A 56,339-nucleotide genomic window follows, 5' to 3' on the forward strand; every position below is an offset into this window, starting at 1 on the left:
TGTTGCCGGAGCCGGGACCGCTGCGCTGACCAAGCAAGGTTCGGATCGGCGCCCAGTCCAGTTCCTTCGCTATCAGGTCGAAGATCGTCTCATCCGCCGCCGCAAAACCGTCCGCCAGGCTCAACTGACCAAGCACTCGATCGACCATCGCGAATCCTCCTTGCCGGATATCCGCATGGAATCACTGATCCGATTCTGTGCAAAGCCCTCACAAGGGGAGAAGGAAGAGGCGTCCCGGCCGAAGGCCGAGCCCGCGACTGCGGGCCGCCGGTCGTCCGGCGCCCCCGCGGAGGGCCCGCCGCGGCAGCGGCGGAACAGCCCGTGAGCGAAACCAAACACCCGAGCCCGCGACCGCGGGCCGCCGGTCGTCCGGCGCCCTCGCGGAGGGCCCGCCGCGGCAGCGGCGGAAACAGCCCGTGAGCGAGATTAAGCCGCCTTCTTCTTCGGCTGGATCAGGCCGCGCTCGACCAGGAGCTCGGCGATCTGCACGGCGTTGAGCGCCGCGCCCTTGCGCAGATTGTCGGAGACGACCCACATCGACAGGCCGTTGTCGACGGTCGAATCCTCGCGGATGCGCGAGATGAAGGTGGCGTCCTCGCCGGCCGATTCCAGCGGCGTGATGTAGCCGCCGTTCTCGCGCTTATCGAGCACCTGGCATCCGGGCGCCTCGCGCAGGATCTCGCGCGCCTCATCCGCCGTGATCGGCTTCTCGAACTCGATGTTGACCGCTTCCGAGTGGCCGATGAACACCGGCACGCGCACGCAGGTCGCCGTCAGCTTGATCTTGGGGTCGAGCATCTTCTTGGTCTCGGCCACCATCTTCCATTCTTCCTTGGTGAAGCCGTCGTCGAGGAAGACGTCGATATGCGGGATGACGTTGAAGGCGATGCGCTTGGTGAACTTCTTGACGTCGACCTGGTCGGCGACGAACACCGCGCGGGTCTGCGTGAACAATTCGTCCATGCCTTCCTTGCCGGCGCCCGAGACCGACTGGTAGGTGGCGACGACGACGCGCTTGATGGTGGCGGCGTCATGCAGCGGCTTCAGCGCCACGACCAGCTGCGCCGTCGAGCAGTTCGGATTGGCGATGATGTTCTTGCGCGTAAACAGCGAGACCGCGTCCGGGTTCACCTCGGGCACGATCAGCGGCACGTCCGGATCGTAGCGGAAGGCCGACGAATTATCGATGACGACGCAGCCCTGCTTGCCGATCTTGGGCGACCATTCCTTGGAGACGTTGCCGCCGGCCGACATGACGCAGAGGTCGGTGTCGGAAAAGTCGTAGGTGTCGAGCGCCTTGACCTTCAGCGTGCGGTCGCCGAAGGACACTTCCGTGCCCTGGCTGCGCCGCGAGGCCAGCGCCACGACCTCGCTCACCGGGAAGCCGCGCTCGTCCAGAATGTTGAGCATTTCGCGGCCCACATTGCCCGTGGCGCCGACTACCGCAACCTTGAAACTCATCGATATCTCCTGTCCCTCTCCGCTTGGTTGTTGGAGAAAACCCGCCGGCCTGTTGCGGGTTTCGTCCCCCGGGCCGGACCCGGGAGAGGGTGGTTAGGCCAAGGGAATCACACCGTTTTGGTGGTGGTTTTGGCCGTAGTTTTGCTGGAACGGACGGACGCGCCGAAGCGCCCGGCCCGATGTTGTGCATCGCGGCCGGGGGCATCGAATGCAAGAAGAGCCATCAAAAGGCCGCGCATCGAATAACGATCCCGTTCGACGCGGGCTTTTACGCGGTTTGCGGAAAGAGTCAATCGGCGGCGCGCCTCCCCTTCCCCCCTTGTGGGGGAAGGTGTCGCCGAAGGCGACGGATGAGGGGGGCTCCAGCGGAGTGAGGCGCTGGCGTTCCCTGGAACACCCCTCATCCGTCTCGGCGCTGCGCGCCGATCCACCTTCCCCCACAAGGGGGGAAGGGAGAGGCGGTGCCGCCTGCTCTGTACAATGACGGCCGCAGGAAGTAGGAACGCCGCAAATATCCTTTGGCCGGCGCAGTGCCGGCCTTGTGCTCCGTGATGAGCACAGACCCCCGAATTCCGAAAGAAGAAAATGTCCAGTATCGAAACGATCGTTCCTGCGCTGGCAGAGGCGCTGGAAAAGCGCGGTTATTCGGCGCTGACGCCGGTGCAGAAGGCGGTGCTCGAGCCCGAGCTCGGCGAGGCCGACGCGCTGGTGTCGGCGCAGACCGGTTCCGGCAAGACCGTCGCCTTCGGCCTTGCCGTGGCGCCGACCCTGCTTGGCGGCGCCGCGCAGTTTGGCGATGCCCGCGCGCCGCTGGGACTGGTCGTGGCGCCGACGCGCGAGCTGGCGCTGCAGGTGCGGCGCGAGCTGGAATGGCTCTATGAGCTGGCCGGCGCGCATATCGCGTCCTGCGTCGGCGGCATGGACATGCGCACCGAGCGCCGCGCGCTGGAGCGCGGCGCCCACATCGTCGTCGGCACGCCCGGCCGGCTGCGCGACCACATCACGCGCGGCGCGCTCGACATGTCGGCGCTGAAGGCCGTGGTGCTGGACGAGGCCGACGAGATGCTCGATCTCGGCTTCCGCGAGGACCTCGAATTCATCCTCGACGCCGCACCCGCCGAGCGCCGCACGCGGATGTTTTCGGCCACCGTGCCGCGCTCCATCGCCACGCTGGCGCAGGGTTATCAGCGCGACGCCGTGCGCATAACCGCCGGCGGCGAGGAAAAGCAGCATCTCGATATCGAGTACCGCGCACTCTCCGTCGCGCCCGCCGATCGCGAGAACGCCATCATCAACGTGCTGCGCTATTACGAGGCGGCGAACGCCATGGTGTTCTGCAACACCCGCGCGGCGGTGAACCACCTCACGGCGCGCTTCAACAACCGCAATTTCTCCGTCGTGGCGCTGTCCGGCGAGCTCAGCCAGAACGAGCGCAGCCACGCCTTGCAGGCGATGCGCGACGGCCGCGCCAAGGTCTGCATCGCGACAGATGTCGCGGCACGCGGCATCGACCTGCCCAATCTCGATCTCGTCATCCATGCCGACCTGCCGAGCAATCCGGAGACGCTTTTGCATCGCAGCGGCCGCACCGGGCGTGCCGGACGAAAAGGGGTGAGCGCGCTGATCGTGCCCGGCAATGCCCGCCGGCGCACCGAGCGGCTGCTCGCCAATGCCGGCCTCACCGCGACCTGGGCGAGCCCGCCCTCGGCCGACGAGGTGCTGCGGCGCGACGACGAGCGCATCCTGGCCGACCCGTCCTTCGGCGAGCCGGTGAAGGACGAGGAGCGCGACTTCGCCGCCGCGCTTCTCGAACGGCATGGCGCCGAGCTGGTGGCCGCCGCCTTCGTGCGACTATGCCGGGGCAGCCGCTCGGCGCCCGAGGACCTGATCGATGTCGGCCCCTTCGCGCCGTCGAAGGAGAAGTTCGCACGCCGGGAAGACGCACCCGCCCGCCGCGACGATTTCGGCGACAGCGTCTGGTTCTCGCTGTCGGTCGGCCGCCGGCAGAATGCCGAGCCGCGCTGGCTGATCCCGATGCTGTGCCGCACCGCCGGCATGTCCAAGCGCGAGATCGGCGCCATCAAGATGCAGCCGGAAGAGACCTTCGTGCAGATCGCCGCCGACTGGGCCGACCGGTTCGTCGCCGCGATCGGCCCCGACCGCAAGCTGCAGGGCAGCATCGCGGTCCGGCGCATCGACGGCACGCCGGACCTGTCGCGCGCCGGCTACCAGCCGCCGAAGCCGGACAAGAAGCCGCATCGCGGCAAGCGGTCTTTCGACCATGGCGCGCCAGGGCGCAAGTTCGACAAGCGTGCCGACATTTCCACCGAGCAGCGTCCCGCTGCCCTTGAGGGAAAACCTTGGAGAAAGAAATCGGGCAAGCCGAAGCATGAAAATGCCGGCGGCCCGAAGTCCAAGAAGGCGAAGAAGCGCCCGGTCTGATCGATCCAGCCGCCGTCAGCGCGCCGGGTCATTGCTATCCGGCAGTTGCCTTGAGCCCGGCCTTGATCGCGGCCCAGCTGTCGGAAGGCGTTGTCGGCCGGTGTTTCTCGGCGATACGCTCGCAAAGTGCGCGGCGCCACGCAACGTCCTCGAACATTCGGCGAATGGCGGCGTACCAGCCGGCCTGGTCCGTGGAATCGATCGCCGGCATCAGGCCGCCCGTCGCTTCGATCAGCGACGACGTGGTCGAAACGATCACCGGAATGCCAAAGTCGAGACACTCCGAAGCGGCATAGCCCCAGCCTTCGATATGGGAAGGAAAGACGCCGAAGCTGGCGCTGCGATAATAACGGATAAGTTCCTCGTCGCTCACCGGACCGACGAAGACGATTTGTTTCCTCAGCTGCGGATGCGCTTCGAGATAGGCGCTGAGCTCCTCCACCATCCAACCCCAGCGGCCGACGCAGACAAGCTTGGGCAATTTGACGCCCTCGTCCAGCGCCTGCTGCCAGATGCGTGCGAGCAGGATGTGATTCTTCCGGATCTCAACCGTCGAGCAATAGAGAACGAACGGCTCGGCGACATCGAGGCGCGACGTCGCGCCGAGCCGTGTTGCTTTTTCATGAAGCAAGGAAGGCATCGGGAAGCGATGCACGGCCGGCAGATGGATGCCGGCCCTGCGCATGTGGTCACCAAGCATCTCTGCCGCGGCATTGGAAGTGCAGAAAGCCGCCGCCCCGGAACGCACAAGTGCCTCCAGATTTGGCCCGAAGACCGATCGCATCCTGCCGTTGCCGACAAGGTCCGGCCGTATCGTCGGGATCATGTCGTGGCACAGGAAGGCCGTGCTGGTCCTTTGGCGGGTGAGCTCAGCCGCCGTTTTGCCGACCATGACATAGTTGCTGATCAAAATCTTCGCAGAGCCTGGTTCCTCGTCCCCGTCAGCGGTGCCTGGACGAAACAGGCCGGCAATCAGGCCACCACGCCGCCAAAGACGGTAGGCGCGCAACATCACTCTCAACATTGCGCAAATCAGGCCCGGGCGCCCTTCGCTCACTACGCTCGCGAGCTGCCGATCCGCTTCTCTTTTCGCCATCGGATAGCGCCGCACCATGTCGAAAGCGCTCCGCAAAGCCGCAAGGCGTCTGCGCCTGGGCCGCAGCCGGAACGGCGCGATCTCATGGATGCCCAGCTTCTCCATCTCGAAATTCTCGAGCGGCCGGAAGCGACGGCTGGAAAGGTCCAGCGTCACCACCTCGATAACGGGATCGAGGTCGGACAGCGCCGCCCTGATCATGAAGTCCTCGACCCGCTGGATGCCGGCCAGCGCGCCGCGCCACGCGAGCAGGCCGGTCGCGTCGATGCAGATTTGCCGTTTCTTGTCGGCGGTTTCTTCCGCACCGTCTGGCGACGGCACCGATTTCTTCTTGGACATTGCCCCAGAGACGACGAAGCGATTTGCCGCTTCTATCCAGGTTTGACAGAGGATGAAAGCCGCCTGGGGTTGCAGCTGCGGAACGGGCGCATCGATCAGCCGAAGAACTTGGCGATGATGGCGTCGCCCATCTCTGTGGTGCCGACTTCCTTCATGCCGGCCGAGAAGATGTCTTTGGTGCGCAGGCCGTCGTCGAGCACGGCGGCGATGGCCGCTTCCAGCTTGTCGGCTTCGGCGACCATGCCGAAGGAATAGCGCAGGCACATGGCGAAGGAGGCGATCATGGCGATCGGGTTGGCGATGCCCTTGCCGGCGATGTCGGGCGCCGAGCCGTGCACCGGCTCGTAGAGCGCCTTGCGCTTCTTGGTCTTGGCATCCGGCGCGCCGAGCGAGGCCGACGGCAGCATGCCGATCGAGCCGGTTAGCATCGCGGCGATGTCGGACAGCATGTCGCCGAACAGATTGTCGGTGACGATGACGTCGAACTGCTTCGGCCAGCGCACCAGCTGCATCCCGCCGGCGTCCGCGAGCATGTGGTCGAGCTTGACGTCGGAATAGCGCGCCTTGTGTGTCTGGGAGACGACTTCGTTCCACAGCACGCCCGACTTCATGACGTTGCGCTTTTCCATCGAGGTGACGTGATTACGGCGCGTGCGGGCCAATTCGAAGGCGACGCCCGAGATGCGCTCGATCTCGAATGTGTCGTAGACTTGGGTGTCGATGCCGCGCTTCTGGCCGTTGCCGAGATCAATGATCTGCTTCGGCTCGCCGAAATAGACGCCGCCGGTGAGCTCGCGCACGATCAAGATGTCGAGGCCCTCGACCACCTCCTGCTTGAGCGAGGAGGACGCGGCCAACGCCGGATAGCAGATCGCGGGCCTGAGATTGGCGAACAGCTCCATGTCCTTGCGCAGGCGCAAGAGCCCAGCCTCGGGGCGCACCTCGTAAGGCACGGCATCCCATTTCGGCCCGCCGACGGCGCCGAACAGCACCGCATCCGCCGCCATCGCCTTCGCCATGTCGGCATCCGAGATCGCCGCGCCATGCGCGTCATAGGCGCAGCCGCCGACCAGCCCCTCGTCGGTGGCGAAACCGCTGCCGAGCTTGTCGTTCATGGCCTTGATCAACTTCTTCACCTCGGCCATGGCCTCGGGGCCGATGCCGTCGCCGGCGAGCAGGAAGAGATTTTTCGAAGCCATGGAGAACCGTCCGGTGAGAGAAATTGAACCGGCGCCTTGCTAAACGGCGAACGCTTGCCGCGCAAGGGGACCTCTCGAAAGCTTGGGTTCCTCGCCCCCGCAAAGCGGGGGAGAGGTGTCCGCGAAGCGGACGGAGAGAGGGCCTTCGTAGGGTGCTCCCCTCTCCGTCTCGGTTTTGCCGAGCCACCTCTCCCCACTTCGTTCCCACTTCGTGGGGCGAGGAACCCCACCTACCGATGCGCCAAAATATTCACCAAGCGCCCGAACGGATCGCGCACATAGAAGCGCCGCACGCCCCAAGGCTCGTCGGCCGGGCCGTATTCGACGACGAAGCCGGCCTTCTTCATGCCCGCAAGCGCCGCGTCGACATCGTCGACCTCGATCGACAGGTCCGGCACCGGCGTGCCCGACCCGCCCTCGGCCATGAAGCTCACCTGCACCGTCATGGTCTCGGCCGAGCCGCAAGTGGGGATCCAGCCTTGATCCGTCAGGACATCAAGTCCGAGCACGTCCTGGTAAAAGCGCTTGGCCGCGGCAATGTCGGGTGTTTCGATATTGGCGACGATGCGCCTGACCTTCACCATGGGCCGATCCTCAGGCCGTGCGCCTGAGCGCCGTCACCTCGATCTCGATCTTCATCTCCGGCTTGTTCAGCTGGCACACGATCATCGTCGCCGCCGGGCGGATGTCGCCGAACGTCTCGCCGAGGATCGGGAACACCACGTCAACATAGGCCTGGTCGGTGATATAGTAATGCGCCCGCACCACGTCGGCCATGTCGAAGCCGCCCTCGGCGAGCGCCTTGGCGATGGTGGCGAGGCAGTTGCGCGTTTGCGCCTCGACTGTGTCGGGCATGGTCATGGTGGCATAGTCGTAGCCGGTCGTTCCGGAGACGAAACACCAGTCGCCCTGCACCACCGCGCGCGAATAGCCGGCGGTCTTCTCGAAGGGGGAACCGGTTGAGATGAGCTTGCGCATGGGGGGCCTCGCTGTTGGTTGCGGGCCTGCATCTAGCAAAAGAGGCTCGGCTGGTCGTGGGCCAAGCAATGCGAAGCATTGTCACGAGGCGAGCGCCAGCCTCGGAGATTAGCGATAGCCGCCCCTCCCGTCGTCATTCCAGGGCGGAGCAAGGAGCGAAGCGACGCGCGCAGACCCTGGAATCCATGCCGTTACGCTGAAGCGGCGCCCAGCGGTGCAGAATTCTGGACCCTCGCACTCTACGGCAGCGGTCACGGAATGGATCCTCGGGTCTGCGCTCCGCTTCGCGTCGCTCCGCCCGTGGATGACGAAGGGAGAGGGCCGTCGCCGTGCCGAACCCCTAGTTCCCCTGCGCATCCTCATACGCCTTCTTGATATCGTCCGGCCAGTCCTTCAGCGGCGGCCAGGCCTGCGGATCGCCATTGTCGCCGCGGCGGGCGAAATAGACTTTCTGCTTGGCGGGATCGACCGCCATGAAGCCGTCATTGCCGCCGCAGTCATGCGGCACGCAGCCGGTGGCGTAGAAGGCGCCCGACTCGGTCTTTTCGGTGCCGCCGCCGACCAGAAGGCTGGTCGCCATGTCGGGCATGTCGTCGCCCAGGAGCGCCTGGCCGGCCTTGTAGACGGCCTCGTTGTGGAAGGCGTCGATGATGTTGTCGTATTTCGACGGATCGACATCCTTCCAATCGGTGCCGGGCTCGGGCGTGTAGGTCAGGTTGCCGGAGGTCGTCAGCCCTTCCGTGGGCGACCATTGCAGCGCCGGCTTGGAATCGCCCGGCAGCAGATAGGGCACGAAATAGATGGCGTCGTCGGAGACGGCGGCCGGCGGCGCGCCGCATTCGTCCTGCTCGACCGTGGTGGTCTGGATCTCGCTGTCCTTCTTCCAGACGATGACCTTGGCCGGCCCGCACTGGTTGCCGCCGTCGCCGACATCGACCAGCGCAACGTTTACGTCGCCGATCTTGACGATCTTGTCGAAGAAGACGTCGTAATTGCTGGCAAGCTGCTTGCCGTCATAGGACAGCACCTTCTCGCCGTCCTGCTCCGGCTGGGTGATGGTGAGTTGCCCGCCCTCGAATGGAATCGGCGCCTGCTTGTCGTCATCCGGCGCAGCCTGGTCGGATGCGCCCTGATCGGCGGCGGGCTGGTCGGAGGTTGCGGGTGCCGGCTGCGGGGCCGGCGCGGTGGTCTGGGCATTGGCGCCGACCGTAGCGAGAAGGACTGCCACCGAAGCAGCCAGAAGCGAACGTGTCATGACGGTCCCCTCCACTCAGTCGCGAGCCCAGCCGGCGACGGCGGGGTTATCGATTGTAGTCGTGCCGCTCAGAGACTGTTTCGAAATTCGCTCCGGCGAGTCATATGGTGGTGGTTTCGAGAACCGGAGCGGAGCGGACATTTGGGTCCGTGAGCACCGGAAGCGCAGAAACCGCCGGCAGATGGCCGCCGGAGTAGAATTTCCAAATAGTCTCAGGCCCAGGGGCGCTGCTCGGCATTCCTCTTCTCGAAGGAAGCAATGGCCCCGGCCTTCTCCATGGTGAGCCCGATGTCGTCGAGGCCGTTCAAGAGGCAATGGCGCTTGAAGTCGTCGAGGTCGAATTTGACCACGCCGCCGTCCGGACCGCGGATTTCCTTGGCTTCCAGATCGATCGACAGCGTCGCGTTGGAGCCGCGCGAGGCGTCGTCCATCAGCTTGTCGAGGTCTTCCGGGCTGACGGTGATCGGCAGGATGCCGTTCTTGAAGCAGTTGTTGTAGAAGATGTCGGCGAACGAGGTCGAGATCACGCAGCGGATGCCGAAGTCGAGCAGCGCCCAGGGCGCGTGCTCGCGGCTCGAGCCGCAGCCGAAATTGTCGCCGGCGACCAGGATCTGCGCCTTGCGGTAGGCCGGCTTGTTGAGCACGAAATCCGGGTTCTCCGAACCGTCCTCATTGTAGCGCATCTCGGCGAACAGGCCGGTGCCGAGCCCGGTGCGCTTGATCGTCTTGAGATAATCCTTCGGGATGATCATGTCGGTGTCGACATTGACGATCGGCATTGGCGCGGCGACGCCCGTGAGCTTGGTGAATTTGTCCATGGTTACCTGCCCGTCTTCTTGGCCTGCGGGGAATTTTGCGGGACGGTTTACACAAAGCCGGCGGCAAATGAAAGGCAACTGTTCGTGCACGGTCCTTGGGCCAATGGCGGGGCATGGCTTGCGGAGGGATTGGACACCTCAAAAAACGACTTCGAAATTGTGGCCGGCTGGTGCAGTCTGCGGCCATGGCTAGTCCTTCCAAAGTCTTCTACGCAAGCGAGCCCAAGCTCGATGTCGCCGAGTTCCGCCACGTGCTGGTGGAGTCGGGCCTCGGCAAGGTGCGGCCCGTCGACGACGAGGCCCGGCTGCAGACGATGCTCGACAACGCCAACCTGGTGCTGACCGCGCGGCTCGACCGGCCGGACCGGCAACTGGTCGGCGTGGCGCGCGGCATGACCGACTTCTCATGGGTCTGCTACATTTCCGACCTCGCCGTCTCGAAGGCGGCGCAAGGGCTCGGCGTCGGCAAGGGCCTGATGGACGAGGCGCAGCGCCAGCTCGGCCCTTCGGTCGCCATCAGCCTGATCTCGATGCCCGACGCCGTCGGCTTCTACGAGCGCATCGGCATGACGCGCATGACCGACGCCTTCTGGTTCTCCCGCAAGCGCTGACGCCATTCACCGGCAAGTGATCGCCTGGTCCTGTTGTGCGGCTTGACATGCAACCAAATGGTTGCATATTAAAGCCATGAGCATGGATGCCGTCTTTCGCGCTTTGGCCGACCCGACCCGCCGGCAATTGCTGGACAGTCTCCATGCCCGGAACGGGCAGACGCTGAACGCGCTCTGCGAGCACATGGATATGACGCGCCAGGCGGTGACCAAGCATTTGGCGATCCTCGAGGAGGCCAACCTCGTCACCACCATGCGCCGCGGCCGCGAGAAGGAGCACTACCTCAACCCCGTTCCGATCAACGAGATCGCCGAGCGCTGGATCGGCAAGTTCGAGCGCCATCGGCTCAGTGCATTGAGCGACCTGAAGCAACGTCTTGAAAGGGAAGAGCCGTGAGCGAGAACAGCTTCGTCTATGTCACCTACATCCGCACGACGCCTGAAAAACTCTGGCAGGCGCTGACCGATCCCGAATTCAACCGGCAGTTCTTCCTCTGCTCCTATCAGGAGAGCGACTGGAAGGTCGGCTCGAGCTGGAAGCTGATGTTCCCGGATGGCCGCATTGCCGACTCGGGCGAGATCCTCGAGATCGACCCGCCAAAACGCCTGGTCATCAAATGGCGCAACGAATGGATGCCCGAGGTGAAGGAGGACGGCTACACGCGCTGCACCTTCACCATCGAGCCCGACGGCGAATTGATGAAGCTCGCCGTCATCCACGAGGCCGACGGCCCGCACAGGCTGATTGCGAACGTCTCCAAGGGCTGGCCGCTGGTGCTGGCGAGCCTCAAGAGCCTGCTCGAGACCGGCAAGGGTTTCGAGCGCCCGCCGTCAAAGGGCTAGAGCAAGATCCAGGAAAAGTGTGAAACGGTTTGGGTTCGGCGACTTCGCCGTAACCACCCGCCCGGAATTACGTAAGAAAAGCTTCGTTTCGGACAATTTTACCGGAGGCGCATGCGATGCTGCAATTGTCCTTGCCGCAGGCCATGGCGAACGCGGACACGGTCATGGCCTCGGCCGAGCTTCCCGCCTCGCCGGACCGGGTCATTGCCGCGTTGATCACCGGGGAGGTCGAGCGCTGGTGGGGTTCGGCCGACACTTACCGGATGACCGGGTGGAACGCCGATCTTCGCGTCGACGGCGGCTGGAACGTCACGGTACAGACCGCCGACGGCAGACGCCTGCCCGCCAGCGGAAAATTCCTCGAAATCGAGATGCCGCGCCGGATCGTCCAGACAAGGCGCTACGACTGGGACCATCCGGCGCTCGGCCGCAAGGAAACGACCGTAGCCTATCTGCTTGAGGCGATCGGCGACGGCACGCGGCTCACTATCTGCCACGGCGGATTCGCCGGTTTCCCCGACGCCGCGGCGGAACATGCCGAAGGCTGGGCGCGCGTGCTTGGGTGGCTACAGGAGTATTTTGGGTGAGGGAGGACGGGTCGCTTAGCGCGGCCTTACCTTCTCCCCTTGTGGGAGAAGGTGGATCGGCGCGCTAGCGCCGAGACGGATGAGGGGTGTTCCAGCGGAGTGAGACGTCGGCTTTCCCTGGAGCACCCCTCATCCGTCGCCTTCGGCGACACCTTCCCCCACAAGGGGGGAAGGGGGCGCTGGCGCTAAATCACATTCAGCTCCCGGAACGCCCTTCCTTGCGCCACCCGCTCATAGCCGAACGCCGTGCAATCGATCGTGCGATACCCGCCATGCATGACAAGCTCCGCGATCGACTTGCCCACCGCCGGCGCCTGCTGCAGGCCGTGGCCGGAGAAGCCGTTGGCGAACAGGAAGTTCTCGACCTCCGGATGCGGCCCGATCACCCCGTTCTGGTCGAGCGTGTTGTAGTCGTAATGCCCGACCCAGGCGCGCGTCGGCTTGATCGCCTCGAAGGCCGGGATGCGGGTGGCCAAGGTCGGCCAGATCACCTCTTCGAACAGCGGCCAGTTGACGTCGAAATCCTTCGGGTCGGGCGCGACATCGCCTTCCTCCGGCTCGGCGCCGCCGGTGAGGTAGACCGAGCCCTCCGGCCGCACATAGATTCCGCTTGGATCGACCAGCAGCGGCATGTCGGCATATTTCTCGCGCGCCTCGAAGACGAAGACGTTGCGCTTGCGCGGCTCGACCGGCAGCTCGAGCCCGGCAAAAGCCGCGACCCTGCCGGCATTCGGCCCGGCGGCGTTGACGACGATACCGGCTTCGAGCGTCTCGCCATTGTCGAGGCTGACACCGGTGACGCGATTGCCGTCGCGCGAAATGCCGGTGGCGGAAGCCGTGATGAAATCGATCCTCTTGTCGCGCAGCGCCTTGCGGAACAGCGTCAGCAGCGCATGCGCGTCGAACCAGCCCTCGCCGCTGCGGCCAAAGGCTCCCGCGGAAACATCCTCGACCGACAGCCAGGGAAAGCGGCGCGCCAGCTGCCCGGCGTCCTCGAGCAGGATATCGGCGCCCTCGGCGACCTGAGTCGCGTGATTGGCCTTGAGGATCGGCAGCCCGGCCTCGCCGGCGAGGATCAGATAGCCGCCCTCGCGAAAGCCGATATCGGCATCGGGACCAAAAGTCTCCTTCAGCCGCCGGAACAGGTTCAGCGTGAACTGCGACAGGCGGATGTTTTCCGGAATCGAGAATTGCTGGCGGATCGAGGCTAGCGACAAGGTCGTCGCCGCGTGGGAGAATTGCGGATCGCGCTCGATCAGCGCGATCGAGCCGGTAAAGCCTTCCTCGCGCAGGTAATAGGCGACCGAGGACCCGACGATGGCCCCGCCGATGATGACGATGTCGTAGCGCATTTTTTCTCCGATCCAGAGCAATTCCAACGCCCGGAATTGCGTAGAAAGCCGCCGCGCGTTCACGCAGCCGGCAGATCGATCTCGAAGCGCGTGCCGCGCTCGGAGTCAACCAGCCTGATCGTGCCATCATGCGCTTTCAGGAGGGCCAGCACGATGCCGAGCCCCATGCCGGTGCCGCCGGATTCGCGCCTTGTGGTGAAGAACGGCTCGAAAATCCTGGCGCGGTTGGCGGCCGAGATGCCGTCGCCATCGTCGCCGATCTGGACCGACGCGCGCTCGCCATCGGCCGAGGCACGGATCGCCACCTGCCGGGCGCCATGCCTTGCCGAATTGTCGATGAGATTGGCAAGCACGATGCCGAGATTCTCGGCCGAGATGCCGAGCCTGATATCGCCGCCGCCCTCGAGCCGCGCTTCCAGCCTCGTGTCGATCGGCAACGACGCCAGCGCCGCATGAAGCGTCGTGCTTTCGCCGCTCGGTTCCAGGTTTTCGGCGCGCGCCAGGTCGAGCAGCCGCCGCACCAGCAGATTGAGCCGTCCGGCATCGGTGACGATGTTGTTGGAGAAACGCTTGCGCTCGGCCTCGTCCATCGCGCCGCCGGAATCCCTGAGCAGCTCCGCCGCGCCCTGGATCGCCGTCAGCGGCGATTTCAGCTCATGCGAGACATGGGTGGCGAAGGTCTGGATCGAGTCGGAGCGCGCCTGCAGTTTTTGCGCCATGTCGAGGAAGGCGGCCGACAGCGCCGCCATCTCGCGCGTGCCGTGATGGGCGAGCGGCCTGATCGCGTCGCGGTCGCCGGCGGCGATGCGCTTCGTGCGATCGATCAGCGCGTAGATCGGCCGGCTGACGGTGCGGATGAACACCAGTGCGATCAGAAGCGTGCCGCCGACGATGGTGATCGCCGCCAACGTCACCTTGCCGCGCTCGCCATAGAGGTGCTTGACGATGTTGTTCGGCGTCCGCGACAGATAGACGACGCCCGCGACCCGGCCATCGAGCTCGACCGGCATGGCGACGAAGACGCGCACCCTGGTGCCGCGGCTGACCGAATAGAGCGGCGGTGCCGGCTGGTCGGGGATACGCAGGCGCAGTTCGCTGGCATAGGCGCCGGAAAGCGCGGTCCGCACCTCCTCGACATCGCCGAGCGACCGGCCGACCTCGTCGCCGCCGGCAATCACCACGCCGTGCGGATCGAGCAGGCGGAAGCCGGCAAGCGTCGTTTTCTGCGTTTCGTCGAGGATACCGTCGAGCCGGGCGCCGATGGCCGCGAAGGCCGGATCGGGGGTGGCGGGAAGCGCCGCGGGGCGCATCGGCATGACATCGTCGGAGGCGAGGTCGAGCCGCGGCTCGATCGGATCATAGGGATAGTTGTTGTCCCGCGCCGGATCGGCCGAGATCGGCGAACCCAGCCTGTCCTGGGGAATACCGGCCGCGCGCACCTCCTGAGCATAAAGGGCCGCGACCACCGCGCCCTGCGCGATCAGCTCTCCCTCGGTCTGGCGGATCAGCTGGTTCTCATAGAGCCGGAAGAAGAAGAGCCCGACCAGCGGCAGCGCCATGACCACGATCAGGATGGCGATGACGACGGTGGCGAGCCGCGGCCGCCACCTTTCCTTGCTCAACCACCGCATCGGCCGAGCCGGAAGCCGACGCCATGCACCGTCGCGATCGCGTCGAGGCAGCCGACCGCCGCCAGCTTGGCCCGCACGTTGCGGATGTGGCTGTCGACCGTGCGTTCCGAGACATGGATGTTGGAGGCATAGGCATTGGCCATCACCGCGTCGCGGCCGAGCACGTGCTGCGGCCGGGCGAGGAAGCCCTTCAGGATCGCGAATTCGATCGCCGTCAAGGTGAGCGGCTTGCCGTCGAAGCTCGCCGCATGGCTTGCCGGGACAAGCATGAGCTTGCCATGCGCGAACGCATGGTCATCGGCTTCCTCTTCGACCGGCGCGGGCCGCGCCCGCCGCAGGATGACGTTGACCCGGGCGACCAGCTCGCGCGGGCTGAACGGCTTGGTCACATAATCGTCGCCGCCCATTTCCAGTCCGAGGATGCGGTCGATCTCTTCGTCGCGCGCGGACAAGAACAACACCGGCACGTCGGATTTTTGCCTCAGCCTCCGGCACACCTCCAGTCCGTCCATCTCCGGCATGCCGATGTCGAGCACGATGAGGTCGGGCGCGCCGCGCTCGACCGCCTGGAGCGCCGCCGCGCCATTGGCGACGGCGGCCGTCTTCATGCCGGCCTTTTCCAGCGCGAAGCAGATGATCTCGCGGATATGCGGGTCGTCGTCGGCGACGAGGATGTGGTGCGGCATCGATCAATAGCCCGGCGGGTAAGCTTGGGTGACGGCAGGATTAGAGCAATTCCAAGGAAAAGTGCGAAATTGTTTTCGGCCGGGAGCTGTGTCGGGACAAGGGGCAACGAGCCTCATCRCCGGACCGTCCTCGGCGTGCCCGCCACGTGGCGCGACCTTGGGGCGAAAAGTAGGACATCCGCCGCGACGCGCAGTCTTTGCGGCTCGACGAGCCACCAGCCTTCATTGCGGAGCCGGCGCGGCAGCGACCAGCGGGATGTATGTGGCGTTTGCATGGCGGCCTTGTCACCGACGGGCGCGGTAAGGGCGCGGCGGATTGGAGGAGGTTTTCCGCAAGGGTTTGCAGTTTTCGTGCAGGCCAGCCCCTTGAGAGACAGGCCAATCGCACAGGGAGCTCCCCCTCTCCGTCTCGGCTTCGCCGAGCCACCTCTCCCCCGCCATAAAGGCGGGGGCGAGGAACCCAAGCTGCGAAGGGCGCTACCTTGGCGATTGGCGTTTCCTCGCCCCCACAAAGTGGGGGAGAGGTGGCTCGGCGCGCAGCGCTGAGACGGAGAGGGGGCTGGCGCTGCCCTATGCGATTGTCCTGCCCTCGAGGGACTCACCTTGCCTCGCCCGCCATCACCCGGCATAGATCGGCCATGGCCCAAGAACCCTACAGCCCGCGCCGCTCGGTGCTTTACATTCCCGCCTCGAACGACAAGGCGCTCGCCAAGCTCGCCTCGCTTGCCTGCGACGCCATAATCATCGACCTCGAGGACGCCGTCCTGCCCGCCGACAAGAAGGCCGCGCGCGACAAGGTCGCCGGCATCCTGGCTGCGCGCCCCGAACGGCGCTGCGAGATGGTGGTGCGCATCAATCCTTTGGCCAGCGAATGGGGCACCCACGACCTGTTGGCCGTGGCCAAGGCCGAGCCCGACGGCATTCTACTGCCCAAGATCGGCACGCCGCGCGACATCCTGGAAGCGGGCGACCTGCTCGACGACAATTTCGCGCCGGACAGCGTGAAACTATGGGCGATGGTCGAGACGCCCAGAGCGCTGCTCAACATCGGCGCCATCGCCGAGCTTGGCCGCGATCCGGCGGCACGCCTCAATTGTTTCGTTACCGGAACGAATGACCTGGTGAAGGCGACCGGCATCCTGGYGGACCGGCGCTATCTGATGCCCTGGCTGATGCAGCTGGTGCTCGCCGCTCGCGCCGGCGGCCTCGACGTCATCGACGGCGTCGCTAATGATTTTCGCGACCTCGACGCCTTTGCCCGCGAATGCGCCGAGGCCGCCGCCATGGGCTTTGACGGCAAGTCGCTGATCCACCCTGCCCAGATCGAGCCGGCGAACCGCGCCTTTTCGCCGTCGGCGGAGGCGCTGGCCGGGGCCCGCGCCATCCGGGATGCGTTCGCGCAGCCCGAAAATGCCGGCAAGGGGGTGATTGCGCTGGATGGCAAGATGGTCGAGCGGCTGCATCTGGCGGAAGCCGAGAAACTTCTGGCGAAGGCCGCGATCATCGGCGCATGATGCGCCGGGCGCGTTTTCAGGCCCGGCTTTCCGCCCGGTCATAACAGCTTAGGCACGACAGGACAGATCCATGAAACTCTACCGCTTCCTCACCGGCCCGGACGACGCCACCTTCTGCCACAAGGTGACGGCGGCGCTGAACAAGGGCTGGCACCTGTTCGGCTCGCCGACCTACGCCTATGACAAGAAGACCAAGTCGATGCGCTGCGGCCAGGCCGTGGTGAAGGATGTCGAAGGCCAGGAATACACGGCCGACACCAAGCTCAGCGACTGGTAGGCGACGCCCCCTCACCCAGCCTCCGCTTCGCTCGGCTGACCTCTCCCCGAGGGGAGAGGAGGCGGTCGGCGCCGGCGCCAACCTCTTCTCCCCACCGGGGAAGGTGGCCGCGAAGCGGCCGGATGAGGGGGAGTCGCCGCGAAGAACGATGCGGATGACGAGGTGCTTTAGCCCGCTGCCGCCTGCTCGGCCGCCTCCTCGATCCGCTCCATGTCATCGTCCGACAGGCCGAAATGGTGGCCGATCTCGTGGATCAGCACATGGGTGACGATGTCGCCCAGCGTCTCCTCGTTCTCGGCCCAGTAGTCGAGGATGGCGCGGCGGTAGAGCGTGATGCGGTTCGGCCCCTCGCCGGTCTGCGGGTTCCAGCGCTCGGCGATGCCGCGCCCCTCGAACAGGCCGAGCAGGTCGAAGGGCGTCTCCAGCGACAGGTCGTCCATGATCTCGTCGGTCGGAAAATCGGCGATCTGGATGACGATCTCGCCGGTGAGCTGGCGGAACTCTTCCGGCAGATGGGCATAGGTCTCCAGCGCCAGAAGCTCCATCTCGTCCATCGACGGCGAGAGCTGGTCGTGCCAGGTGCGGGTCTTGTAGATGCGGGCCATGAAATGTCCTTTGATCCAGGCATATAGGCTTTCGCGCCGATAGAGGCAAATGAGCCGGCTGGCGGGCTTTCCCGAGGGTAAAGAGTGAAGGAATAAATTCCTTGTGACTCCGCTTGACTCTTCCGGGGCCCTCTGGAATCTATAAGAACATAACAGGAACAATTGCTGCGGAAGTGAACGTCATGGCGATGAGCGCCGTGGCGCGGGACACTGTTTTTGCCCTGCGCCGCCAGATCGCGAAGATCGAAGGAACGCTGCCCGAGCGCCTGCAGGCGCCGGCGCCTGGCGCGCCTCTCGATGCTGCCAGGTTGGACATGACGCTTGTCCGGCGTGGCCTCGCCGTGGCTGCGGCGGACGCCTTCCTGCGCACCGGCATCGAACGCCTCGACACCGCCCTTGGCGGCGGCCTGCCCAGGGCGGCGCTCAGCGAGATCCATGGCCTGGAGACCCGCGATGCCGGCACCGTCGCCGGCTTCGCGCTGTCGCTCGTGAGCCTGATCCTCAAGGAAAGGCAGGGCCTGCCGATTCTCTGGGTCGGCACGGCGGAAATCTTCCACGAGGCAGGCCTTCCCTATGCCAGAGGCCTTCACGCTTTGTTCGGCATCGAGCCGGAGCAATTGCTGTTTTCCGAGGCGCCGAAGCTGCTCGACGCGCTGTGGATCGCCGAGGAGGCCGCCCGCATGACCGCCTTCGCCGCGGTCATCCTCGAGATCCGCGGCAGTCCGCAACGGCTCGACCTCACCGCCACGCGGCGGTTGCACGCGCGGGCGCAAAATGCCGGCAGGCCGGTGCTTTTGCTGCGCCAGGCCGGCGCGGCCGACCCCACCGCCGCCCCTGTGCGCCTCATCGTTTCGGCAGCGCCGGCGGCCAGCCGCGAGACGGTCGCCGGGCCGCTCGCCGGCTCGATCGGCCGCCCCGCCTTCAAAGTCGATATCGGCAAGAGCCGCACGGCCCTGCCCGGACAATTCACACTGGAGTGGAACCCAAATGAGCACGCTTTTGCAGAAAGAACAGAGAATTCTGTCGCTGTGGTTCCCGCATCTCAGCGCGGAGCGGATCCTGCGTCAGCGTCTGGGGCGGTCCTGGCGTTCCCGGCCCTCGCATCATCTGCCTCTGGTGATCAGCCATCGCGACAACAACACCCAGCGCATCGCAGCCCTCGACGAGCGGGCTGAGGCGCTCAAATTGAAGCGTGGCATGGGCATTGCCGATGCCCGCGCCATGCATCCTTCGATCGATGTGGTCGAGGCCGACCCGGAAGCCGACCGCCGCCTGCTCGAAGGCCTTGCCGACTGGTGCGACCGCTACACGCCGCTGGTGGCGATCGACGCCGAGGACGGGCTGTTCCTCGACGTCACCGGCTGCACGCATCTGTTCGGCGGCGAGCGCGCCATGCAGGACGAGATTCTCACCCGCTTCTTCCAGCAGGGTTTCGATGTCCGCGCAGGCCTCGCCTCCACGCCGGGCGCCGCCTGGGCGGCAGCGCGCTTCCATGGCGACCGCATCGTGGCCGGCGGCGAGGAGGAGGCGCTGCTTTCGCCGCTGCCGCTGTCGGCGCTGCGCATCGCGCCGGAGACCCGTACCGGCCTGGAAAGTGTGGGCCTGCGCACCGCCGGCGCGGTGATGGCAGCACCCCGCGCGCCGCTCGCCCGCCGCTTCGGCGCCTCTCTTCTTCTGCGCCTCGACCAGGCGCTCGGCCGTCTCGATGAGGCCGTGTCGCCGCGCCTTCCCGTCGCGCCGCTCTCGGTCGAGCGCCATCTTGCCGAGCCGGTCATGCTCACCGACGACATCGAGCGGCTGGTGAGCCGGCTGGCGATCGCCTTGAAGACCGATCTCGAGCGCCGCGGCGAAGGCGCAAGGACGCTGGCGCTGCTTCTCTTCCGCGTCGACGGCGCCGTCAGCCGCATCGCCGTCGGCACCTCGCGTCCGATGCGCGAGCCGCGACTGATCCAAAGACTGTTCCACGAGCGGCTGACCGCGCTGGAGCAGAGCATCGACGCCGGCTTCGGCTTCGACCTCGTGCGGCTGTCCGTGCTGTCGGTCGCCGCCTTCGACTTGACCCAGGGCGACCTGACCGGCGAGGCCGACGATGATGACGCCGACATCGCGCTGTTCGCCGACCGCGTTCGCGCCCGCCTCGGCGAGGCCGCCGTTTTGAAACCCGTTGTCGTCGAAAGCCATCTGCCGGAACGCGCCGTCAAGACAGTGCCTTTCGCCGAAGCGCCGCAACGGCGCGCGCCGGCGGCCGGCCGGGCGGCGCCCCCGATGACCGTCTATCCGCCGGAGCGGCCGGTGCGCCTGTTCCGCTCGCCCGAGCCGATCGAGGTGCCGGCGACCGAGATCCCCGAGGGACCGCCGATGAATTTCCGCTGGCGGCGCGCGCTCTACCGCGTCGCCCGCGCCGAAGGCCCTGAACGCATCGCCGCCGAATGGTGGCGGCAACTGCCCGGCGAGGAGGAAACGCCGACCCGCGACTATTACCGCATCGAGGACAGCGAAGGGCGCCGCTACTGGCTCTACCGCCAGGGTCTTTACAGCAGCGCGCCCCAGGCCGCACCGCCGCGCTGGTACATGCATGGGGTGTTCGCATGAACGCGCTGACCGCCATCCCCTATGCCGAGTTCGGCATAAGCTCGAATTTCTCCTTCCTGCGCGGCGCCTCCAAGCCGGAGGAGCTGGTGGTCACGGCGAAATTCTACGGTTTTTCGTCGATCGGCCTTGCCGACAGGAACACGGTCGCCGGCGTCGTGCGCGCCTGGCAGCAGGCCAAGGTGGAGAAGATGGCCTATCATCCCGGCTGCCGCCTGGTGTTCGGCGACGGCACGCCGGACATCCTCGCCTATCCCCGCGACCGCCAGGGCTGGGGGCATCTCTGCCGCATGCTCACCCAGGCCAATTTGCGCGACGAGACCGAGAAGGGCGCAACGCTGCTCAAGCTTGACGACCTGCTCGAATGGGGCGATCGAATGTCGCTGGCGATCCTGCCCGATCTGTCCGGTGGCGCGGAAGGCAATCTGGAATTTATTAGCCGGCTTAAGGATCGCTTCGGCATGGCGCTCCGCCTTGCCGTAGCGCCGGATTATGGCGGCAACGACCGCTTCCGTATCGAGCAGGCGGCGGCGATGGCCGACCATGCGCGTGTCCCGCTGATGGCGACCAACGACGTGCTCTACCATGCCGCCGATCGCCGCCCGCTGCAGGACGTGCTCACCGCGATCCGCCTCAACACGCCGGTTTCCGAGGTCGGGCTGGAGCTGGCCGCCAATGCCGAGCGCCACCTGAAGCCGCCGTTGGAGATGGCGCGCCTGTTCCGCCGTCACCCRCAAGCGCTGGCCGAGACGCTGCGCTTCGCCGACGAGTTGACCTTCTCGCTCAGCGACCTCCAATACAATTATCCGGACGAGCCGACCGAATCCGGACTGGAACCGCAGGCCGAGCTCGAAAGGCTGGCGCGCGAAGGCGCGGCTAGGCGCTATCCGGCCGGTGTTCCCGAGGATGTGCTGAAACGCATCGACAGCGAGCTCGCGCTGATCGAGCGGCTGAACTATGCGCGCTATTTCCTGACCGTCTACGACATCGTCAAATATGCCCGCAGCCAGAATATCCTCTGCCAGGGCCGCGGCTCGGCCGCCAATTCAATCATCTGCTTCTGCATCGGCATTACCGAAGTCGGTCCTGACCGCATCGACACGCTCTTTGAACGTTTCATCTCCGAAAAGCGAAACGAGCCGCCCGATATCGACGTCGACTTCGAGCATGAGAAACGCGATATCGTCATCGCCTACATCTATGAGAAATACAGCGCCAAGCGCACCGCCTTGGCCGCCGCCGTGATCAGCTATCGCGGCCGCTCGGCGCTGCGCGAGGTGGCCAAGGCCATGGGCCTGTCGGAGGACGTCCGCAGCGCGCTGTCCAGCACCATCTGGGGCTGGTCGACCTCCGAGCTCGGCGAAAGGGAAGCCAATGCCGGCGGCCTCGACCGCGCCGATCCGCTGTCGCGTCAGGTTCTGGAGCGCGCCAATGAGATCATGGGCTTCCCCCGCCACCTTTCCCAGCATGTCGGCGGCTTCGTCATCACCCGCGACCGGCTCGACGAGGTCGTGCCCATCGTCAAGACGGCGATGGACGAGCGCAAGATGGTCGAGTGGGACAAGGACGACCTCGATGCGGTGAAGATCCTCAAGGTCGACGTGCTGGCGCTCGGCATGCTGACCTGCCTGAAGCGCGCCCTGACCCTGCTCACCGATCATTACCCGGAAGCGCGGGATCCGTTTGGACGGCCTTATGTGCTCGCAACCCTTCCCGAAGAGGACAGGCGCGTCTACGCCATGATCCAGAGAGCCGACACGCTCGGCGTCTTTCAGATCGAGTCGCGCGCGCAGATGTCGATGCTGCCTCGTCTCAGGCCGGAGAATTTCTACGACCTCGTCATCGAGGTCGCCATCGTGCGGCCCGGTCCGATCCAGGGCGACATGGTGCATCCCTATCTGCGTCGTCGGCAGAAGAAGGAAAAGCCTGAATATCCCAAGCCGGAGCTGAAGGAGATTCTCGGCAAGACGCTGGGCGTGCCGCTGTTCCAGGAACAGGCGATGAAGATCGCCATTGTCGCCGGCGGCTTCCAGCCGGGCGAGGCCGACGAGTTGCGCCGCGCCATGGCGACCTTCAAGCGCACCGGCACGATCGGCAATTACCGCCAACGCATGATCGACGGCATGGTCGGCAGGGGCTACGAAAAGGAATTCGCCGAGCGCTGCTTCAAGCAGATCGAGGGTTTTGGCGAATATGGCTTTCCCGAAAGCCATGCCGCGTCCTTCGCGCTCTTGGTCTATGCTTCCTGCTGGTTCAAGACCTTCTACCCGGATGTCTTCTGCGCCGCGATCCTGAACGCCCAGCCGATGGGTTTCTACCAGCCGGCGCAGCTCGTGCGCGATGCGCGCGACCATGGCGTCGAGGTGCGCGCGGTCGACGTCAACCATTCCGTCTGGGATTGCACGCTGGAAGAGTCGGCCTTCGATCCGTCCCGCATCCTCGAGCGCCACGCCTCGATGCGCGGCGTGATCCGGACGGCGCATGCGGTGCGGCTCGGCTTCCGCCAGATCAAGGRCCTGTCCGAAGAGCGCATGGACGCCGTGGTCGCGCAGCGCGGCGACGGCTATCGGTCGGTCAGGGATGTCTGGCTGCGCTCCGGCCTCGATGTTGGCGAGATCGAAAGATTGGCTGAGGCGGACGCGTTCCGCTCGATCGGCCTCGACCGCCGCTCGGCGCTCTGGGAAGTGCGGGCGCTTGACGGCAAGAGTGCTGCCGAGAGATTGCCGCTGTTCGACCGGCCCTCGCTCGGCCTGCGCGAGCTGGAGCCGGAAACGAAACTGCCGAAAATGCCGCTCGGCGAGCATGTCGTGCACGACTACCGCTCGCTCGGCCTGTCGCTGAAGGCGCATCCCGTCGCCTTCCTGCGCGAAAAGCTGGATCGCGCCGGCGTCACACCCAATGCCCGCCTGCCATCGGTACGCGACGGCCGCCGCGTCTCCGTCGCCGGACTCGTGCTGGTGCGCCAGCGTCCCGGCAAGGGCAATGCCATCTTCCTCACGCTGGAGGACGAAAAATCGATCGCCAACGTCATCATCTGGCCGCGCGTCTTCGACCGTTTCCGCTCGGTGGTGATGGGCGCGCGCTTCATCCGCGTCACCGGCAAGCTGCAGCATGAATCGGACGTCATCCACATCGTCGCCGACAGGATCGAGGACTTGACCTCCTGGCTGAGCGTGCTGCTGGAGTCCGCCAATCGCCCGGTCATCGAGCACAATCCCGCCGAACGGCCGGTTGGATCCGCCGCAAGCCGTGGCCTGCCGGTCCATCAGGACGTCGCGACCCTATCGAGCGCCGCGCGACAGGTCATGCCCAAGGGGCGGAATTTTCAGTAGGACGGCACGGGGGAGGCAGACGCCCGATTGCGTGTGCCGTTACGACGCACAACTTTGATGTCGGCGGGACAGCGCCCCCCTCTGTCCTGCCGGACATCTCCCCCACGAGGGGGGAGATCAGATGTCACGCCGGCTTTCGCCAATCGCCAACGTTGCAGGATACGCAAGGCGCCGAAGCTGCCAATCTCCGCCCTTGTGGGGGAGATGGCCGGCAGGCCAGAGGGGGGCGCGAAGGATCGCCAACTTACGTCGCGCTGCACCTATAAGCCGCTCTCTACGAAGGCCCGCCGAGCCGTGGCGACGGTGGGGCCAGCATGTCCTCGGCCGAGATCGTGCGCGCCTCCGAAGGCAGCATGATGGGGATGCCGTCGCGCACCGGATAGGCGAGCTTCGCGACGCGCGAGACCAGCTCGCTGCGCTCGGGATCCCAGGTCAGCGGCCCCTTGGTCAGYGGGCAGGCGAGCAATTCAAGAAGCTTCGGATCGACCTCGGCTTTTCGTCCGTCACGTCCGTCCGCCATGAGATCACCCCAACCTACTGTAGACTGGACCCAAACTCATCATCCTCGCGCGCCAGCGTCATTTCGGTGATGGCGATCAGCGTCTCGGCGCGCGTCTTCAGGTCCGGCGCTTCCAGCAGTGCCTGCTTCTCGGCCGGTCCATAGGGCGCCATCATCGACAGCGCGTTGACCAGCATGCCGTTTTCGGCGCGGCTGACGCTTTCCCAATCGGCCTCGAGGTCGTTGGCCTGCAGATAGGCGCGAAACGCCTTGAGCAACGCCGGCCGGTCGACCTCGGCGGCGGCCTGGTCTTCCTCGAGGTCGGCGAGAAACGGCATGATCTTGCACTGCCGGAACGGCGTCTTTGCCGCAAGCTCCTGCACGATGCGGAACCGGCACACGCCCTGCAGCGAGATCAGGTAGCGGCCGTCGCCCGTCTCGGCGAGCGAGATGATGCGCCCGGCGCAACCGACGCTGCACAGCTCCGGCTCGCCGTCATCGCRCAACGCGCCGTCGAGGCTCGGCTGGATCATGCCGATCAGCCGCGAGCCGGCCATCGCCTGATCGATCATCTGCAGGTAGCGCGGCTCGAAGATGTTGAGCGGCATGCGGCCGCCGGGCAGAAGCAGCGCCCCGGCGAGCGGGAACACCGGGATTGCCGTCGGCAGATCCCTGGCCAGCCGATAGAGTGCGTTACCGACGCGCACCGCGACCCTCCCAAAGCAATGCCGGCAAGCGCATCACCCAGCAATCTCCTCTCGCACCGGCAACCYGTCTTCCATTGGAGCGTTTCATCRTTTCATGGAAACGGCGAACCGCCGGCCTGCCCTTATCTGGCGCTGACGCTCCGCCGCTCAAGCCCGCCGGCCGCGCCAGCCGRCAAAAAACTTTGAGGGCAACTCCGGAAACCTTCGGCTTCCACCCGGAAAACAAGCCTAGGCAATTCCAGGAAAAGTGTGAAAGGGTTTTCCTGGAATTACGAGAACAGCAGCGACGAGAGCTTGCGGCGTGCCGCGAGCGTCGCCTCGTCTGTCATTCCCCACGCCTCGAACAGCTTCAACAGCTGCGCCCTGGCGCCGTCGTCGTTCCAGGTCCGGTCGGCCTTGACGATCGCCAGCAGATTGTCGGCGGCGGCATTGCGCTCGCCGCGCGCGTTCTGGATCATCGCCAGGTCGAAGCGCGCCTGGTGGTCAGCCGGGTCGGCGGCAAGCCGGCGCTCGAACTCGGCCGGATTGCCGAGCGACGCCGCTTCCGCCGCCAGCGTCATCTTGGCGCGCAGCGCGGCGAGCGCCGGCGCGTCCTTCTTGTCCTCGGGCGCCCGGGCGAGCACGGTTTCGGCGCCTTCCGTGTCGCCGGCGTCGAACAGGATCTCGCCCAGCCCCGCGATCGCCTCGAGCGTCTCGGGCGCCTGCTCGAGGATCGCTTCATAGATGTCGGCCGCGGTCTGCACGTCGCCGGCCGTGCGCGCCTCGGCAGCTGCCGCAAGCGCGTCCGCGATCTGCGGCGCGCCGCCGCCCTTGCCGCCGACCTTCTGGATGAACTGATTGATCTGGCTTTCGGGGATGGCGCCCATGAAGCCGTCGACGGGCTGTCCATCTTTGAAGGCGATGACGGCCGGGATCGACTGGATGCCGAGCTGGCCGGCGATCGAGGGATGGTCGTCGATGTTCATCTTGACCAGCTTGACCTTGCCGCCGGCCGCCTGCACCGCCTTTTCGAGCTGCGGCGTCAGCTGCTTGCAGGGCCCGCACCATGGCGCCCAGAAGTCGACCAGCACCGGCTGGCGGCGCGATTCCTGGATGACGTCCGCAGCGAAAGTCGCGGTGGTCGTGTCCTTGATCAGGTCGGCCGCCGCCGGCGCGTCGCCCAGCGAAACCTTAGGGCGGTCGCCGCCGCCATATTGCACCGTCTGGGCGTACTGGCCGCCATTGCCGCCGAACGCGCCGCTATACGGATTGTTGTCGCTCATCGTGTCGCCCTTTCGGTCGCGCTCTCGGGCGTCGGCGCCCGGCGCGTCATTGTCGGATTTCGGAACCGCCTTCCATGTGGCGATCAAGCCCTGACTTTCAAGATTATGAGACTTTCAAGATAACAGGATCGTGGCCGGTTGCCTTGACGAATCTGATCAGGTCGGCGGCGGCGATCGAGGTCGTCGCCTCATTGGTCAGCGGGTGGCCGTTGATGATGTCATGGCCCATCAACGCCTCGTCGAGAACAACCTTCACCTTGCCCTCCGTGTCGTTGATCAGCCCGAAAACGGTGACCGCGCCGGGGATGACGCCGAGCAGCTCCATCAGCATCTCCGGCTTGCCGAACGACACCCGGCTGGCGGCGCCGATCAGATGGTGGATCTGCTTCAGGTCGACCACGGCGTCCTCGCCGACGGTGACGAGGAAATAATTGTCCTTCTTGTCCTTGAGGAACAGGTTCTTGGTGTGGCCGCCGGGAATCTCGCCACGTAAGGACTGCGAATCGGCGACCGTGAACAGCGGCGGGTGCCTGACCGTCGAGACGGAAATGCCGAGATCGGCGAGAAATTCGTTGAGCTCGGCTTCGGTCTTCGGCATCGGTCCTCGCGCGGTCGAACAAGATCATGCCGTTTACGGCCAACAATGCCGTCGGGGCAAGGCCGCCGAAGCAATTCCGGGAAAGGAGCAATTCGGGAAAGGCGGGGGGCGGCTTTGCGCGCGGATTCGTGATCCGCCCGGTTGCGCGCCACTTCGATGCTTTCGAGGCGGCCGTCGCCGGGGGGAGAAATTCACTGCAAAAAAGACCGTCATTTCCCTGTTGCAATCGCCGCGCTCTTCGGCCATATAGGCGCGGCTTGCGGCCCGAGGCCGCGTGAGCGGGTGTAGCTCAGGGGTAGAGCACAACCTTGCCAAGGTTGGGGTCGGGCGTTCGAATCGCCTCACCCGCTCCAGTTTCCTCATAGAGGATCAAGCAAACGAAAAGCCGCGGACCTCCGCGGCTTTTTCGCGTTTAGGACCGCAAACAGCCCCAGGCCCAAAGCGCTCCGGAGTTGCGCGGAACCGTCGGCGAGGACCGGCAGAGCAAGTTCAGGAAAGTGTGAGCGATCAGGCTCGGCGCCTTTGCCGTAGCTTCCACCCACGGATCTCCCGCAAAGGGATCAAGCACATGGTTCACGCGATATTTTCCTTCAACAGGCACGTCGGCCATCCGCAAAGTATCCGCGGCCCTTCAGACTTGAGTCGCAAGCCGAAGGGACTGTAGAGCCTCTTTTGCCAGGCGCCGGACAACTATATGTTGCGTGAAGTGTCGGACTTGATCCGGCTGGGCAGTCTCGCGGGGCACATTCCCGCAAGTCGTTATATTGGGGCTTAGACCAATTCCAGGAAAGGCGTGAGCGCGGTTTTCCGTTTCGGAATTGCGTCAAAACGAAGAGCTGGCAAAACAGCCATGAGGTTCACAGCCTTACAGGATCCGTGCGGCCAATGGATGGTTTATGACCTGTGGTCCGATTGCCCGGCGCAGATACCGGACAGGGYGCTGCTTGGCCTGACGCGCGAGGAAGCGGAAGAACTCGCCGGCAAGGCCAATGAGTTCCTCTCGACACCACGATCGGTTACGTTTTCTCGCTATTTAAAGCTTTTATCGATATGTCAGTGGCCCAACCCGGAAACGTCGGACTCTGTTCCGTCTTCTATGCGTGTGGCGGAAGCGCGCTCCAGTTCCAAGGCGAGCTCATGGTCTAAGCCGAGGCTTAGAGTGGTCCAGCGGTCTCCGTGAAACGGTGAAACGCTCCGGGCTTGCGGAATTGCCGCGCCGGTCGTGCATCCAAGATTCAACCCCCGATCACATCGGATAACGTTTGCGTTCCACCTCCGTTTGAACGCCCGGGGTGGCCTCTATATGTCGTTTCAGGGCCGAGAACCGCCGGCGGTGAATGGCCTAACACCGCGACACGACGCGACCGGACGGCCCGTTTCGGAAAAAGCGGATTTACCGCTTCCTCCATCACGAGGAGATGTCATCATGCGTTCTTTCATCCCAAAGATCATCGCGGCCGCCTCGATCTTCGCGGCCATACCGCTTTCGAGCGCCTATGCCGTGCACCGCCACCATAGGGCACAGGTCGACACCATGACCACGGCGTCGGTGCCGGCGACCCCGGAAACGAGAGCCGCCACGCAGCAGCTGCTTGGCGTGAAGCAAGGTATCCGCGACGCCAGACAGGCCGGCAAGATCTCCGAGGACAAGGCCCGCGACCTGATGCGGCAGGCGGATGCCATCCAGCCCACCGGGGGCCGTTCGGCGATCGGAGAGATCAACGACCTGGATCAGCGGCTTCAGAATGCCACCGGCCAAGGGACCTATATGGGCGACGGCTCGGACGGCGGCTATTATCCGAACGGCTGACGAACCTGCATTYCTGGTAAGGCGGCTGCCGGTGTGATGAGCCTTTCCCGGCCTCACACCGGTGCTGCGGCGTGCCCACAATGCTGATGCGGTCGCCTAATGATTATGGGATTGCTGGAACCCTGCCACGTCATATTGCGACACGCTCTTCGGGTTCTTCGAATTCTGCGGCTGCTCGCCTGCGTAATGCGTTCCCGCGTTGCCGTCCGGGTTGAAGGCCGAACCCGGAGCGGGGGCGGCGTGGCCCGGAGTGGCATCGCCCGTCTCGGGGGTGCCGATGGTTTGGTTCGGCTGGCCCGTCGTTCCGGTCACGGTGTGGACGTTGGCGGCCAAGGCCATGCCGGTTGAGGCTATGAACAAGCTGGTTGCTATCGGCGTGAGGAGATGTCTCATCATGGTCTCCCAAAAGCATTGGATTTCAGGAGGGCGCTCGGGTCTTTGGAGCACCCGGCGGACATTCATGCGCCGTTAACGCTCTTGGAACGTCATTCGTCCCGGCTCTCACGAAACGGTGATGGGCTAGCGGAGCCCGCCGGCAAGCCGCGACGGGCCGCGGCAACTACGCCAGCCTTGCCCGCGTCGTCCGCGGCGTCGCCAGCAGCAGGCTGGTCTCGCTGCCCGTTATGCCGGGAATCAGCCGGATGCGGCGCAGCACCGCGTCGAAATCCGTCAGCGTGGCGGTGCCGAGCTCCACCACAAGGTCCCAGCGGCCGTTGGTGGTGTGGATGGTCGAGACCTCGGCGAGGCCGCCCAGCGCCTTGACGACACGGTCGGCGGCGTGGCCCTCGATCTCGATCATCATCACGCCGCGTATTCTCTGATCGACCGCGTCGGCGCGCAGCACCACCGTGTAGCCGATGATCTCGCCGGATTTTTCCAGCCGCTCCATGCGCGCCCGCACCGTGGCGCGCGAGACGCCGAGATCGACGGCGAGGTCGGAGACGCTGCGCCGCGCATCGTGCCTGAGCAGCGTCACCAGTCTTTCGTCGAGCGCATCCATGATTGCCCACTTCGATCAAATTGCTTGTCCAGGATGATAAATCATTCTTCTCGAAATGCCAATTTCGCCTATTCAAACCGCCAGCGGTCGGTGATCCAATCAAGCCAATCAATCACGAGGCTACGAAAATCATGCGCTGCAGGATCGTCGGCGCGCCGGTGCAGGACGGCGCGGGCAGAATGGGATGCGAAATGGGGCCGAGCGCGCTGCGCACGGCGGGGCTGGTTTCGGTGCTGGCCGGGCTCGGCCATGAGGTCGAGGACTGGGGCGCGGTCGAGAAGGCGGTGGCGCGCCCGGTGGCGCACGGCAACCTCGCGCTGAAGGCGCTGCCGGAGATCTCCGCCTGGACGGCGGCGATCGCCGAAACCGCCTACGCCGCTTCGCGGGACGCCATGCCGATTTTCCTCGGCGGCGACCATTCGATCTCCGCCGGCACGGTATCGGGCGTGGCGCGTCGCGCCGCCAAACGCGGCCGGCCGCTCTTCGTGCTGTGGCTCGACGCGCATCCCGATTTCCACACGCTGGACACCACCACCAGCGGCAACCTGCACGGCGTGCCGCTCGCCTATGCCAGCGGCCAGGCCGGCTTCAAGGGCTATTTCCCGGATCTGCCGCAAGCGGTCGACCCGACCCGCATCTGCGCCCTCGGCCTGCGCAGCGTCGACCCGGCCGAGCGCCGCGCGCTCGCAGAGGCAGGCGTGACCGTGCACGACATGCGCGCCATCGACGAGCACGGCATTGCGCCCTTGCTGCGCGCCTTCCTCGCCCGCGTCGAGCAGGAGGACGGGCTGCTGCATGTCAGCCTCGACGTCGATTTCCTCGACCCCTCGATCGCGCCGGCCGTCGGCACCACCGTTCCCGGCGGCGCCACCTTCCGCGAGGCGCATCTGGTGATGGAGATGCTGTCCGACAGCTGCCTCGTTTCCAGCCTCGACCTGGTCGAATTGAACCCGTTCCTCGWCGAGCGCGGCCGCACCGCCACCCTGATGGTCGACCTCACCGCCAGCCTGATGGGCCGCCGCATCATGGACCGCCCGACCCGCAGCCATTCCGGAAGCCTCTGATCATGACCCAGCCTTCGCGCCTCGCCATCGTCCCCTTCGTCAGCGTCGACCGCATGATGAAGCTCGTGCTCGCCATCGGCGTCGAGCGCTTCCTCACCGAGCTCGCCGCCTATATCGAGGAGGATTTCCGCCGCTGGGAGCTGTTCGACAAGACGCCGCGCATCGCCTCGCACAGCCATGACGGCGTCATCGAATTGATGCCGACCAGCGACGGCAAGATGTACGGCTTCAAATATGTCAACGGCCACCCGAAGAACATGCGCGAAGGCCGCCAGACCGTCACCGCCTTCGGCGTGCTCGCCGATGTCGGCTCCGGCTATCCGATGCTCTTGACCGAAATGACCATCCTGACGGCGCTGCGCACCGCCGCCACCTCGGCGGTTGCGGCAAAATACCTGGCGCCCAAGGGTTCGCGCGCCATGGCCATCATCGGCAACGGCGCCCAGTCCGAGTTCCAGGCCGTCGCCTTCAAGGCCCTGCTCGGCATCGACAGGCTGCGGCTCTACGACATCGACCGCTCGGCCTCGGAAAAATGCGCCCGCAACCTCGCCGGCAAGGGCTTCGACATCACCATCTGCGCGGCCGGCCAGGACGCGGTCGAAGGCGTCGACATCATCACCACGGTGACGGCCGACAAGCAGTACGCCACCATCCTCACCGACAACATGGTCGGCTCCGGCGTCCACATCAACGCCGTCGGCGGCGACTGCCCCGGCAAGACGGAGCTGCACCGCGACATCCTCTTGCGCTCCGACATCTTCGTCGAGTTCCCGCCGCAGACGCGCATCGAGGGCGAGATCCAGCAGCTCGACGCCGACCATCCGGTGACCGAGCTGTGGCAGGTGATGACCGGGAAGGTTAAAGGGCGCAAGGCGCCCGAGCAGATCACGCTGTTCGATAGCGTCGGCTTCGCCACGGAAGACTTTTCCGCGCTGCGCTACGTCCGCGACCAGCTCCAGGCCACCGGCCTCTATGAGGAGCTCGACCTGCTCGCCGACCCCGACGAGCCGCGCGACCTGTTCGGCATGCTGGAGAGGGCGGCCTTGGAGCCAGCGGCGTGAGGCCAATCGCATAGGGCCTCCCCCTCTCCGTCCGCTTCGCGGACACCTCTCCCCCACCTTCGGCGGGGGCGAGGAACCCAAGCTTGCGAAGGTCGCACCCTCGGCGATTGGCGTTTTCCTCGCCCCCGCAGAGCGGGGGAGAGGTGGATCGGCGCGCAGCGCCGAGACGGAGAGGGGGCCAGCGCCGGCGTCGACAATTGCCGCCACTACCCCACCGCCGCGCAGCTCTCCCTCTCCACCAGCACCGGCGCCAGCACCTCGCGCCTTGACGGCGCCGCCGGCTCGCCCAACCTCTCGAGCAGAAGGCTCACCGCGCGCGTGCCGATCTTCTCCACCGGCTGCGCGATCGTCGTCAGCGGCGGCCAGGTGGTGACGGCATAGGGAATGTCGTCGAAGCCGACCATCGAGATGTCGTCGGGAACCCGCAATCCGCGTGAGCGCAGCACGGTCAGCGCGCCCATCGCCATCAGGTCGTTGCAGGCAAACAGCGCCGTGATGTCCGGCGCCTGCGCCATCAATTGTTCCATCGCCAAGCGCCCGCCTGCGAAATGATAGTCGGAATCGACGATCGACGAGGCCGGCAGGTCGAGACCCGCTTGCTTGAGCGCCCGCACGAAGCCGCGCAGGCGGGCGGGGCTGGAGCTGGAATCGCGCGGCCCGCCGATGACGCCGATCTTTTGGTGACCAAGCCCGGCCAGGTGTTTGCCGGCGAGGTAGCCGCCATGCTCATGGTCGACCAGCACCGAATCGACATTGACCGACTGGATCTCGCGGTCGAGCAGCACCGCTGGCACGCTGGGCAGCAGGCGGGCGAACACCCGCGCGTGGTCGGACGAGCCGGCGAAGATCAGCCCGTCGATCTTCTTGGCCATCAGCACCGAGAGATAGCGCTCCTCCTTCTCGGCATTGCCGTCGGAGTTGCACAGGATCACCGTGTAGCCGGAGACGAATCCGGCATCCTCGATCTGGCGCGCCACGCTGGCGAAGAACGGGTTGGAATTGTCGGGCAGCAAGAGGCCGATGGTCTTGGTCTCGCCGCGCCTGAGGCTTCGCGCCACCGAGTTCGGGCTGTAGCGCAGCGCGCTGATCGCGGCGCGCACGCGCTCGGCCGTTTCCGGCTCGACATGGCGCGTATGGTTCATCACGTGCGAGACGGTGGCGACGGACACCCCCGCGTGGCGTGCGACATCAGCAATCGTCGTCATGGCCTTCAGCCCCTGGTGCCCCTTAGCGGATCCTCCGCAGCAGCCTCTCCCGGTACGCGTCTAGGATGACCGCGAGCACGATGACAAGGCCGATCACGATGGGTTTGAAATTGTCGCCGACGCCGAGCAGCTGCAATCCGGTGGAAAGCACCTGCAGGWTGCAGGCGCCGACCAGCGTGCCGATGATCGAGCCCTTGCCGCCGCTGAGGCTGGTGCCGCCGATGATGACGGCAGCGATGGCGTTGAGCTCGTAGCCGATGCCGGCGATCGGGCTGCCGATGTTGAGGCGCAGGAGATAGACCATGGCTGCGATGCCGGCGGTGAGCCCGCTGATTGTGAAGGCGGCGACCTTGTAGAAATCCGGATTGTGGCCCGACAGCCTCACGGCCTCGTCATTGGTGCCGACGGCGAAGATCATGCGGCCGAAGACGGTGAAGCGCAGCACGAACCAGCCGGCCGCGATCACCAGCACCGCGACCAGGAAGATCGACGGCAGGAAGCCGCCGATGATCAGGTTGCCGAAATCGACGAAACTCTGCGGCAGGCCGGTGATGGTGGAATTGTCGCTGACGACGCGCGCCGCGCCAGCCGCCATGTTGAGCATGCCCAGCGTGACGATGAAGGACGGTATCTTCCAGCGCGTCGAGATCCAGCCATTGAGGAAGCCGCAGACGGCGCCCGTCGCCATGCAGGCGAGCAGCGCCAGCGTGATCGCGATCGTCGGCGACAGGCTCTCGTTTATCATCACGGTGGCGCCGACCACCGTGCAGAGCGCCAGCACCGAGCCCACCGAAAGGTCGATGCCGCCGGTGAGGATGACAAAGGTCATGCCGGCGGCCAGCACCGTGTTGATGGCGATCTGCACGAAGATCTTCAGCGCGTTGCCGGAGGTGGCGAAATAAGGCGCGGTGGCCGAGAAGAACAGCGTGATCAGCACCAGCGCCAAAAGCACGCCGGCATCGCGCACCAGGAAGCGCAGGAATTTTGCCCGGCCGGGGGAAACAGGCGCCGAAACGACTATCTCGGACGTCTCGCTCATGGTCGCACATACTCCTGATAGGCGAGCGACAGGATGCGCTCCTGGTCGAATTCGGCGCGCGGCACCTCGCCGACGATCTTGTTCCTGGAAAAGACGATGATGCGGTGGCACATGCCCATCAACTCGGGCAGGTCGGACGACACCATGATGATGCCCTTCTGCTGCGCCGCCAGCATCCACAGAAGCTGGTAGATCTCGCGCCGCGCGCCGATGTCGACGCCGCGCGTCGGCTCGTCGAGGATCAGCGTCGAGGTACCGCGGAACAGCCACTTGGCCAGAACCACCTTCTGCTGGTTGCCGCCGGAGAGATTGCGCACCGCCTGCTCGATCGAGCTTGCCTTGACGCGGAGCTGGCCGACGAGATCGTTGGCGGCCGCGGCCTCCGCCCTGCGGTTGAGCAGACCGTTGTGCGAGACTTTGCCGAGATCGGTGATGGTGATGTTTTTGTCGACGGCCATGTCGAGCAGCAGGCCCTGGCCCTTGCGGTCCTCGGTGAGCAGGCTGAGCCCATGCCGCACCGCATCCTTGGGCGCGGCGACCGCCACCGGCTTGCCGTCGATCTCGACGACGCCGTCGAGCTTGGGATCGGCGCCGAACAAAGCGCGCATCGCTTCGGTGCGGCCGCTRCCGACCAGTCCGGCGACGCCGAGGATTTCGCCATGGCGCACGGCGAAGGAGATGTCCGGGGTGGAAGCATCGCGTTTCAGATTGGCGACGCTGAGCGCGATCTTGCCCGGCACGATCGAAGCATCGAAACCATATTCGTCGGCGATGTCGCGGCCGATCATCATGCGGACCAAATCGGGCACGCTAAGGCCCTCGAGATCGCGCGTCGCGACCAGTCGGCCATTGCGCAAGACGGTCACCCGGTCGCCGATCTCGAACACCTCGTGCAGCCGGTGCGAGATGTAGATGATGGTGACACCCCGGGCCTTCAGCCGCTTGATGATGGAAAACAGCCGCTCGATCTCTGGCGGCGTCAGCGTCGCCGTCGGCTCGTCGAGCACGAGCAGCTTGGAGTCGTAGCTCAACGCCTTGGCGATCTCGACCAGCTGCATCTGCGCCACGCCCAGCGCCTCGACCCGTATGCGCGGATCGATGTCGAGGCCGACTTCCTTCAGCAACGCCACGGCGCGGCTGTTGAGCGCCTTGCGGTTGACGATGCCGAAGGCGTGGCGCGGCAGGCTTTCCAGCATCAGGTTCTCGGCGATGCTGAGATAGGGCAAAAGGTTCAGCTCCTGGTGCACGATGCGGATGCCGCTCTGCTGCGCGTCATGCGGCGTCTTCGGCTGGTAGGGCTGGCCGTTGAAGGCGATCCTGCCCGAATCCGGCTGGTAGATGCCGGCGAGCAGCTTGATCAGCGTCGACYTGCCGGCGCCGTTCTCGCCCAGGATGATATGGGTCTCGCCACGCGCGATCGACAGCGACACGTCGCTCAGCGCGACGGCGCCGGGAAAGATCTTTCCGACCCCTTCAAGGCAGAGAATCGCATCCATGGGCAGGCAGAATCCTAAATCGCGCATGTCAGCGGCGATAGCGGCGCTCCGTCACCGCCGCCGGAACTGTCGGCGGCGGTGACGAGAGAGACGAAGCGGATCGCCGGAAGGGAGCGCCGGCGCCCAACTCGCCTATGCGGTGATCAGCTTGATATCGGTCTTGACCCAGCCGGAGAATTTCTCGCCGGCAAGCTCGCGCAGGCCGTAGTCGATGCCCATGGCCGCCATCTGCGCGCCATACTGCTCGACCGTGGCCAGCATCTTGCCGCTCTTCAAGAGCGGGCCGACGGCCGGGATATTGTCGAAGCCGACGACCTTGATCTGGCCCGACTTGCCGGCCGCGTCGATCGCCTTGACGACGCCGAGCGCCATCGAATCGTTCGCCGCCATCACGCCCTGGATGTCGGGATGCTGGGTGAGGAAGTTGGTCATCAGCGTGTTGGCTTCCTCGGTCTCCCAATGCGCGGTCTTGGAATCGAGCAGGTCGAGGCCGTACTCCTTCACCGAATCGTCGAAGCCAAGCTTGCGCTCCTTGGCGTTGTCGGCTTCCGGGTTGCCTTCGAGGATGACGACCTTGCCGCCCTTGCCCAGCGCCTTGCCGAGCGCATCGCCGGCGAGCTTGGCGCCGGCGCGGTTGTCCGGGCCGAAGAAGGCAAGGTCGATGCCGGCCTTCTTCTTGGCCTCGGTGTCGAGCGCCACGTCGATGTTGATGACCTTGATGCCGGCCTTCAGCGCCTTGGCGATCGGCGTGACCATGGCCTTTGAATCGGCCGGCGCCACGACGATGATGTTGTAGTTCTGGGTGATGAAGTTCTCGATCGCGTCGACCTGGGCGGCGAAGTCGCGCTCGTCCTTCATGCCGACGGCGGCGAAATCGAACTTGTCCTTGTTCTTCGCCGCATACTCCTCCGCCCCGGCCTGCATCTGCTTGAAGAACTCGTTGGCCAGCGACTTCATCACCAGCCCGACCTTCGGCTTGTCGGCGGCAAAGGCCGGACCGAGCGGCAGAGCCAGCGCGCCGGCAGCCAAGGCGCTGGTCTTCAGGAACTCGCGCCGCGAGAGCGGGCCAAGCCCGTGCGTGTTCGAAATCTTGCTCATTAGTCTCCCTCCACTTGATTGAGCCGTAATCGGTTACGTAACCGATTACGCGCCAAGGTAGAGCCGGAATTTGCCAAGTGTCAATATCAGCGAGGGCCGCCGGTTGGAGGGTCGGCCGCGTTCAGCCGCATCTTCAGCCACTTGGCCGAAAAGTCACTGAACGCCCGCACTCTTGGATTGCCTTTCAGGTCCGGGTGATAGAGCACCCACAGCTCCGAGGCGAGTTCTTCGACCGTTTCGCTGACGCGCGACAACCGCCGCGCCGCGCCGAGATAATCCGGCAGCAGCGCTTTGCCCCAGCCGGCCTCGGCGGCGGCCGCAGCCGCCGTGAGGCTGTTGACCCTCAGCCGGATCTCGTCCTCCCGCACATTCGCCTTCAGCCACCGCGCCGCCGGCAGGGCGGACAGGGGCGCGTCGAAGCCGATCCATCCTTCCGACGATTTATTCCCCGTATAGACGGCGTAGGAAAACCGCGCCACGCGCCGGCCGACCAGCATCTCGGGCGGCGTCAGCGTCGGACGAATGGCGACGTCGGCCTCGCGCCGGCCGAGATCGGCGAAGCTGTTGTTCACCTCCAGCGACAGAGCGATGCCGCGATGGGCCTCGCCGAAGGCTTTCAGGCAGGCGCAGGCGATGTCGAGCAGCGTATCGGCGGTCGTCACATTGAGCGGCCMGACCAACCGGTCGTCCTGCGCCGCCACGCGCCGCTCGACCTCGGCAAGTCGGTCGCGCAGCTCCTCCGCCGCATCGAGGAAGGGCTCCGCCCTGCCGGTCGGCACGAGCGCGTCGCCGAGACGCTCGAACAGCGTGCCGCCGGTGCGCTTCTCCAGCTCCCTCAGTTGCCGGTAGATCGTCGCGATATGAGTGCCGAGCCTCACCTGCGCACCGCGCACCCCGCCCGCCGCCGCGATCGCCGCCACCAGCCGCACATCGTCATAGTCGATCATTTTCGCATCCATGCGAATGAGAATAACAGAATTGCTCAATGCGCTCGCATTGCCGCGAATATATATCGCGCTCCGGAGACGAACCAGCCTGCTCGGGAGAACACATGAGCTGCATCCTGCATATCGAGGCCTCRCCACGCGCCGACCGTTCCTGGTCGAGCAAAGCCGCCGACAATTTCCTCGGGCAGCTGAAAGAGCGGCTGCCGAAGGTGGAAGTCGACCACTTCAACATCTGGACCGCCATCCTGCCGAGCTTCGACGGCGCTGCGATTGACGCCAAATACGCCAGGCTTTCCGGCATGCCGCAGACAGACGCGCAGAGCCGCGCCTGGACGCTGATCGGCCACTATGTGGCAAGGCTCGACGCGGCAGACGCTGTCCTGATCTCGACGCCGATGTGGAATCTCGGCGTCCCTTACCGACTGAAGCATCTGTTCGACCTGGTCACGCAGCCGGGCCTGAGCTTCTCCTTTAACCCGGCGACCGGCTACGCGCCGCTGCTCAGCGCGCGGCCGACCGCCGTGCTGATGGCGACCTCCGGCGACTTCACCGAAGGTCCCAGCTACGGACGCCCGGATCTGGCGACACCCTATCTGCGCACCGCGCTTGCCTTTATCGGCCTGAAAGATGCGTCGATCGTCCATGTCTCGCCGACCATCGGCCAGCCCGAAGCGGTGGAAGCCGGTGTCAGGCGAGCCGAGGCCGAGTTGCGGCGCCTGGCCGCCGATTTCGCCGCGAGGCTCGCATGAGCCCGTCGCTGGCCTGGCTGTTTCTCGTCATCTCCGGCATCACCGACGTCGCCTGGGCGCTCGCGACCAAGAAATCGGCCGGGTTCACCGAGCCGCTCTGGGCGGTGGTCTCGCTGGTGCTCCTGGTCGTCTTCATCGCGCTTTTGACCAAGGCGCTGACCGTCCTGCCGCTAGGCACCGCCTATGCCGTATGGACCGGCATCGGCGCCGTCGGCTCCTTGGTCGCCGGCATCGTGTTCTTCGGCGAAAGCACCGACGCCGTGCGGCTCACCTTCGCGGCGGTGACGATCCTGGGCGTGGTGGGGCTGAAGGTAAGCTCGTAGGGAAGGCACGCGGCGCCTTCCCTAACTTTGCTCGTCACCGCCAGCCCAACGCCGGTGCGACATGCTTCAGGATCGACTCGATGACATGGGCGTTGTAGTCGACGCCGAGCTGATTGGGCACGGTGAGCAGCAGCGTGTCGGCCTCGGCGATCGCCTCGTCCTCTCTCAGCTGCTCGACCAGCTTGTCCGGCTCGGCGGCATAGGTGCGGCCGAACACGGCGCGCTTCTCCGGCTCGATATAGCCGAAATGGTCCTCGCCCTCGCTGCCGCCGAAATATGCGCGGTCCATGTCGTTGACGATGGCGAAGATGCTGCGGCTGACCGAGACGCGCGGCTCCCGCGTGTGGCCGGCTTCCTTCCAGGCGGCGCGGTAAGCCCTTATCTRCTTGGCCTGCTGGACATGCAGCGGCTCGCCGCTCTCGTCGAATTTCAGCGTCGAGCTCTGCAGGTTCATGCCGAGCTTGGCCGCCCACACCGCGGTGGCGTCGGTCGCTGCGCCCCACCAGATGCGCTCGCGCAAGCCGTCCGAGAAGGGTTCCAGCCTGAGCAGGCCGGGCGGGTTGGGGAACATCGGCCGCGGATTGGGCTGGGCGAAACCTTCGCCGCGCAACAGGTCGAGGAAGATCTCGGCGTGCCGGCGCGCCATGTCGGCGTCGGTCTTGCCCTCTTCCGGCACGTAGCCGAAATAGCGCCAGCCATCGATCACCTGCTCGGGCGAGCCGCGGCTGATGCCGAGCTGCAAACGCCCGCCGGCGATGAGGTCGGCAGCACCCGCGTCCTCGGCCATGTAGAGCGGGTTCTCGTAGCGCATGTCGATGACGGCGGTGCCGAGCTCGATACGCCGGGTCTTGGCGCCCGCCGCGGCAAGCAGCGGGAAGGGCGAGGCGAGCTGCCGGGYGAAATGGTGGACGCGATAATAGGCGCCGTCGGCGCCGAGTTCCTCGGCCGCGACCGCAAGGTCGATCGACTGCAGCAGCGCGTCGGCGCCCGAGCGCGTGCCCGATTGCGGCGAGGGCGACCAATGCCCGAACGACAGAAATCCGATCTTCTTCATGGCTCCATTCCTGCTGGAGCGGCCCATCGGCCGCTTAAACTTCTTGTTGCTCCAGCAGATAGCCAGGCCAGCGCCGCGATACAACGGACACCGAATGGATACAGACCGTCAATGAGTTCCTCGAAATGTTCGGTCCGCCCTTCGCTTCCCGCGGAACGGATGGGCTCATACTTGGCGTTCTCGCTGCCACCCGAGCGCTGTATCGTTCTCGCCAACTGATGATTCCGAACTATAGGATGCTTTGATGCATGGCCTGACACCCATATTGTCCACCGTGACGGCTTCTTTCCTGGCGTCCTTCGTCGAGGTCGTCGAAGCCTTCACCATCGTGCTTGCCGTCGGCGTGACGCGCAGCTGGCGCCCGGCGCTGACGGGCGCGGCGCTGGCGCTTGCCTTGCTGRCGGCCCTGGTGCTGGTTTTTGGGCCGCTGCTGGCGCTCGTCCCGATCACCGTCCTGCAATTCGTGGTCGGCGTGCTTTTGATCCTGTTCGGCATGCGCTGGCTGCGCAAGGCGATCCTGCGCAGCGTCGGCGTGATTGCGCTGCATGACGAGGAGYAGGCCTTCTCCAAGGAGACTGCGGAGCTTCGTCAACAAGCCGCCGACCGTCGCGCCGACTATCTGGCGGCCGTCGCGTCGTTCAAGGCGGTGCTGCTCGAGGGCGTCGAAGTGGTGTTCATCGTCATTGCCGTCGGCGCCGCGCATGGCCAGACGCTCTATGCCGGCTTCGGCGCGCTGGCGGCCTTCGTGCTGGTGATGCTGATCGGTCTCGCCGTGCACCGGCCCTTGGCGCGCGTGCCCGAGAATGCGCTGAAATTCGTGGTCGGGTTGATGCTGACCAGTTTCGGCGTGTTCTGGACCGGCGAGGGCCTCGGCGCCGAATGGCCGGGAGCCGACCTCGCTCTGCTCGCCATCTTCGCCGTCATTGCCGCCGCGTCCTTCGCCATCGTTCGCTGGCTGCGCGGCGCTTACCCGGCGCCTGCCGAAGGAGTTGCTCGATGAGCGTGATTCGTCTCGTCTTCAAGGGGCTGATCGGCATGTTCGTCGACGACGGCAGCCTGGCGTTGCTGGCGCTGATCCTGATCGCGCTGATCGCCGCCGCGGTGAAGCTATTGGCGCTGCCGCCGCTCGTCGGCGGCGTCCTGCTTCTCGCCGGCTGCCTGGCAATTCTTCTGGAAAGCACCCGTCGCGCGGCGCGCGACAAGGCGCGCTGACCGGGGTTGAACCTCGTCATCCACGGGCGGAGCGACGCGAAGCGGAGCGCACGACAGGGCGCGCTGGACCAAGGCAACTTCTGGAAATCAGCGCAAGCGCCGGGGATTGGCTGGAGCCTCCCAACCTCGTCATTCAAGGGCGAAGCAGGAGCGCAGCTCCGTCGCGAAGACCCTGGAATCCATGCCGTTACCTTGATCGACGGGCGCAACGGCGCAGAATTCTGCACCGCGGCAACGCTTCCAAGTCACGGAATGGATTCTATGGTCGGCGCGCGTCGCTCCGCTCCTTGCTCCGCCATAGAATGACGACCGGACAAGCGCCTCAGCCAATCTCCAACGCATGCCGCTTGCCGGCAAACATAGCCGCCGGTCAAATCCGCGCCGCGCAACTAATAGACCGTGAAAAGCGTCGGCAGGTCCCCGCTGAGGCGGAAATATTCCACCGCCTCGATGATCGGGAACAAAGCCAGGAAATAGAGCCCGTCGCGGAACGTGTTCCGCAGCGCGCTCGTCGAAAACAGCCACTGCGCCTCGTCGCGGTAAAGCAGCGGATTCGGCCAGAAGGACGGCGTGCGTTCGGCATAGGCCGCGTAGACCGCGCCGAATTTGCCGGCGAGGTACTCGGCCTCCTTGCGCGCGGTGAAGCGGAAGACAAGGAAGCTCGCCAGGCCGAGCATTGCGGCCGCCAGCACCGAGCCGAACATCAGCCCGATGCCGGCCGCGCCGACGGTCGAGAAGAAGTAGAGCGGGTTCCGGGTCATCGAGAACGGACCGGAGACGATCAGCTCGTCATTCTTCCTGCCGCCGACGAAGAGGATGCTCCACAGCCGGCCGAGGAAACAGATCAGCACCATCGCGAAGCCGATCGTCTCGACGATCTCGTGCCCGTCCGAGCCTTCGGCCAGCGCCGGCTTGCTGAACAGAAGCAGGATCAGGGCGAGCACGGCGGCCACCTGAACGACGATCAGGCGCTTGTGCTGGTCGAACGCTTTCGGCGCCGATTTGAGGGACGTGTAGGCCATTCTTTCTCACCGCTCCGGTGCCGACGGGGACACCGAGGCTTCTCTAGCCCTTCCGCTCCGCGCTGACGAGGCCCGTCCAGTGTTTTTGGCCGACCTTACGAATTTGTAAGCGCGCGGACAGGCTGCGGTGAATTCCCATCCCTAGGCTGATTGCCACCGGTTGTCGGCTTGAACAGAGCGCCGACGACCGGCCCTTACAGGACAACAGCCATCGCCATGATCACGGCAATCGACGAATACAACTCCGAGCTGAACCGGGTCCCGGACGTCACTCTCGATTTCTGGCTGATCAAGGTCATGGCGGTGACCATGGGCGAGACGGCGGCCGATTATCTCGCCGTCAATCTCGGCCTCGGCCTCACGGTCACGTCGCTCATCATGACCGGCATTCTGATTGTCGCGCTCGCCCTGCAATTCGCGCAGAAGCGCTACGTGCCCTGGGCCTATTGGCTGGCGGTCGCGCTGATCAGCATCGTYGGCACCCTGGTCACCGACAATCTCGTCGACAATTTCGGGGTGCGRCTGGAGACGACGACCATCGTCTTCTCGGTCGTCTTGGCGCTGACTTTYATCGCCTGGTACGCCAGCGAAAGGACCCTGTCGATCCACACCATCTTCACCACCAGGCGCGAGATCTTCTACTGGCTGGCGATCCTCTTCACCTTCTCGCTCGGCACAGCGGCCGGCGATCTGATGGCCGAGCGCTTCGACCTCGGCTATCTCACCACCGGCCTCATCTTCGGCGGCGTGATCGCGGCGATCGCGCTTGCGTGGTTCTTCCTTGGCCTCAACGGCATCCTCGCCTTCTGGCTCGCCTATATCCTCACCCGGCCGTTCGGCGCCTCCTTCGGCGACCTGCTTTCGCAGCCGGCGGAATATGGCGGCATGGGCTTCGGCACCACCTTCACCAGCCTGGCCTTCCTCGGCTGCATCGTGGTCATCGTTCTCTATATGACGCTGAAGAGGCTGATCGACGAGGACGAACAGGCCCTGCTCGATTGAAAGCGCTGCACAGGGATTTTGACCGTCGGCTCTGTTTGCGTTGGCTGGCGGCATGCGTTGGAGATTGGCCGGAATGCCCATCGCGATCGTTGGGGGCGGCAACCGCGTCGTGCTTGTCGCTAAAACGGCTCTCGCAAAAATGTGTAGCGGTCTTCGCTCCGGCAACGCGTAAAAACAGATGGTTAGAGCATGATCCCGAAAAGTGGGAACCGGTTTTCGGAGAAAGATCATGCTCCAACAAAGAGTTAGATCGTGAGGGCGATTCAACGAAACGCCATCACGATCTAGAGCAAACGAGGACACAGAGGCCGGCCTGGAAAAAGCCGCAGCCGGCGCTACCATGCCGGTCAGGTTGAGGCGGCAAGGACAGCACGGGGCGATGCGACTTCTGCTTGTTGAGGACGATCCGAGAACCGCCGACTATATCGTCAGGGGACTGACCGAGGCCGGCCATGTCTGCGATTTGCTGCGCGACGGCCATGACGGCCTCTTCGCCGCGACCCGCAACGCCTATGACGTGATCGTCGCCGACCGCATGGTGCCCGGCCTCGACGGCCTGTCGATGATCAAGGCGGTGCGTGCCGCCGGCATCCGCACGCCTGCCATTTTCCTGACTTCGATCGGCGGCGTCGACGACCGCGTCGAGGGCCTGGAAGCCGGCGGCGACGACTATCTGGTCAAGCCCTTCGCCTTTTCCGAACTGCTTGCCCGCATAAACGCGCTCGGCCGCCGGCCGGCGGCGCAGGAGCAGAAGACGGCGCTGCGCGTCGCCGATCTCGAGATGGACCTGATCCAGCGCCGCGTGACCCGGCGGGGCCAGCCGATCGACCTGCAGCCGCGCGAGTTCAGCCTGCTCGAAGTGCTTATGCGCGGCGAAGGCCGCGTCATCACCCGCACCATGTTGTTGGAGCGCGTCTGGGATTTTCATTTCGACCCCAAGACCAGCGTCGTCGAGACGCATATCAGCCGGCTCAGGGCCAAGGTCGACAGGCCCTTCGACGTGCCGCTGATCCACACCGTGCGCAACACCGGCTACAGCCTCCATGTTCCGGCTTGAAGCGGTTCGGCATTTGATAGATTCGCCGACCTGCTCTAACTCTCTGTTTTCCCGCAATTCCGGAGGAAAACCGCTATGCGCTTCTCCTGGAATTGCCGCAGGAGGTTTGAACGCATGCGCGGCTCCGGGATCGGCGCGTCGCCGGTCATGAGTTTGGGATGAGCGAGGCCCGCTCCCGCCTGTTGCGCAGCACGCCGTTCAGGCTGGCGCTGACCTTCGCCTTCCTGTTCCTGCTTGCCTTCATCCTGTCCGGCGCGGTCGTCTATCAACTGATGAGCGCCTCGCTTGCCAAGCAGCTCGACCAGTCGATCAAGGAGACCTACTCCCTCATCGCCGCGACCCATGCCGAGAGYGACGAGGAGGATCTCGTCTCCACCGTCAGGGACCATGCCCAGTTCAGCCAGGACAAGGACGAGATCTTTTCCCTCACCGATCGGAACGGCAACGGCCTCGCCGGGGATTTCGCCGCCGCCGGCCTGCCGGACGGCTTTTCGATGTTCGCTGCCAACTTGCCGGGTGTGCCGCCAGGCACCGAATACCGCGCCTACTCAGGCACGGTCGGCGACAACAATCTGACGGTCGCCTTCTCGCTTTCGGAAACCGAGGATCTCGAAAGGATTGTGTTGATGAGCTTCGGCTGGGCGACGCTCTTCATCACCGTCCTGGCGATCGGCGGCGGCGCGGTGCTTGCCTCGCGGGTCCAGCGGCGCCTCGACGGCATCGCCAGCACCATGGTCGACGTCTCGCATGGCCGGCTCGGCGCGCGCATCCCGCTGATCGGCAATGGCGACGACATCGACGCCGTCTCCGCCCAAGTGAATGCGGCGCTCGAGCGCCTGTCGGCCCTGGTCGACGGCATGCGCGAAGTGAGCGCCAACATCGCCCATGATCTCAAGACGCCGCTCAACCGGCTGCAGATGATCCTGGAATCCGCCGCCGACAAGACGGTGTCGGGTGAGGACGTCTCGACCGAGCTGACCGACGCCCGCGCCGAAAGCCAGCAGATCAACACCACGTTCGACGCGCTTCTTCGCATCGCCCAGATCGAGGCCGGCGCCCGCAAGGCGCGCTTCGTCGATCTCGATGTCGGGCCGGTCGTCGAGACCATCGGCGAAGTCTATGCCGATGTCGCCGAGGATGACGGCAAGTCCCTGTCCACGATGATCGTTCCGGATGCGAAATGGTATGTGCACGGCGACCGCGACCTGCTCATGCAGATGCTGGCCAATCTGGTCGAGAACGCGCTCAGGCATTGCCCGCCGGGCACCGCGATCGAGCTGTCGGTGACCGGCGGAGGCGGCCACGTCCTCATTCACGTCCGCGACAATGGCCCGGGCATCCCCGCCGAGGAGCGCGAAAAGGTGTTCCGCCGGCTCTACCGGCTCGATGCCAGCCGCACGACGCCGGGCAGCGGCCTGGGCCTGAGCCTTGTCAAGGCGGTGGCCGACCTGCATGGCGCCGAGATAGTGCTCGAGGACCGCAATCCGGGTCTCGGCGTCACCGTCAGCTTTCCGGCCGTCGCGTCCGCCTGATGATCCGCTACCGCGCGGCGGCCGCCCGGCGGAAATCGGAGGGCGACATGCCGGCGAGCTTGCGGAACGATTTGTTGAAGGCGCTGAGCGAACCGAAGCCCGATTCCATGGCGACCCTCAGCACATTGGCGTCCTCATGCATCAACAGCGCCTGCGCGTAGCTCAGGCGCAAAAGGTTGACATATTCGTTGAGCGTCATGCCGGTCGATTTCTTGAACAGGCTCATCGCGTATTTGGGATGGATGTCGGCGGCCGCGGCGATCGTCACGCAGTCGATGTCGTAGAGGAAATTCTCGGCGATGAAATCGCACATGCGCCCGACATTGCGCGAGGACTGCTGGTCGAAGGCATTGCCGGCGCCTTGCCCGGCCAGCCTTTCCGGCACCAGCCGGTAAGGCTCGAAACGCACCCGCTCGAGCCGCAGCAGCAGCTCGTTGACGGCGTGCTCGGCCCTGGCCGGATCGCCCGAGCGCGCATATTCGTTCCAGCGCTTGAAATTGTCGTTGTCCGACTGGTCGGTGGCGTCGGTCACCAGCGTCGCGCCGGTCATCAGCCGGTGGCGTATGTCGGCCGGCAGATGCAGGCGGAAGAAATGCACCAGAGGCAGATGCGCGCCGGCATAGATCGCGTCGTCGGAGAGGTCGTCCATCTGGTGCGGCAGGCCGCCCCAGAACAGGCACATCTCGCCGGCCGAGAGCGCGATCTCGTGCTCGGCCATGCGGTAATGCACCGATCCCCGGACGATGAAGTTCACTTCCACCTGGGCGTGCCAATGCGGCTTCAGCATCACCAGCGGGTGGTTGTGGAACATCTGCAGCATGAGCGGCAGTCCTTCGACGCTGCTCGCGCCGGGCTGGTAGAACGGACGCTCCGGCATCTTACTTTCCGCCAACTTCTTATTCCCTTCGACGGGGACAAGCCTTCCGCGCCGCATAGTCTAGCCACGCTCACAGTGAGAGAGCAAATGAAATGGGAGGATTTCAATGCGCACTACACTGACCTGCGCCGCGCTTATGCTTGCCCTGGGTTCCGGCCCGGCCCTGGCGCAGTCCGGCGAGATCACCATCTGGAGCTGGAACATCGCCGCCTCGTCGCTGAAGGCGACGATCGAGGGCTTCAACAAGAAATACCCCGACATCAAGGTCACCGTTCAGGACCTCGGCAACCAGCCGACCTACGACAAGTCGATCGCCGGCTGCGCCGCCGGCGGCGTCGGCCTGCCCGACATCGTCTCGATCGAGAACGGCGAGGCGGAGAACTACTGGAGCCAGTTCCCCGACTGCTTCGTCGACCTGCACACGCTGGGCTACACGGCGGAAGACCAGAAGAAATTCCCCGACTTCAAGCGCACCGAGCTCGAAGTCGGCGACAAGGCCTATGCCATGCCCTGGGATTCCGGCCCGGTCGCCGTCTTCTATCGCCGCGACTTCTACGAGAAGGCCGGCGTCGACCCGGCTTCGATCAAGACCTGGGACGATTTCATCGCCGCCGGCAAGAAGATCCAGGCCGCCAATCCGGGCGTCTCGATGACCAATGCCGATTTCAACGGCGACACCGAATTCTTCCGCATGATCTCCAACGAGCAGGGCTGCGGCTATTTCGCCGAGGACGGCCAGTCGATCACCGTGGCCGAGCCGAAATGCGTCGACGCCATGACCAAGGTCAAGGAGATGAAGGACGCCGGCATCGTCTCGTCGGCCGACTGGTCGACCAAGATCACCAACAACACCGCCGGCACCGTCGCCAGCCAGGTCTATGGCGGCTGGTATGAGGGCACGATCCGCACCGAATCGCCGAAGGAAAGCGGCAAATGGGGCGTCTACCTGATGCCGAGCCTGACCGCCGACGGCCCACGCGCCGCCAATCTCGGCGGCTCGTCCTTGGCCATCACCTCGGCCTCGAAGAACAAGGAGGCGGCTTACGCCTATCTGAAATACACGCTGGAGACCAATGAGGGCCAGATCACCATGCTGAAGGATTTCGGCCTGGTGCCGTCGCTGATCTCGGCGCTCGAGGATCCTTACGTCGCGCAGCCGCAGCCCTATTGGGGCGACCAGCCTGTCTGGAAGGATATCCTGGCGACGCTCCCCAAGGTGGTGCCGAGCCGGGGCACGCAATTCCAGAGCGACGCCGAGATCATCCTGCGCGCCGTGCAGACCAAATACCTGGCCAACGGCTACCCCGACGCCAAGGCCGCGCTCGACGACGCCGCCAAGCAGATCGCCGCCGCGACAGGTTTGCCGGTTAAGTAAGCACCGCCTCCCCTTCTCCCCTTGTGGGAGAAGGTGGATTGGCGCGCAGCGCCAAGACGGATGAGGGGTGTTGGACGGATTGCCGTCGTTGCCAAGCTGGAACACCCCTCATCCGGCCGCTTCGCGGCCACCTTCTCCGGCAAGGGGAGAAGGGAAAGATAGGGAAAGGAGGAAGCCAATGCGCACACAGAACGCCACCGCGTACCGCTTCCTCACGCCCTATCTCCTGATCTTCGCCATCTTCTGGATCTGGCCGATCATCTCGTCCTTCCTGATCTCCTTCCAGGCGACGCGCACCGTGCCCTGGCGCTTCGCGCCGACGTTCAACTGGGGCCGCCTGGTCGGCGACCCCGCCTTCTACAACGCGCTGAAGAACACGCTGCTGATCCTGGTCATCCAGGTGCCGGTGATGATTGCGCTGGCGATCGTCATGGCGGTGCTTCTGAACTCGCCATTGCTCAAGGCGCGCGGCCTCTATCGCTTCGCCTTCTTCGCTCCGGTGGTGGTCGGCGAGGTCGCCTATTCGGCCGTGTTCCGGCTGATGTTCAGCCTCGATTTCGGCATCGTCAACAAGCTCCTGGAGAGCGTCGGCCTGGCCAAGATCGACTGGTTCTCCAACGTCACGCCGGCCATGGCGCTGATCATGATCGCGGTCACCTGGCGCTGGGCCGGCTACAACGCCATCATCATCCTGGCCGGCCTGCAGTCGATCCCGGAGGACGTCTACGAGGCGGCGACGCTCGACCGTGTCAGCAAACTAAGGCAGTTCTTCTACATCACGCTTCCGTTGCTCAAGCCCGTCATCGTCTTCTGCGCCGTGCTGTCGATCATCGGCACCATGCAGCTCTTCACCGAGCCCTTCCTGATCACCGAGCGCGGCGGGCCGGGCGGCGGCACCGAGACGCTGGGGCTGCTGCTCTACCGCCAGGGTTTCCGGTCGCTCAATTTCGGCTACGCCTCGGCCGTCGCCTACACCATGGCGGGCCTGGCGATCGCCATCACTTTGGTGYAGCTCTGGCTGACGAGAGAGCCGAAATGACCTCGCGTTCGCAAAGACGGCTCGGGCGCAGCGTCCTGCTCCATCTTTTCCTGACGCCGCTGGCGCTGGTCTGGCTGTTCCCGCTGTGGATGATGGTGGTGTTCTCCACCATGCCCGACAACGGCATCTTCAGCCCCGGCATCGAGCTTCTGCCGCACGACAATTTCCTCGACAATGTCGCCAATCTGCAGCGCGACACCAATTTCATCGGCGCCATCGGCATCTCGGTCTCGGTGGCGGTGACCTACACGGTGCTTTCGGTGCTGCTCACCTCGATGGCCGGCTGGGCGCTGGCGCGCTACGAGTTCCACGGCAAAGGCGCGGTGGTCGCCATCATCTTCGGCACCATCACGCTTCCCTATGCGGTGGTGCTCATCCCGCAATTCATCATGGTGGCGCGCGACTTCGCGCTCGCCAACACCTGGATCGCGCTGATCGTGCCGCCGCTGTTCAATTCGCTGGGCGTGCTCTTCATGCGCCAGGCTTTCTCGATGATGCCAGCCGAATTGTTCGACGCGGCGCGCGTCGAGGGCGTCAAGGAATGGCGGATCTTCCTGTTCGTGGCGCTGCCGCTGGCCCGCCCAATGCTGGCGGCGCTTGCGATCATCCTCTTCCTCGCCTCGTGGAACAACTATCTCTGGCCGCTTTTGATCAACAGCCAGCCGGGCGCGATGACGGCGCCGGTGGCGCTGGGCACCCTGATCGGCCTGACCAAAGTGTCCTGGGGCGGCATCATGGCCGGAGCGGTGATGCTGACCGTGCCGATGCTCATCGTCTTCGTGCTGTTGCAGCGCCATTTCATCGCCGGCATCGCCGCCGGCGCGGTCAAGTAGGAAGGAGCGCAATGGCGGCCGTCACCCTCACCAATGTCATAAAACGCTTCGGCAACTTCGAGGTCGTGCACGGCGCGAACATCGACGTCGCCGACGGCGAGTTCGTCGTCTTCGTCGGCCCCTCCGGCTGCGGCAAGTCCACGCTTCTCAGAATGATCGCCGGGCTGGAGGACATCAGCGGCGGCGACATCGCCATCGGCGGCAAGGTGATGAACGATGTTGAGGCGGCCGACCGCGGCATCGCCATGGTGTTCCAGTCCTACGCGCTCTACCCGCATATGACGGTGGAACAGAACCTCTCCTTCGGACTCCGCATGAACGGCAATCCGAAGGCCGACACCGAGCGCCGTGTGAAGCGCGCGGCCGAGATCCTGCGCATCGACGAATTGATGCAGCGGCGGCCGAAGCAATTGTCCGGCGGCCAGCGCCAGCGCGTCGCCATCGGCCGCGCCATCGTGCGCGAGCCGCAGGTTTTTCTCTTCGACGAACCGCTCTCGAACTTGGACGCCGAGCTGAGAGTCCAGATGCGGGTCGAGATCTCTCGCCTGCACAAGGAGCTCGGCGTCACCATGATCTATGTGACGCACGACCAGACCGAGGCGATGACATTGGCCGACCGCATCGTCGTGCTGAAGGCCGGCAATGTCGAACAGATCGGCGCGCCGCTCGACCTTTATGACGACCCGGCCAACCGATTCGTAGCCGGCTTCATCGGCTCGCCGAAGATGAATTTTCTCAGCGCCAAGGTCGTCGACACGTCGAACAGCGCCGCGATCATCGAGCTTGTCAATCACGGCGGCGCCAGGCTGCGCAAACCGCTTTGCGAAGCCTTTCCAGCCGTCGGCGCCGAGGTGGTGCTCGGCGTCAGGCCGGAGCATTTCTTCGAGGCCGGCGAAGGCGATTGCGACATTCCGGTCAAGGCCGACGTCGCCGAGCATCTGGGATCCGTGAGCTATGTCTACGCCAATGCCGGGCCCGAGGAGCTGATCGTCGAGCGCGAGGCCTCGCGGCAGCGCGCCAGCGGCGATCATTTCACCGTTTCGATCAAGGCGGAACGCGCGCTGCTTTTCGACAAGGCGGGCGCGAGGATCCGCTGACTTTCATTTCCGCCCGATCCCCAAGGCGTGGCGGCGACCCATGGAGAATTCGACATGACAACTGGAAAAATCCGCTGGGGCATTCTCGGCCCCGGCAGCATCGCAAAATCCTTTGCCGGCGGCGTGGCGGGGTCGCGCACCGGCGAGCTGGTGGCGCTCGGCGCCCGCAATCCCGCCAAGCCGGGCCTCGCCGAAACCTTTCCGGGCGCGCGCATCCTCGACGGCTATGAGGCGCTGCTCGCCGATCCCAACGTTGACGCCGTCTACATTTCGATCCCGCATCCCGGCCATGCCGAATGGGCGATCAAGGCGGCCGAGGCCGGCAAGCATGTCCTATGCGAGAAGCCGTTGGCGCTCACCGCCTTCGAAGCCGACGCCATGATGCACGCCGCGCGCAAGGCCGGCACGTTCCTTGGCGAGGCCTTCATGTACCGGCTGCACCCGCAGACGCTGCAACTGGTCGAGCTGATCCGCTCCGGCGCCATCGGCGAGGTCCGCATGATCAAGTCGAGCTTCGGTTTCGCCATGCCGGGCTTCATGCCCGAGCACCGGCTCTACGCCAACGACCTTGCCGGCGGCGGGATCCTTGATGTCGGCGGCTATCCGGTGTCGATGGCGCGGTTGCTCGCGGGCGCCGCGATCGGCCAGCCTTTCGCTGAGCCCGACAAGGTCGTGGGCGCCGCCCATCTCGGCCAGTCCGGTGTCGACGAATGGTCCTCGGCGCTGCTGCATTTCCCTGGCGGCATCGTCGCCGAAGTCTCCTGCAGCATCTCGCTCGACCAGGACAATGTGCTGCRCATTTTCGGCACCAAGGGCCGGATCGAGGTGCCCGACTTCTGGTTCGCCGGTGGCAACCGCGATGTCGGACCGGGCCGGATCGAGGTGATCCGGTCCGGGGCGGCTCACGAGGTGATCGGCCTCGACGAAACCCGCCACCTCTATTCCTTCGAGGTCGATGCCGCCGGCGAGGCGATCCTGGCCGGGCGGCAGGAATTCGCCTGGCCGGGCATGTCCTGGGCCGACAGCCTCGGAACGCTGCGCGTACTCGATAGATGGCGCGCCGCCGTCGGCCTCGAATACGAGATCGAAAAGCCGGCTAAGCGGGTCACCACGCTCTCCGGCCGGCCGCTGCGCACCGATGGCAAGGCTATCGCCAAGCGCGCCATTCCCGGCCTGCCGAAACCCGTTTCGCTTTTGGCGCTCGGCTTCGAGGATTTCCGCAGCTTCTCCTCCGGCTCGATCCTGCTCGACGCCTATTTCGAGGCCGGCGGCAATCTGTTCGACACCGGCTTTGTCTATGGCGCCGGCTACACCGAGACGCTGCTTGGCCAGTGGCTCGCCAATCGCGGCGTGCGCGAAAAATCGGTGATCATCGCCAAGGGCGCGCATTCGCCGCTCTGCTATCCCGACGTTATCGCTAAGCAACTGGCACAGTCGCTCGACCGGCTGCGGACCGATCATGTCGACATCTATTTCATGCACCGCGACAATCCGGACGTGCCGGTCGGCGAATTCGTCGACGCGATGGACGCAGAGGCCAAGGCCGGCCGCATCCGCGGCCTGTTCGGCGGCTCCAACTGGACGATGGAGCGCATGGACGAGGCTATTGCCTATGCCGAGAAGAACGGCAGGCAGAAGCCCGGCGCGCTCTCCAACAATTTCTCGCTGGCCGAGATGCTGGAGCCGATCTGGGCCGGCTGCGTGACTTCCTCGACGGATGCGTGGAAGGCCTGGCTGGCGGCCATGCAGATGCCGAACTTCGCCTGGTCGAGCCAGGGCCGYGGCTTCTTCACCGAGCGCGCCGGCCGCGACCGAACCGACAATGAAGAGCTGGTGCGGGTCTGGTATTCGGAAAAGAATTTTGCCCGCCGCGACCGCGCCATCGAGTTGGCGCGCAAGCTCGGCAAGAGCCCGATCCACGTCGCGCTGGCCTATGTCTTGGCCCAGCCCTTCCCCTCGGTCCCGCTGATCGGCCCGCGCACGCTGGACGAGCTGGAGGACAGCCTCAAGGCGCTTGATATCAAGTTGACGCCGGAGGATGTGGCCTGGCTGGACGAGGGGCCGGAGAGGAGGAGGGCTTAGGGGAAAACCAGAGGCGTCGTGTTCCTTCGCCCCCTCTCTGCCCTGCCGGGCATCTCCCCCTCAAGGGGGAGATTAGATGTCACGCCGGCTTTCGCTAATCGCCACCGTTGCAAGGGGAGCGCCGGCGCGGAAACTGCCAATCTCCCCCCTTGAGGGGGAGATGTCCGGCAGGACAGAGAGGGGGGCCTCGCGCCAGCGCTTGGAAATGAGCGGCTGCCCCCTCACCGATCCACCCGCGTCGACAGAATGATCGACGATGACGTCCGCTCCACCCCATCCATCGCTCCGATCCTGTCGAGCAGCGCGTCGAGATCACGGATCGACGGCGCGTCGACGATGACGATCATGTCGAAATTGCCGCTCACCGAATGCACGGTACGCACCGGCGGCATCGCCTCCAGGGCGCGCACCACCTTGTCGGCGAGCTTCGGCGTGACCGTGAGCAGCACATGCGCCTTGACCAGCCCTTGCTCGTAGTCGGGCGACAGCCGAACGCCATAGCCCGTGATGATGCCGCGCTGCTCCAGCCGCTCGATGCGGCTCTGCACCGTGGTGCGCGACACGCCGAGCTGTCTGGCGAGCTCGGCGGTGGAGGCCCGCGCATTGGCGCGCAGCAAGGTGAGCAGGGCCTGTTCGGCTTCAGTGATCATTCCAACGAAACCTTTCGGCAAATCGCTCAAACTTCAGCTTCATATTGCCAGATTTCACGCTTTCTTTCGACAGGCAAGCTGCGATGATTCCCGCCGAATTGGCCCAAATCGAAATTGCGGGGAATTGATCATGAAGAACATCGTTGTCGTCGGCGCCGGCAAGATCGGCTCGACCATTGCCGAAATGCTGAGCGCCACGGGCGACTATTGCGTCACGCTCGTCGACCGCTCGGCCGCCCAGCTCGTCGCCGCCGAATTGCCGGCTGGCGTCGCGACGCAGGAACTCGATATCGCCGCCGCCGGCGAACTGGAAAGGATCCTTGCCGGCAAGTTCGCCGTGCTGAGCGCCGCGCCCTTCCACCTCACCACGCGCATTGCCGAGGCTGCCGCTGCCACCGGCGTGCACTATCTCGACCTCACTGAGGACGTGGTCTCGACCCGCCGCGTCAAGGAACTGGCGCGCGACGCCAACAGCGCTTTCATTCCGCAATGCGGCCTGGCGCCGGGCTTCATCTCGATCGTCGCCAACGATCTCGCCAGCCGTTTCGACACGCTGGAAAGCGTGCGCATGCGCGTCGGCGCGCTGCCGCAATATCCGTCCAACGCGCTGAACTACAACCTGACCTGGAGCACCGACGGCGTCATCAACGAATATTGCGAGCCCTGCGAGGCGATCGTCGAGGGCGAGCTTATCGAAGTGCCGCCGCTGGAAGAGCGCGAGGAGTTCTCGCTCGACGGCGTTACCTACGAGGCCTTCAACACCTCGGGCGGCCTCGGCACCTTGGCCGAGACGCTGAAGGGCAAGGTGCGCACGCTGAACTACCGCACCATCCGCTACCCCGGCCACGCCGCGATCATGAAGGCGCTGCTCAACGACCTCGGGCTCCGCCACCGCCGCGACGTGCTGAAGGATATCTTTGAAAGCGCCCTGCCGTCGACGCTCCAGGACGTGGTCATCGTCTTCGTCACCGTCTCGGGCCGCCGCAACGGTCGCCTGCTGCAGGAGACCTACGCCAACAAGATCTATTCGCAGCGCGTCGGCAACCTCGTGCGCAGCGCCATCCAGATCACCACCGCCTCCGGCATCTGCGCCGTGCTCGACATGCTGGCCGACGGCTCGCTGCCGTCCAAGGGCTTCGTGCGCCAGGAAGACATCGCCCTCGACGCCTTCCTCGCCAACCGCTTCGGCCGCGCCTACGCCCAGCACGAGATGGTGAGCCGGCTGGCGAGCTGAGCTGCGCCCTTCCTCGGGCAATGGACGCCCGCGGCTGGCTACTGTTTGCGCAGGATCAGCGGCTGACCTGAGATAAACCGCATGAGGTTTCCCAAGGTCCGCGGGGCTTTCGCGGTTCTTCCAACCAACGTAGCCGCTTCGCGCTGCGCGACGGTGACCGCCGGCAGCCTGGGAGAAAGGCCGTGCCGGCCCACCACGAAGGAAGGCATATCTATCGGCTTGCCCCTGAGGACATTGGCGACGTTGTTGTCATGCACGACGATGCACCATTGGGCGCCATGGGCGCTCGCCACGACGGTGTTGTAGCGGGCCGACATCTTTTGATGATGGTCGCTGTAGACGCCTTTCATCGCTGGTGATCTCGTTTCGACCAGGGCACCGAATGCCGACGTGACGTAATCGTGCTGGGTGTAGCGACCCGTCGCCACGTCGAAATTCTGTCCCTGCGGGAAGGCGATGTAGAGTGGCTGTTCGCCGACCGTGCCCCTGGCGATCTCTCTGCGCGCATAGTGGTCAACCCGCTCCATGAAGTCGGGCGCCAGCGCATCGTCACTGTCCAGCCGCGCGACGCAGACGAACGCGGCGTCCGTGTCGGCTTGGACGAACGCATTGAACCGCTCATTATGTCCTTCGCCCGGCTTTACAAGGACCGGCCGGACGTCGACCTCGGCGACGCAGTCGCAGACCATGCGCATGTAATTCTCATGCGTATCGGCGTCGAACGCGACCAGCACGGTAAGTCTCGCATCGTCTGGCTTTCCAATGACGGCGCGCAATAAGTGTCGAACAGCGCCAGACGCTCGACCAACCAGACGGGATCGAGATTGGCCCGGCCGGTCCCATTCCATTGGCTTGGCTTGAAGCCGGTCGGCGCATTGTATCGGATCGCAATGTACTTTTTCAGGTCCATGTCGCGCAAAGACACCAGCGCGATCCGATATGCAACCTAAACATGCAGCGCATGTCCGAGCGCCTTCAGCGCCGCTTCCTGGAATCCCTCGCCCTGCGTCGGATGCGCATGGATGGTGCCGGCGATATCCTCCAGCCGCGCGCCCATCTCCAGCGCCAGGCCGAACGCCGCCGACAGTTCCGATACGCCTTGCCCGACCGCCTGAATGCCCAGCACCAGATGATTGTCCGCGCGAGCAACCACGCGGACAAACCCGTCCTCGCCCTGCTTCGTCATCGCCCGGCCGTTGGCGGCGAAGGGGAACTGGCCGATCTTGATCTCGCCGGCGAGCGCCTTCGCTTCGTCCGGCGACAGGCCCGCGGTGACCAGCTCGGGATCGGTGAAGCAGATCGCCGGAATGGCGCGCTTGTCCCAGCTTCTTTTATGGCCGGCGACGATCTCGGCCACCATCTCGCCCTGCGCCATGGCGCGGTGCGCCAGCATCGGCTCGCCGGTGACGTCGCCGATGGCATAAATGCCGCGCATCGAGGTGCGGCACTGGTCGTCGATGCGGATGAATTTTCCCGCTTTGTCGAGGTCGATCTGCTCCAAACCCCAGCCTTCGGTCAGCGGTTTGCGGCCGACCGTGACCAGAATCTTGTCAGCGGCGACCTTGGCGCTCTTGCCGTCCGATGTCTCGACCAGCAGCGCATCGCCCTTGCCCGCCTGTCCCTGGGTCGACAACCCCTTGGCCTTGGCCCCGGTCATCACCTCGACGCCGAGCTCGCCAAGACGTTTGAGCACCGGCCTCGTCAGCTCCGCGTCATATTGCGAAAGCACGCGCGGCAGCGCTTCGACCACGGTGACCTTGGCGCCCATTTTGGCAAAGGCCATGCCCAGCTCGAGCCCGA

55 protein-coding genes and 1 tRNA gene (1 of these 56 running past the window's edge) are annotated in these 56,339 nt (G+C 65.2%); 27 read left to right on the forward strand and 29 right to left on the reverse strand.

Annotated elements, in window-relative coordinates; all coding sequences use genetic code 11:
• Positions 1-426 precede the first annotated feature (426 nt).
• Together LCM4577_RS00005 and LCM4577_RS00010 are read right to left on the reverse strand one after the other, a co-directional pair.
• The gene (locus LCM4577_RS00005) at positions 427-1,461 is read right to left on the reverse strand and encodes an aspartate-semialdehyde dehydrogenase (RefSeq protein WP_040987850.1); all 1,035 of its coding nucleotides are present in this window, start codon (positions 1,459-1,461) and stop codon (positions 427-429) included.
• A 107-nt stretch (positions 1,462-1,568) separates the two neighbouring features.
• Positions 1,569-1,754 carry a hypothetical protein gene (locus tag LCM4577_RS00010; protein WP_127236894.1) on the reverse strand — a complete coding sequence of 62 codons (186 nt, stop codon included), beginning with the start codon at positions 1,752-1,754 and terminating at the stop codon, positions 1,569-1,571.
• A gap of 292 nt (positions 1,755-2,046) precedes the next feature.
• On the opposite strand from LCM4577_RS00010, the gene LCM4577_RS00015 reads away from it, so the two are divergent.
• Positions 2,047-3,903, forward strand: a complete 1,857-nt coding sequence (locus LCM4577_RS00015) for a DEAD/DEAH box helicase (RefSeq protein WP_071068884.1) — start codon at positions 2,047-2,049, stop codon at positions 3,901-3,903.
• Between the two features lie 34 nt (positions 3,904-3,937).
• Here the strand turns inward: LCM4577_RS00015 and LCM4577_RS00020 are convergent, their stop codons facing one another.
• From LCM4577_RS00020 to leuD, 6 genes are all read right to left on the reverse strand, one after another.
• Positions 3,938-5,320 (reverse strand): glycosyltransferase, encoded by a 1,383-nt coding sequence (locus tag LCM4577_RS00020; RefSeq protein ID WP_157900442.1) that lies wholly within the window; start codon positions 5,318-5,320, stop codon positions 3,938-3,940.
• 113 nt (positions 5,321-5,433) lie between these two features.
• A complete protein-coding gene (gene leuB / locus LCM4577_RS00025) occupies positions 5,434-6,537 on the reverse strand; it encodes a 3-isopropylmalate dehydrogenase (RefSeq protein WP_071068888.1) in 1,104 nt (367 codons plus the stop codon).
• Between the two features lie 230 nt (positions 6,538-6,767).
• Positions 6,768-7,118, reverse strand: coding sequence for a VOC family protein (locus LCM4577_RS00030; RefSeq protein WP_071069818.1), 351 nt, complete (start codon positions 7,116-7,118; stop codon positions 6,768-6,770).
• A gap of 13 nt (positions 7,119-7,131) precedes the next feature.
• Complete coding sequence (locus LCM4577_RS00035) at positions 7,132-7,515, reverse strand: RidA family protein (protein WP_071068890.1); 384 nt, start codon at positions 7,513-7,515, stop codon at positions 7,132-7,134.
• A gap of 340 nt (positions 7,516-7,855) precedes the next feature.
• Positions 7,856-8,770, reverse strand: a complete 915-nt coding sequence (locus tag LCM4577_RS00040; protein ID WP_071068892.1) for a hypothetical protein — start codon at positions 8,768-8,770, stop codon at positions 7,856-7,858.
• Between the two features lie 212 nt (positions 8,771-8,982).
• Entirely contained in the window at positions 8,983-9,588 is a 606-nt protein-coding gene (leuD, locus tag LCM4577_RS00045) for a 3-isopropylmalate dehydratase small subunit (protein WP_040987979.1), read from the reverse strand.
• 185 nt (positions 9,589-9,773) lie between these two features.
• Between leuD and LCM4577_RS00050 the strand changes: the two genes are divergently transcribed.
• The 4 genes from LCM4577_RS00050 to LCM4577_RS00065 all read left to right on the forward strand — a co-directional run bounded on the left by LCM4577_RS00050 (position 9,774) and on the right by LCM4577_RS00065 (position 11,629).
• A complete protein-coding gene (locus LCM4577_RS00050; protein ID WP_041009888.1) occupies positions 9,774-10,199 on the forward strand; it encodes a GNAT family N-acetyltransferase in 426 nt (141 codons plus the stop codon).
• A 76-nt stretch (positions 10,200-10,275) separates the two neighbouring features.
• On the forward strand, positions 10,276-10,596 hold the full coding sequence (locus LCM4577_RS00055) for a helix-turn-helix transcriptional regulator (RefSeq protein WP_041009890.1): 321 nt from the start codon (positions 10,276-10,278) through the stop codon (positions 10,594-10,596).
• Positions 10,593-11,042 carry an SRPBCC family protein gene (locus LCM4577_RS00060; RefSeq protein WP_071032347.1) on the forward strand — a complete coding sequence of 150 codons (450 nt, stop codon included), beginning with the start codon at positions 10,593-10,595 and terminating at the stop codon, positions 11,040-11,042. Before LCM4577_RS00055 ends, LCM4577_RS00060 begins: the two co-directional genes overlap by 4 nt.
• Before the next feature lie 116 nt (positions 11,043-11,158).
• A complete protein-coding gene (locus LCM4577_RS00065; RefSeq protein WP_071068894.1) occupies positions 11,159-11,629 on the forward strand; it encodes an SRPBCC domain-containing protein in 471 nt (156 codons plus the stop codon).
• Positions 11,630-11,814: 185 nt separating this feature from the next.
• Here LCM4577_RS00065 and LCM4577_RS00070 read toward each other — a convergent pair whose 3' ends face one another.
• The 3 genes from LCM4577_RS00070 to LCM4577_RS00080 are packed head-to-tail and all read right to left on the reverse strand — an operon-like array spanning position 11,815 to position 15,298.
• Positions 11,815-12,981: an FAD-binding oxidoreductase gene (locus tag LCM4577_RS00070; RefSeq protein ID WP_071068896.1), complete on the reverse strand. Its 1,167-nt coding sequence runs from the start codon at positions 12,979-12,981 to the stop codon at positions 11,815-11,817.
• 59 nt (positions 12,982-13,040) lie between these two features.
• Positions 13,041-14,540: an ATP-binding protein gene (locus LCM4577_RS00075; protein ID WP_371410024.1), complete on the reverse strand. Its 1,500-nt coding sequence runs from the start codon at positions 14,538-14,540 to the stop codon at positions 13,041-13,043.
• Between the two features lie 59 nt (positions 14,541-14,599).
• Positions 14,600-15,298: a response regulator transcription factor gene (locus LCM4577_RS00080; protein ID WP_071032350.1), complete on the reverse strand. Its 699-nt coding sequence runs from the start codon at positions 15,296-15,298 to the stop codon at positions 14,600-14,602.
• A 638-nt stretch (positions 15,299-15,936) separates the two neighbouring features.
• Here LCM4577_RS00080 and LCM4577_RS00085 point away from each other — a divergent pair.
• On the forward strand, positions 15,937-16,812 hold the full coding sequence (locus tag LCM4577_RS00085; RefSeq protein ID WP_071068898.1) for a CoA ester lyase: 876 nt from the start codon (positions 15,937-15,939) through the stop codon (positions 16,810-16,812).
• Positions 16,813-16,882: 70 nt separating this feature from the next.
• Positions 16,883-17,089, forward strand: a complete 207-nt coding sequence (locus LCM4577_RS00090; RefSeq protein ID WP_040987961.1) for a DUF1737 domain-containing protein — start codon at positions 16,883-16,885, stop codon at positions 17,087-17,089.
• Positions 17,090-17,256: 167 nt separating this feature from the next.
• Here the strand turns inward: LCM4577_RS00090 and LCM4577_RS00095 are convergent, their stop codons facing one another.
• The gene (locus LCM4577_RS00095) at positions 17,257-17,694 is read right to left on the reverse strand and encodes a metallopeptidase family protein (protein ID WP_040987958.1); all 438 of its coding nucleotides are present in this window, start codon (positions 17,692-17,694) and stop codon (positions 17,257-17,259) included.
• 182 nt (positions 17,695-17,876) lie between these two features.
• Here LCM4577_RS00095 and LCM4577_RS00100 point away from each other — a divergent pair, with 182 nt between their 5' ends.
• The 3 genes from LCM4577_RS00100 to LCM4577_RS00110 are packed head-to-tail and all read left to right on the forward strand — an operon-like array spanning position 17,877 to position 23,615.
• Entirely contained in the window at positions 17,877-18,869 is a 993-nt protein-coding gene (locus tag LCM4577_RS00100) for an ImuA family protein (RefSeq protein ID WP_071032353.1), read from the forward strand.
• A complete protein-coding gene (locus LCM4577_RS00105) occupies positions 18,811-20,286 on the forward strand; it encodes a DUF6504 family protein (protein ID WP_071068900.1) in 1,476 nt (491 codons plus the stop codon). The genes LCM4577_RS00100 and LCM4577_RS00105 overlap by 59 nt, the downstream gene beginning before the upstream one ends.
• Entirely contained in the window at positions 20,283-23,615 is a 3,333-nt protein-coding gene (locus LCM4577_RS00110) for an error-prone DNA polymerase (RefSeq protein ID WP_071068902.1), read from the forward strand. The genes LCM4577_RS00105 and LCM4577_RS00110 overlap by 4 nt, the downstream gene beginning before the upstream one ends.
• Positions 23,616-23,889: 274 nt before the next feature.
• On the opposite strand, the gene LCM4577_RS00115 is transcribed toward LCM4577_RS00110, so the two are convergent.
• From LCM4577_RS00115 to LCM4577_RS00130, 4 genes are all read right to left on the reverse strand, one after another.
• The gene (locus LCM4577_RS00115; RefSeq protein WP_040987952.1) at positions 23,890-24,135 is read right to left on the reverse strand and encodes a Trm112 family protein; all 246 of its coding nucleotides are present in this window, start codon (positions 24,133-24,135) and stop codon (positions 23,890-23,892) included.
• A gap of 14 nt (positions 24,136-24,149) precedes the next feature.
• Positions 24,150-24,821 (reverse strand): LON peptidase substrate-binding domain-containing protein, encoded by a 672-nt coding sequence (locus LCM4577_RS00120; RefSeq protein ID WP_071068904.1) that lies wholly within the window; start codon positions 24,819-24,821, stop codon positions 24,150-24,152.
• Positions 24,822-25,090: 269 nt separating this feature from the next.
• Positions 25,091-26,083: a thioredoxin gene (gene trxA, locus LCM4577_RS00125; protein ID WP_071032411.1), complete on the reverse strand. Its 993-nt coding sequence runs from the start codon at positions 26,081-26,083 to the stop codon at positions 25,091-25,093.
• Positions 26,084-26,186: 103 nt separating this feature from the next.
• Positions 26,187-26,681, reverse strand: a complete 495-nt coding sequence (locus LCM4577_RS00130; protein WP_041010111.1) for a prolyl-tRNA synthetase associated domain-containing protein — start codon at positions 26,679-26,681, stop codon at positions 26,187-26,189.
• A gap of 278 nt (positions 26,682-26,959) precedes the next feature.
• Here LCM4577_RS00130 and LCM4577_RS00135 point away from each other — a divergent pair.
• Positions 26,960-27,034, forward strand: a tRNA-Gly gene (locus LCM4577_RS00135).
• A 1,073-nt stretch (positions 27,035-28,107) separates the two neighbouring features.
• Positions 28,108-28,491, forward strand: a complete 384-nt coding sequence (locus LCM4577_RS00140) for a hypothetical protein (RefSeq protein WP_071068906.1) — start codon at positions 28,108-28,110, stop codon at positions 28,489-28,491.
• Between the two features lie 96 nt (positions 28,492-28,587).
• Here LCM4577_RS00140 and LCM4577_RS00145 read toward each other — a convergent pair whose 3' ends face one another.
• Positions 28,588-28,884: an adenylate cyclase gene (locus LCM4577_RS00145; protein ID WP_244508185.1), complete on the reverse strand. Its 297-nt coding sequence runs from the start codon at positions 28,882-28,884 to the stop codon at positions 28,588-28,590.
• Between the two features lie 166 nt (positions 28,885-29,050).
• Complete coding sequence (locus LCM4577_RS00150) at positions 29,051-29,491, reverse strand: Lrp/AsnC family transcriptional regulator (RefSeq protein WP_040987948.1); 441 nt, start codon at positions 29,489-29,491, stop codon at positions 29,051-29,053.
• Between the two features lie 131 nt (positions 29,492-29,622).
• On the opposite strand from LCM4577_RS00150, the gene rocF reads away from it, so the two are divergent.
• Both rocF and LCM4577_RS00160 read left to right on the forward strand, forming a co-directional pair.
• A complete protein-coding gene (gene rocF / locus LCM4577_RS00155; protein ID WP_071068908.1) occupies positions 29,623-30,555 on the forward strand; it encodes an arginase in 933 nt (310 codons plus the stop codon).
• A 2-nt stretch (positions 30,556-30,557) separates the two neighbouring features.
• Positions 30,558-31,616, forward strand: a complete 1,059-nt coding sequence (locus LCM4577_RS00160; RefSeq protein WP_071032361.1) for an ornithine cyclodeaminase — start codon at positions 30,558-30,560, stop codon at positions 31,614-31,616.
• A gap of 206 nt (positions 31,617-31,822) precedes the next feature.
• Here the strand turns inward: LCM4577_RS00160 and LCM4577_RS00165 are convergent, their stop codons facing one another.
• The 5 genes from LCM4577_RS00165 to LCM4577_RS00185 form a co-directional block, all read right to left on the reverse strand.
• Entirely contained in the window at positions 31,823-32,821 is a 999-nt protein-coding gene (locus LCM4577_RS00165) for a LacI family DNA-binding transcriptional regulator (RefSeq protein WP_071068910.1), read from the reverse strand.
• 22 nt (positions 32,822-32,843) lie between these two features.
• Entirely contained in the window at positions 32,844-33,860 is a 1,017-nt protein-coding gene (locus tag LCM4577_RS00170) for an ABC transporter permease (protein WP_071068912.1), read from the reverse strand.
• On the reverse strand, positions 33,857-35,356 hold the full coding sequence (locus LCM4577_RS00175) for a sugar ABC transporter ATP-binding protein (RefSeq protein WP_116389942.1): 1,500 nt from the start codon (positions 35,354-35,356) through the stop codon (positions 33,857-33,859). The genes LCM4577_RS00170 and LCM4577_RS00175 overlap by 4 nt, the downstream gene beginning before the upstream one ends.
• A gap of 132 nt (positions 35,357-35,488) precedes the next feature.
• Complete coding sequence (locus LCM4577_RS00180; RefSeq protein WP_083354585.1) at positions 35,489-36,454, reverse strand: sugar ABC transporter substrate-binding protein; 966 nt, start codon at positions 36,452-36,454, stop codon at positions 35,489-35,491.
• A gap of 86 nt (positions 36,455-36,540) precedes the next feature.
• Entirely contained in the window at positions 36,541-37,401 is an 861-nt protein-coding gene (locus LCM4577_RS00185; RefSeq protein ID WP_198541010.1) for a LysR family transcriptional regulator, read from the reverse strand.
• A 104-nt stretch (positions 37,402-37,505) separates the two neighbouring features.
• Between LCM4577_RS00185 and LCM4577_RS00190 the strand changes: the two genes are divergently transcribed.
• Together LCM4577_RS00190 and LCM4577_RS00195 are read left to right on the forward strand one after the other, a co-directional pair.
• Positions 37,506-38,150: an FMN-dependent NADH-azoreductase gene (locus tag LCM4577_RS00190; protein ID WP_071032366.1), complete on the forward strand. Its 645-nt coding sequence runs from the start codon at positions 37,506-37,508 to the stop codon at positions 38,148-38,150.
• Complete coding sequence (locus tag LCM4577_RS00195) at positions 38,147-38,473, forward strand: multidrug efflux SMR transporter (RefSeq protein WP_071068918.1); 327 nt, start codon at positions 38,147-38,149, stop codon at positions 38,471-38,473. The genes LCM4577_RS00190 and LCM4577_RS00195 overlap by 4 nt, the downstream gene beginning before the upstream one ends.
• Positions 38,474-38,507: 34 nt before the next feature.
• Here LCM4577_RS00195 and LCM4577_RS00200 read toward each other — a convergent pair whose 3' ends face one another.
• On the reverse strand, positions 38,508-39,527 hold the full coding sequence (locus LCM4577_RS00200) for an LLM class flavin-dependent oxidoreductase (protein ID WP_071069822.1): 1,020 nt from the start codon (positions 39,525-39,527) through the stop codon (positions 38,508-38,510).
• Between the two features lie 244 nt (positions 39,528-39,771).
• Between LCM4577_RS00200 and LCM4577_RS00205 the strand changes: the two genes are divergently transcribed.
• Positions 39,772-40,527 carry a COG4280 domain-containing protein gene (locus LCM4577_RS00205; RefSeq protein ID WP_071068920.1) on the forward strand — a complete coding sequence of 252 codons (756 nt, stop codon included), beginning with the start codon at positions 39,772-39,774 and terminating at the stop codon, positions 40,525-40,527.
• Entirely contained in the window at positions 40,524-40,739 is a 216-nt protein-coding gene (locus LCM4577_RS00210) for a hypothetical protein (protein WP_071032369.1), read from the forward strand. Before LCM4577_RS00205 ends, LCM4577_RS00210 begins: the two co-directional genes overlap by 4 nt.
• Positions 40,740-41,128: 389 nt before the next feature.
• Here the strand turns inward: LCM4577_RS00210 and LCM4577_RS00215 are convergent, their stop codons facing one another.
• Complete coding sequence (locus LCM4577_RS00215; protein ID WP_041009961.1) at positions 41,129-41,761, reverse strand: isoprenylcysteine carboxylmethyltransferase family protein; 633 nt, start codon at positions 41,759-41,761, stop codon at positions 41,129-41,131.
• 216 nt (positions 41,762-41,977) lie between these two features.
• On the opposite strand from LCM4577_RS00215, the gene LCM4577_RS00220 reads away from it, so the two are divergent.
• The 3 genes from LCM4577_RS00220 (at position 41,978) to LCM4577_RS00230 (ending at position 45,352) form a co-directional block, all read left to right on the forward strand.
• Positions 41,978-42,763: a hypothetical protein gene (locus LCM4577_RS00220; protein WP_071068922.1), complete on the forward strand. Its 786-nt coding sequence runs from the start codon at positions 41,978-41,980 to the stop codon at positions 42,761-42,763.
• A gap of 379 nt (positions 42,764-43,142) precedes the next feature.
• Positions 43,143-43,820, forward strand: coding sequence for a winged helix-turn-helix domain-containing protein (locus LCM4577_RS00225; protein WP_041012386.1), 678 nt, complete (start codon positions 43,143-43,145; stop codon positions 43,818-43,820).
• A 158-nt stretch (positions 43,821-43,978) separates the two neighbouring features.
• A complete protein-coding gene (locus tag LCM4577_RS00230) occupies positions 43,979-45,352 on the forward strand; it encodes a HAMP domain-containing sensor histidine kinase (protein WP_071032372.1) in 1,374 nt (457 codons plus the stop codon).
• Positions 45,353-45,359: 7 nt separating this feature from the next.
• Here the strand turns inward: LCM4577_RS00230 and LCM4577_RS00235 are convergent, their stop codons facing one another.
• Positions 45,360-46,229 (reverse strand): helix-turn-helix domain-containing protein, encoded by an 870-nt coding sequence (locus LCM4577_RS00235; protein ID WP_071068923.1) that lies wholly within the window; start codon positions 46,227-46,229, stop codon positions 45,360-45,362.
• 106 nt (positions 46,230-46,335) lie between these two features.
• On the opposite strand from LCM4577_RS00235, the gene LCM4577_RS00240 reads away from it, so the two are divergent.
• From LCM4577_RS00240 to LCM4577_RS00260, 5 genes are all read left to right on the forward strand, one after another.
• Complete coding sequence (locus LCM4577_RS00240) at positions 46,336-47,604, forward strand: ABC transporter substrate-binding protein (RefSeq protein WP_041009967.1); 1,269 nt, start codon at positions 46,336-46,338, stop codon at positions 47,602-47,604.
• A gap of 178 nt (positions 47,605-47,782) precedes the next feature.
• Positions 47,783-48,643 carry a carbohydrate ABC transporter permease gene (locus LCM4577_RS00245; protein WP_071068925.1) on the forward strand — a complete coding sequence of 287 codons (861 nt, stop codon included), beginning with the start codon at positions 47,783-47,785 and terminating at the stop codon, positions 48,641-48,643.
• Positions 48,640-49,476: a carbohydrate ABC transporter permease gene (locus LCM4577_RS00250; RefSeq protein WP_071068927.1), complete on the forward strand. Its 837-nt coding sequence runs from the start codon at positions 48,640-48,642 to the stop codon at positions 49,474-49,476. The genes LCM4577_RS00245 and LCM4577_RS00250 overlap by 4 nt, the downstream gene beginning before the upstream one ends.
• Positions 49,477-49,487: 11 nt before the next feature.
• Complete coding sequence (locus tag LCM4577_RS00255; protein WP_071068928.1) at positions 49,488-50,573, forward strand: ABC transporter ATP-binding protein; 1,086 nt, start codon at positions 49,488-49,490, stop codon at positions 50,571-50,573.
• A 54-nt stretch (positions 50,574-50,627) separates the two neighbouring features.
• Entirely contained in the window at positions 50,628-52,655 is a 2,028-nt protein-coding gene (locus LCM4577_RS00260) for an aldo/keto reductase (RefSeq protein WP_071068930.1), read from the forward strand.
• A 221-nt stretch (positions 52,656-52,876) separates the two neighbouring features.
• Here LCM4577_RS00260 and LCM4577_RS00265 read toward each other — a convergent pair whose 3' ends face one another.
• The gene (locus LCM4577_RS00265; RefSeq protein ID WP_041012382.1) at positions 52,877-53,305 is read right to left on the reverse strand and encodes an Lrp/AsnC family transcriptional regulator; all 429 of its coding nucleotides are present in this window, start codon (positions 53,303-53,305) and stop codon (positions 52,877-52,879) included.
• Between the two features lie 130 nt (positions 53,306-53,435).
• On the opposite strand from LCM4577_RS00265, the gene LCM4577_RS00270 reads away from it, so the two are divergent.
• The gene (locus LCM4577_RS00270; protein WP_071069824.1) at positions 53,436-54,539 is read left to right on the forward strand and encodes a saccharopine dehydrogenase family protein; all 1,104 of its coding nucleotides are present in this window, start codon (positions 53,436-53,438) and stop codon (positions 54,537-54,539) included.
• A gap of 38 nt (positions 54,540-54,577) precedes the next feature.
• Here LCM4577_RS00270 and LCM4577_RS00275 read toward each other — a convergent pair whose 3' ends face one another.
• Positions 54,578-55,273 (reverse strand): glycosyltransferase, encoded by a 696-nt coding sequence (locus LCM4577_RS00275; RefSeq protein WP_071068932.1) that lies wholly within the window; start codon positions 55,271-55,273, stop codon positions 54,578-54,580.
• A gap of 212 nt (positions 55,274-55,485) precedes the next feature.
• A protein-coding gene (lpdA, locus tag LCM4577_RS00280; protein ID WP_071068934.1) for a dihydrolipoyl dehydrogenase crosses the window boundary here: on the reverse strand, positions 55,486-56,339 show its 3' portion. It continues 559 nt past the right edge of the window; 854 of the gene's 1,413 nt are visible here — the last part of the coding sequence; the start codon falls outside the window, past its right edge; it ends in the stop codon at positions 55,486-55,488.

Source organism: Mesorhizobium sp. LCM 4577, from assembly GCF_001854795.2.
Classification (GTDB): Bacteria; Pseudomonadota; Alphaproteobacteria; order Rhizobiales; family Rhizobiaceae; genus Mesorhizobium; species Mesorhizobium plurifarium.

Excerpts from the sequence above, each read along its gene's own strand:
- LCM4577_RS00130 (WP_041010111.1), bottom strand. The coding sequence starts at position 26,681 with ATGCCGAAGACCGAAGCCGAGCTCAACGAATTTCTCGCCGATCTCGGC.
- LCM4577_RS00140 (WP_071068906.1), top strand. The coding sequence starts at position 28,108 with ATGCGTTCTTTCATCCCAAAGATCATCGCGGCCGCCTCGATCTTCGCG.
- leuD (WP_040987979.1), bottom strand. The coding sequence starts at position 9,588 with ATGGACAAATTCACCAAGCTCACGGGCGTCGCCGCGCCAATGCCGATC.
- LCM4577_RS00005 (WP_040987850.1), bottom strand. The coding sequence starts at position 1,461 with ATGAGTTTCAAGGTTGCGGTAGTCGGCGCCACGGGCAATGTGGGCCGC.
- LCM4577_RS00075 (WP_371410024.1), bottom strand. The coding sequence starts at position 14,540 with ATGGCGCTGCCGCTGGTCGGGCTCTTCTTCTTCCGGCTCTATGAGAAC.
- LCM4577_RS00040 (WP_071068892.1), bottom strand. The coding sequence starts at position 8,770 with ATGACACGTTCGCTTCTGGCTGCTTCGGTGGCAGTCCTTCTCGCTACG.
- LCM4577_RS00225 (WP_041012386.1), top strand. The coding sequence starts at position 43,143 with ATGCGACTTCTGCTTGTTGAGGACGATCCGAGAACCGCCGACTATATC.
- LCM4577_RS00265 (WP_041012382.1), bottom strand. The coding sequence starts at position 53,305 with ATGATCACTGAAGCCGAACAGGCCCTGCTCACCTTGCTGCGCGCCAAT.
- LCM4577_RS00235 (WP_071068923.1), bottom strand. The coding sequence starts at position 46,229 with ATGCCGGAGCGTCCGTTCTACCAGCCCGGCGCGAGCAGCGTCGAAGGA.
- LCM4577_RS00210 (WP_071032369.1), top strand. The coding sequence starts at position 40,524 with ATGAGCGTGATTCGTCTCGTCTTCAAGGGGCTGATCGGCATGTTCGTC.
- LCM4577_RS00090 (WP_040987961.1), top strand. The coding sequence starts at position 16,883 with ATGAAACTCTACCGCTTCCTCACCGGCCCGGACGACGCCACCTTCTGC.
- LCM4577_RS00055 (WP_041009890.1), top strand. The coding sequence starts at position 10,276 with ATGAGCATGGATGCCGTCTTTCGCGCTTTGGCCGACCCGACCCGCCGG.
- LCM4577_RS00145 (WP_244508185.1), bottom strand. The coding sequence starts at position 28,884 with ATGAGACATCTCCTCACGCCGATAGCAACCAGCTTGTTCATAGCCTCA.
- LCM4577_RS00180 (WP_083354585.1), bottom strand. The coding sequence starts at position 36,454 with ATGAGCAAGATTTCGAACACGCACGGGCTTGGCCCGCTCTCGCGGCGC.
- LCM4577_RS00165 (WP_071068910.1), bottom strand. The coding sequence starts at position 32,821 with ATGACGACGATTGCTGATGTCGCACGCCACGCGGGGGTGTCCGTCGCC.
- LCM4577_RS00255 (WP_071068928.1), top strand. The coding sequence starts at position 49,488 with ATGGCGGCCGTCACCCTCACCAATGTCATAAAACGCTTCGGCAACTTC.
- trxA (WP_071032411.1), bottom strand. The coding sequence starts at position 26,083 with ATGAGCGACAACAATCCGTATAGCGGCGCGTTCGGCGGCAATGGCGGC.
- LCM4577_RS00240 (WP_041009967.1), top strand. The coding sequence starts at position 46,336 with ATGCGCACTACACTGACCTGCGCCGCGCTTATGCTTGCCCTGGGTTCC.
- LCM4577_RS00100 (WP_071032353.1), top strand. The coding sequence starts at position 17,877 with ATGGCGATGAGCGCCGTGGCGCGGGACACTGTTTTTGCCCTGCGCCGC.
- LCM4577_RS00050 (WP_041009888.1), top strand. The coding sequence starts at position 9,774 with ATGGCTAGTCCTTCCAAAGTCTTCTACGCAAGCGAGCCCAAGCTCGAT.
- LCM4577_RS00215 (WP_041009961.1), bottom strand. The coding sequence starts at position 41,761 with ATGGCCTACACGTCCCTCAAATCGGCGCCGAAAGCGTTCGACCAGCAC.
- LCM4577_RS00270 (WP_071069824.1), top strand. The coding sequence starts at position 53,436 with ATGAAGAACATCGTTGTCGTCGGCGCCGGCAAGATCGGCTCGACCATT.
- LCM4577_RS00035 (WP_071068890.1), bottom strand. The coding sequence starts at position 7,515 with ATGCGCAAGCTCATCTCAACCGGTTCCCCCTTCGAGAAGACCGCCGGC.
- LCM4577_RS00080 (WP_071032350.1), bottom strand. The coding sequence starts at position 15,298 with ATGCCGCACCACATCCTCGTCGCCGACGACGACCCGCATATCCGCGAG.
- LCM4577_RS00095 (WP_040987958.1), bottom strand. The coding sequence starts at position 17,694 with ATGGCCCGCATCTACAAGACCCGCACCTGGCACGACCAGCTCTCGCCG.
- LCM4577_RS00065 (WP_071068894.1), top strand. The coding sequence starts at position 11,159 with ATGCTGCAATTGTCCTTGCCGCAGGCCATGGCGAACGCGGACACGGTC.
- LCM4577_RS00160 (WP_071032361.1), top strand. The coding sequence starts at position 30,558 with ATGACCCAGCCTTCGCGCCTCGCCATCGTCCCCTTCGTCAGCGTCGAC.
- LCM4577_RS00070 (WP_071068896.1), bottom strand. The coding sequence starts at position 12,981 with ATGCGCTACGACATCGTCATCATCGGCGGGGCCATCGTCGGGTCCTCG.
- leuB (WP_071068888.1), bottom strand. The coding sequence starts at position 6,537 with ATGGCTTCGAAAAATCTCTTCCTGCTCGCCGGCGACGGCATCGGCCCC.
- LCM4577_RS00250 (WP_071068927.1), top strand. The coding sequence starts at position 48,640 with ATGACCTCGCGTTCGCAAAGACGGCTCGGGCGCAGCGTCCTGCTCCAT.
- LCM4577_RS00150 (WP_040987948.1), bottom strand. The coding sequence starts at position 29,491 with ATGGATGCGCTCGACGAAAGACTGGTGACGCTGCTCAGGCACGATGCG.
- LCM4577_RS00015 (WP_071068884.1), top strand. The coding sequence starts at position 2,047 with ATGTCCAGTATCGAAACGATCGTTCCTGCGCTGGCAGAGGCGCTGGAA.
- LCM4577_RS00195 (WP_071068918.1), top strand. The coding sequence starts at position 38,147 with ATGAGCCCGTCGCTGGCCTGGCTGTTTCTCGTCATCTCCGGCATCACC.